Genomic DNA, 57193 nt, shown 5'->3' with positions numbered 1-57193 from the left:
TGATGACTGTCGGCGCGGCAAGGAAGGCCCGCGTGGGCGCGACTTCAACATGCGCTGGACCGGTTCGCCGGTGGCGGATTTCTATCGCATCCTTTCGCGCGGCGGCATCTATCTCTATCCGGGCGACAAACGCCGTGAGTTCCGCAACGGCCGTCTACGGCTCATCTATGAAGCCAGTCCGCTGGCGTGGGTGGTCGAGCAGGCGGGTGGTGCCGCTTCGACCGGCAAGGAGCGCTTGCTGGAGGTATCGCCGAAATCTCTGCATCAGCGCATTCCCCTGATTGCGGGATCGCGCAAAGAGGTAGAGCATGCGGCACGGTTGCATGACGGTTTGCAGATCCGTGGAGAGCGCTCGCCATTGTTCAGTCGCAGGGGGCTTCTGCGGTTTTAACAAGTTAATCAATAAATATAAGGCAGTGTTGCCACCGCTATGTCAGCCAAGCATCCCATAATCTCGGTCACAGGCTCGTCGGGCGCAGGCACAACTTCTGTCCGCCAGACGTTCGAAAACATTTTTCGCCGGGAACACATCAGCGCCGCCTTCATCGAAGGCGATGCGTTCCATCGCTATGGCCGTGCGGAGATGGAGCAGAAAAGCGTCGAGGCGAGAGCGCAGGGCAATCTGCATTTCAGCCACTTCGGCGAGGAAGCCAATCTGCTGGCCGAACTGGAAGATGTGTTCCGCAACTACGCTGAGAACGGGCGCGGCCGCACCCGGCATTACATCCACGATGAGCACGATGCGGCGATCCACAACGCGCCCGTTGGAGCTTTCACCGAATGGGTGGATTTTCCGCGCGGCACTGATCTGCTGTTTTATGAAGGGCTGCACGGTGCCGCAGTGACGCCCAACGTCAATATCGCGCAGCATGCGGATTTGAAGATCGGCGTTGTGCCGGTCATCAATCTGGAGTGGATACAGAAGCTCATTCGCGACAAATCCATTCGCGGGCATTCTCACGAAGAGTCGGTCGAGGCGATCCTGACGCGCATTCCCGACTATGTGAATTATATCTGCCCGCAGTTCTCCGATACCGACATCAACTTCCAGCGCGTGCCGACGGTCGATACATCAAACCCGTTTGTCGCCCGCTGGATTCCCACGGCCGATGAATCGATGGTGGTGATCCGCTTCCGCGATCCGCGCGGTATCGATTTTCAATATCTGCTGTCGATGATCCCAGGCAGTTTCATGTCGCGCGCCAACTCCATCGTCATTCCCGGCGCGAAACTGGATCTCGGCATGCAGCTCATTCTGACGCCGCATATCCTTAAGCTGGTGGAACGGCGGCGCCGGGCCTCCTAGTGAGAGGCGCCCGGTGGGGGCTCTGGGGGTGCGGATTGGGGCGATCCGTCGCTAACGGTTTTTCCGCGCAGCGGGCCTTGGTGGCGAGACGAAGCCGTTCGACGCCGCTAAAAGGTGCGCAGCAGGATTTTGCTTATCGCTTCTGAAGGAATGCGCACATGGCCCGTTCGGTGACGATTGCTCCGTCTATCCTCTCGGCCGATTTCAGCCGCCTCAAGGAAGAGGTTGAAACCGTCGAGGCGGCCGGTGCGGACTGGATTCACCTTGATGTGATGGATGGCCATTTCGTGCCCAACATCACGTTTGGGCCGCCCGTCATCAAGGCATTGCGCCCGCATTCGCAGAAGGTGTTCGACGTCCACCTGATGATTGCGCCCGCTGATCCATATCTGGCGGCATTCGCCGATGCTGGCGCGGACATCATCACCGTTCACGCTGAAGCAGGGCCGCATCTCGACCGCTCGCTGCAGACCATCCGCGCGCTGGGCAAAAAGGCGGGCGTGTCGCTCAATCCGGCGACGCCGGAGGATGTCATTTCCTACGTGCTGGACCGTCTCGATCTCGTTCTGCTGATGACGGTGAACCCAGGCTTCGGCGGCCAGAGCTTCATTCCGGCGGTGGTCGAGAAGATCCGTCGCGTGAAGGCAATGATTGGCGATCGCCCGATCGACATCGAGATCGACGGCGGCGTGACGCCTGAAACCGCAGGTCTGGTTACGGCGGCGGGCGCCAATGTGCTGGTGGCCGGCTCAGCGGTGTTCAAGGGCGGCACGCGTGAATCCTACGCCGCTAACATCGATGCCATTCGTGCTGCGGGCGATGCCGCCATCAAGTGATGCGCGCCATTGAGCGTTGCGGATTTTTTACGGCGGGAGATGCAGGATCGACGTCCCGCCGCGCTCGCTGCGCGGCTCAAATCTTCCAGCCTGAGTGGATGGCAGCAACGCCACCGGTCAGATTGCGATAGCTGACGCGCGCAAAACCCGCATCGCGGATCATGCCGGCGAAGCGTTCCTGATTGGGGAACTTGCGGATGCTCTCCACCAGATAGCGATAGGAATCTCCGTCGCCCGCAACCGCCTGCCCCAGACGCGGAATGACCTCAAACGAATGGAAGTCATAGAGGCGATCGAGGATCGGCGTCTGCACCTCTGAAAATTCGAGACACAGAAAGCGTCCGCCGAACTTGAGCACGCGATAAGCTTCGGCCAGTGCATTGTCGATGTGCGTGACGTTGCGGATGCCGAACGCGATCGTGTAGGCGTCGAACGCGCCGCTTTCGAACGGCAGCACCTCAGCGTTGCCTTCCACCAGCTCGATGCGGTTCTGCATGCCCGCTTCGGTGACGCGCCGTTGGCCGACAGCCAGCATCTCCGGGCTGATGTCGCACAGCACCGCGGTGGCGTTAGGGCCGCCTTTGGCTGCGTAGCGCAGGCTGATGTCGCCCGTGCCGCCAGCTACATCCAGCAGCCGGAATGGCGTTGCGCCGCGCGGCGGGTTCAGCTCATTGATGAAGTGGCTTTTCCAGAGCCGGTGCAGCCCGCCCGACATCAGGTCGTTCATCACGTCATAGCGATCCGCCACGGCGGCAAATACGCCGTTGACGAGACCCTGACGCTGCTCTGCCTCAACGTCGCGGAAGCCAAAGGTGGTGGATGTGTCGTTCGGAGATGCGTTGCTCATGGCGGCACCATAGCTAAGCCCGCGAGGCCGCGCTATGCTCCGTGCTGCCTCAGCCTCAAACCAGCCCTAACAAGTCGCTTATCCATGCCGGAATTGCCCGAAGTCGAAACCGTACGCCGTGGTCTGGTGCCTGCGATGGTGGGGCACGCCATCAAGCATGTGGAGCAGCGGCGGCCGGACCTGCGCTTTCCGTTGCCGGAGAACTTCGCCGGGCGGCTGGAAGGGCGGACCATCGAAAGCCTGGAGCGGCGCGGCAAGTATCTGCTGGCGCACCTTTCCGATGGCGCGCTGCTGCTGATGCATCTCGGCATGACCGGCAGCTTCCTCATCAGCCAAAGTGAGAAGGCGCGCGGCAAGAAAATCAGCCGCAGCGGCAAGCTGGTGGTGCCCACCAGCCGGGGGACGCACGACCACGTCGTGTTCCATATGAGCGATGGGGCGACCGTCACCTACAACGATCCACGGCGCTTCGGCTTTATGCTTCTGGTTGAGCCGGAGGAGCGCGACACCCATCCGATGTTGCGTCAACTCGGCATCGAACCGCTGGGCGAGGAACTGACCGCGGCGCATCTTGCCGCCAAGGCGCATGGCAAGCGCACCGACCTGAAGGCGTTTTTGCTCGATCAGCGCATCATCGCCGGGCTCGGCAATATCTATGTGTGCGAGGCGCTGTATCGCGCGCATCTGTTGCCAACGCGTGGCGCCGCTTCAATTGCGACGGCGACGGGTAAGCCAACCGCTAAGGCCGAGGCGCTGGTTACGGCGATCCGCGATGTGCTGAATGATGCCATTGGCGCGGGCGGATCGTCACTGCGCGATTACCGCCATACCGATGGCAAGCTGGGCTACTTCCAGCACCGGTTTGCCGTCTACAATCGGGCTGGCAAAAAATGTCCGCGCGAGGGTTGCGGCGGAACGATTGAGCGTCTGGTGCAGAGCGGTCGTTCGACGTTCTACTGCCCGCGTTGCCAGCGCTGATTGATTGCGGCGCGTTACGCTGCCGCTTGCCGGAGCAGGCGTCGATACGTCAGCCAGGAAAACAGCGATAGCAGCGCAATCGTGATGCCGCCGGCCAGAAATACATGATTGGCGGCCCAGTCGTCTTTGATGGTGTCGAGCGCACCGGTGCCGACGAGATATGCCAGCCCCGCGATCGCGGCGATTCCTTGCATCAGCGTCATGCCGGCAAGAGTTTGCAGGGCAGGTAGTGTCGGTTGTTTGTCATCGCGGCCCAGCAGAACATGCGCGCATCCGTATGCGATCACCGCCAGCAGCGCCATCGCTGCACCATACTGCCACCAGTGGCGCCAGTTGAGATCCGACAACCCGTAGATGCTGAACATCGCCGCCGCGCCCCAGCTGTAAGCTGTGATGGCGAGTAGCGAGTTGTTCCAGCCCCAGGTGCGTCCGGCGGAGGAGAGCGTTGCGCCGTTCCATAACGGCAGGTTGACGCGCAGCGCCGACATCAGCACCTGCGCCGAGAACAGTGCGACAGCGAGCCCCATCACAACGGATGAGTGCCGATTGGCCGCCGACACGCAGATGAGGATGCTGACGACGAAGGCAAGTAGCACGGCGGGCAACAGAAGCCGCTGGCGTGGTCCGGTGGGCATCTGTTGCTTCCGTTTTTGCGTCTGTGGTTGGAGCGGTGATGGTCAGCGAATGATGACGTGACGCGTCAGGCGCGGCGCGCCTGCGGTCCCCACAGCGCATAGCCGCTCAGTACGGCGAGGGCCGCAGCGCCAAAAAAGAAGACGGCGTTGGCGGCCCAGTCCGGCTCGCTCGGATCGCGCGGCATCTTGTTGTCGATATACATCCCGACCATGGCGATGATCATGCCGGCGAACTGGCCGATGGTGAGGTAGCGGGCGATCTTCAGCATCGGCTCATCGGTGCGGCCTGCCGCAGCATCCTTGCCCATCATGGCTGCAAAGCCGAGGCACAGCGCCGCAACACCAAGGCCAGCCAGCACGTATTGCCACCATTCATGCCAGCTCAGGACGAGCTGATAGGTGAACAGCATGCACAGGCCGGCCCAGGCCCAGACCAGTCCCATCGAGCTGGAGGTGCTGCCGGCCAGAGCGGCCTCGCCCGCGCCCGCGGCCACCAGACGGCGGCGCTGCCAGATGCCCAGAAGCGCGAAAACGAGGCAGGTCAAGGCGGTTACAAGCATATGGGCTTCCTGGCCCTGGAGGGTGCTCCACGTGACGGCGGCGGTGCCTACCAAAAGAGTTAAGATCCAAAGCCAAGCCGACATCGTGCCTCCTGCTGGGTTGTTAAGTATTCAGTAACCGTGGCTAGGAGAGCCTTGGGTTAAGCGTTCTGGCAAGTCCCATAAGATACTTGTCAGTGTGCGAGCGCCGTTGACCCTACACTTTGTCGCGTCTATACGAACGCTCATGATGCCGCTCGTAGCTCCGTGCTCCGGGCGGCCAGCGCGTTTGGGCCGAGCCGCCTTTGGGGGCGAGCGGCCCGGCTAACAACGCCCGCCGTCAGGAGATGGCAGGGTGATCTAGAGGAACGAAGGACTATGGCCAATACGAAGTCGGCACAGAAGGCGGCACGTCAGACGCTCCGCCGCACGGCAGTGAACAAATCCCGCACCTCGCGTGCGCGCACCGCTGTGCGCTCGATGGAAGAAGCTATCGCTTCCGGTAATCAGGCTGACGCCGCTGCCGCACTGCGCAGCACTTCGTCCGTGCTGGCACGCTCTGCTCAGAAGGGCGTTCTGAACAAGAAGACGGCGAGCCGGAAAATCTCTCGTCTCGCTGCCCGCGTGAAGGCAATGGCGAACTAAGAAATCGGCCCCCGAAAGAGGGCCTTTTCATTTCCAGAGCGCGCGATCCGGCGGCATCGGATCGCGCGCTTTAGTTTTTTTGATTGGCCGCATTTTCTTGCGACGGACTTGGTGTCACTGCGTCGCAAAATGCTCCGCGCTACCGGTCGCCAGACTCCCGATATCTGCGCCATGATCCCCCGGCGCGTGTCGACGTTTTAGCGGACTCGTAGAGAGCACCAGCGGAGTGTTCCGATCCGCACCATGCCCAAGGTGTGCGATCATCGTCGGTCTGTGCCGCATCGATCAGCTTGCATCGCGCTAGTCGTCGATCTCCGTACAATCTACTCGCAATGACCGGATCGCGCAGCGCTGCGAGAAGATCCGCGCGTCGGCTGTGGTGCGGTAACTGCGCAACAGCGATTACACGCCATCCACTTCTCACACACGAGTCGCGAACAGCCATAAGTGACGGATTCCACAGCAGTTGATCGTCGCGCACTCATGTGACGCTGCACATCGCGCCTTGAAAAGCGCGTCATCTGCTCAATCTAAAAATGATGTTTCGTGCATGTAGCGGAGGAGAAGTTTTGTCTGCGTCTGGACACGTGTTCGAGTGCTTTGCAAATCAGCAACTTGCTCAAATGACTATCCACAGAAGCTGCAGTAGATGCACAGGATATCCACCGCTTCACACTTCGTTGCACGCTGCTGCAACCGGCCATTTGCGCACCCGATGCGCTTGCTTAACGCACAGTTAAGGGCTACGGTTCTGAAGGTCGACGGGCGGAACTTATCCAGTAGTTCATGAGCCAGTCGCCGCCAGGTTTGTATAGTGCCGCGTCCTGGTTTTACCGAAGCTTAGTAGCGTTGCTTGCGTCGCTTTTCAGACTTTCGTCTGGAAGGTGAGGGAGCCGTTTTCTAGTCACGCTAGTTGTGTGAGCAGACTATACTGGGGGCGCTGTTCAAGCGCGGTCTGTGAGTTGGAGGACGAAAGTGCAGTCGTTCGAAAATGTCCACATTGAGGATGTGCCTGTGGAAGAGGCTTGGGCACGCCTCAGTAAGGACGAGAGCGCAGTACTGATCGACGTGCGGACACGTGCTGAGTGGACGTTCGTGGGCCTGCCCGACCTTTCGGGGATCGGGAAGCGGGTTCTCACGGTTGAATGGCAGACGTATCCCGAAAGCGACGTCAATGCGGGCTTTGCGGAACGTTTGACACAGGCGCTCGATGCGGCGGGCGCCACCAAAGACACAGAGTTGCTCTTCATTTGTCGATCCGGCGCACGCTCTCGCATGGCAGCGGAAGCCATGACGCGTGCCGGCTTTCGACAGTGCAGAAACGTGGCGGACGGCTTTGAGGGGCCTCTCGATGCTGACCGCCATAGAGGGCAAGTAGCCGGCTGGAAGGCTGCCGGTCTTGCTTGGGTGCAAGGTTAGCGCACCCGATACGGAAGACCCAGATTCAGATCCATTGCGCACCCGCGGCGGCGGAGGGCGACGGTAGATCTTTGTCTGGGAGGCTTGAGGCGCAAGTCGACACAGTTCGATTACACAAGTGCGGGGGTTACAACATGCATACGATTCATAAAGCGGATCATTCCGTAACGGGCAGCTATGCGGGCGCTGCTCAGGGCGGAATGGAAGAGCGCTCTGTTGCTGAACCTATTTCAGCCGGTTCTCTTTCGACGACGACAACAACCGCTTTGACCACAACCGGCACCGACGAGCCGCGCGGTCAAAAGGTGCGTGCGATGCTGCGCGCCCGTCTGGGTGACGACATCTTCACCAGCTGGTTCAATGCGCTTGAGTTTGAAAGCTTCGACGGCGGCACGGTGCGTTTCTCGGTGCCGGTGAAGTTCCTGCGGACGTGGATTCAGTCGCACTATTCCGAAGATCTGCTCGACTGCTGTCGCGCTGAGTTCAAGGGTGCGGAAAAGGTTGAGGTGGCGCTGCGTCAGCCGGGCAATCAGGCGGCTGCCCGTGTTGAGGCTGCGCCCGCTCCGAGCGAGCAGGCTGCTGCTCTGCGTAACAATGCACAGCCCGATGCTGCTCAGCGTAACACGACGTTTGTTGCCCCGGCTCCAGCAGGCCGCACCAGTGTAGGTGGCTTTGAAGGCTCGCCACTTGATCCGCGCTATACGTTCGAAAGCTTTGTGGTTGGGCCCTCCAACCGCATGGCCCACGCTGGCGCGACACAGGTAGCCGAAACGGCGCTGGGTGGCGTTCCGGGCTTCAACCCGCTGTATCTCCATTCGGCAGTTGGCCTTGGCAAAACGCATCTTCTCCACGCCATCGCCTGGGAAGTGAAGCGCCGTTCGCCGAATGCACAGGTGCTGTATCTCACGGCCGAGCGTTTCCGTTATCAGTTCGTCGAGGCACTGCGCAGTCAGGATCCGCTCGCGTTCAAAGAGAAGTTCCGCGACATCAACGTGCTGCTGATCGACGATCTCGAGTTCATGCACGGTGAGCGCACCGAGCAGGAGTTCGATCACATCATCAACTCGCTGCTGGATGGCGGCCGTCAGGTCGTTGTTGCGTCGGCACGCGCACCCAACCACGTTGAACGTCTCAACGAGCGTATGCGTTCGCGTCTGCAGCGCGGTCTCGTCACCGAGATTGCAACGCTCGACTATGAGCTGCGTCTCAAGGTGCTTGAGACGCGTCTGGCCGAGAAGCGCGCGCTCGATCCATCGTTCACGCTCGGCCGCGAGATCATCTCGCTGCTGGCAGAGCGCCTGACCGAAAGCGGCCGCGAGCTTGAGGGCGCCATCACACGCCTTTATGCAACGTGGCAGTACATGCGCACGGCGATTACGCCGGACGTTGCCGAGACGGTCATCCGCGATCTGGTGCAGGGCCTTGAGCCGCGTCGTATCAAAATCGAGGACATCCTGCGTATCGTGTCGCGTCACTTCGGCGTGTCGAAGGGCGATCTGCTTTCGCAGCGCCGTCATCGCTCGGTCGTGTGGCCGCGTCAGATCGGTATGTATCTGGCCAAGCAGCTCACGGCCCGGTCGTTGCCGGAAATCGGTCGCCGCTTCGGCAATCGCGACCACACTACGGTTTTGCATGCAATCCGTAAGATTGAAGGCGAGCTTTCAGGCAACCCCCGGCTCAAGGAAGAGCTGGAGGAACTGAAGCGTCTGCTCAGCCATTGATGGCTAAGGCCCGTCCGGAACGGGAGGACCGTGCCCCGAGGGGTGCGGTCAGGCCTAGCGGGGAGGGGCGGCGTCGGTCTGGCGCCGCTCCTTTGTTGCTCAAGGGCCGCAAACGGCCACCTTTCGTTATCGATGCGGCGAGCAGGCACCCCAGCCGGCTCTTGAAAACGACAGCCGCATCGGGGCATGCTGCCCTGGGGCGAATCCTACCGAAGACCGCCAATTTCTGGTCCTGCCAAGCTTCCCCTCGCCAATTGGCCGTCCTGCGACCTCGAACGGGGGGCGACCTCCGCCGAGGGTGTGCGGAACGGGACAGTCGGTTCCATGTGAACCCGCCGAGGATCGATCCATGCGGCTTGTGATTGAACGTGGTGAACTGTTGCGGGCGCTCGGCCATGTAACGAGCGTGGTCGAACGCAGAACCACGATCCCGATCCTTTCCAACGTGCTGCTGGTGGCGCGTGAGGGAACGCTTGAATTCAAGGCCACTGACCTTGAGCGCGAAGTTATCGAGAGCGTCGCTTCCGACGTTCAGCAGCCCGGCGCGGTCACTGTGCCAGCGCACATGCTGCATGACATCGTCCGCAAGCTGCCGGATGGCAGTCAGGTCGACATCCGTCGCGACGCCGAGAAGGAGCGTCTGACGCTCACCGCCGGGCAGGCGCGCTTCGCTCTGCAGACGTTGCCAGCGGAAGACTTCCCGGACATCGGCATCGGTGAGATGGGCCAGGAGTTTGAGCTCGCGGCCCATGATCTGAAGCGCCTGATCGACAAGACGCGCTTTGCGATCTCGACCGAAGAAACCCGCTACTATCTCAACGGCATTTATTTGCACACCGCGCAAAGCGAAGGCGAAACGCGCCTGCGTGCGGTGGCAACCGATGGTCACCGTCTGGCGCAGGTTGAGCTGCCGCTGCCGGGCGGCGCCGAAGGCATGCCGGGCGTCATCATCCCGCGCAAGACCGTGCACGAGCTGAACCGTCTTATCGAAGACAGCGCTGCCGGTGTGAAGGTTGCAGTCAGCCCCGCGAAGGTGCGGTTCGAGATCGGTTCCGTCACGCTCACCTCGAAGCTGATCGACGGCACGTTCCCGGACTATGGCCGCGTCATTCCGCAGGGCAACGACAAGGAAATGACGGTCTCCAACGCCGAGTTCATCTCGGCTGTTGACCGCGTCTCGACCATCGCTTCGGAGCGCGGCAAGGCGGTGAAGCTGAACATCCAGCCCGACAAGCTGGTGCTTTCGGTGAACAATCCGGAAGGCGGCAGCGCCACGGAAGAGATTGGCGTCGAATACGACGCGCAGCCGCTGGAAATCGGCTTCAACGCCAAGTATCTGCTCGATATCGCCAGCCAGCTTGAGGGTGAGCGCGCCTGTTTCAAGCTGGCCGATCCGGGCTCGCCGACGATGGTGAACGACCCGAGCGATGAAGCCGCGCTGTATGTTCTGATGCCGATGCGGGTTTAAATCAGCCGTTTCCTGGCCCGTCATCCGGCCTGCACGCTGGGTAATGGCGCGTGGATTGGACAACGGGTTGAGGCTCAGTAGAGTGCTTCGGGCAAGAAGCGCTGAAAAACGGCCAGAGTCTGTCCGCGATTCAACGAAGTGCTGAAAGGCTCTAGAGTGCGAGTACCCTTCGGCCCGGCCGGACGGGTCCAGAAGCAACCGGCGGCACCCGCGAAGCGAACCTGAATGTCCGCAGAAAAACTTTGGGTCGAGCGGCTCACGCTCTCCAACTCTCGCAATTATGCGCACGCGACGATTGAAGCCGGTCCGGAGCCGCAGGTGCTTATCGGCGCGAACGGTGCTGGCAAGACTAATCTGCTGGAAGCGATTTCGCTGCTGACGCCGGGGCAGGGGATGCGTCGCGTGTCCTATCCTGATCTGGCGCGCGGCAGTGGCGATGGCGGCTGGGCCGTTGCAGCGCATACGCATACGCATGTTGGCGCGGTTGATATCGGCACCGGGTTGCTGGCTGAAAATGCCGGCAGCGAGCGGGCTGGCCGCATCGTCCGCATCAACGGGGAAAGCGCCGGAGCGGGTGCGCTGGCCGATCTCGTCGAGGTGATGTGGGTGACGCCGGCAATGGACGGCCTGTTCACCGGGGCGGGCTCGGAGCGGCGCCGGTTTCTCGATCGGCTGATCCTGTGTTTCGATCCACATTACCGCACGGGCGCCGCGCGGTTTGAGCGGGCGATGCAGCAGCGCAACCGGCTGTTGGCCGACGGCGTGCGCGATCCTTCCCGCTTTGAAGGCCTTGAGCTGCTGATGGCGGAGACGGGCGTTGCGATTGCGGCTGCCCGTGCTGAAGCGGTGACGGGGCTGGCTGCAATTATGGCCGAGCGCGCGGCGCGCGATCCGTCGTCGCCGTTTCCACCTGCTAGCCTCGCTCTGGAGGGCGTGCTGGAGGCGGATCTGGAGCGCATGGCGGCGGTTGAGGTGGAAGATGTTTACATGCAGCGGCTGCGGGCCGGGCGCGAGCGCGACCGGGCGGCCGGGCGGACGCTGGATGGCCCGCACCGCTCCGATCTCATCGTGTCGCATGCGCCGAAAAGCATGCCCGCTCGCCTATGTTCTACGGGTGAGCAGAAGGCCTTGCTGATCGGCCTTGTGCTGGCCCACGCGGAGCTTGTGGCGCGTCGGCGCGATGCGGCGCCCATCCTGTTGCTCGACGAGGTTACAGCCCATCTGGATGCCGATCGGAGGGCCGCATTGTTCGCTGAAATACTGCGTCTTGGCGTTCAGGCATGGATGACCGGCACCGACGAGCAGGCGTTTTCATGGTTGACCGAGAGGGCCCGATTCCGCCGTGTGAGCGATGGCGTTTTGGAGACTTTTGCGCCACGGTATGAGCAAGGTGCCGCATCACCTTCTAACTAGCTGAAATAATACCTATTTTTGTTATGTATAGGGCGCCTGCGAGGGTGCTTTCTGTGGGGCCTTGTGCTATAGATGCATCAAGGCCGAATGACCCCTGGGACAATCCGGATTATGAGCGCTTCGCCCGCGAAAAATACTGCCGCGCCTGATGATTACGGCGCCGATTCCATCAAGATGCTGAAGGGCCTGGATGCCGTTCGCAAGCGTCCGGGTATGTATATCGGCGACACGGACGACGGTTCGGGTCTGCATCACATGATTTACGAGGTCGTCGACAACGCCGTCGACGAGGTTCTGGCAGGGCATGCGACGGCGTGCACAGTGACGCTGAACCCGGATGGCTCAGCGACTGTGCGCGATGACGGCCGCGGTATTCCAACCGGCATCAAGCAGGATGACGACAACGACCCGAAGCGGTCTGCGACCGAAATCGTCTTCACGGAGCTGCATGCTGGCGGCAAGTTCGACCAGAACGCCTACAAGGTTTCGGGCGGTCTGCACGGCGTCGGCGTGTCTGTGGTCAATGCGCTGTCAACTCGGCTTAAGGCGCGCGTCTGGCGTCAGGGCAAGGAGCACCTGATCGAGTTTCGCGATGGTGTGCCCGTCGCGCCGTTGCAGGTGGTGGGCGATGCCGGCGATGAGCGCGGCACGGAAGTCTCGTTCCTCCCGAGCCCGGAAACCTTCACGAAAATCGAATTCGACTTCGGCACACTGGAGCATCGCCTGCGCGAGCTGGCGTTCCTGAACTCCGGCGCCAAGATCGTGCTGACCGATGCACGCCACGCCGACGTGAGGCGCGAGGAAATGCTGTACGAGGGCGGCACAGCCGCGTTCGTGCGCTATCTCGACCGTTCGCGGCAGTCGCTGCTGCAGGAGCCGATCCTTCTCACCGGTGAGAAGGATCGCGTTGTCGTTGAAGCGGCATTGTGGTGGAACGACAGCTACCACGAGAACGTGCTGCTGTTCACAAACAACATCCCGCAGCGCGACGGCGGCACCCATCTGGCCGGTTTCCGCGCGGCGCTTACGCGTGTGATCAACAAGTACGCGGTCGATAGCGGCGTCGCCAAGAAGGAGAAGGTCGATATTTCCGGCGAGGATGCGCGCGAAGGTCTTACGTGCGTGCTGTCCGTGAAGGTGCCTGACCCGAAGTTCTCCAGCCAGACCAAGGACAAGCTGGTTTCCTCGGAAGTGAAGCCGGTTGTCGAAAACATCATCGGCGAGCAGCTCTCGCAGTGGTTTGAAGAGCACCCGAAGGAAGCCAAGGCTATCGTCGGCAAGATCGTCGAAGCGGCGTTGGCCCGCGAGGCTGCGCGGCGTGCACGCGAGTTGACGCGGCGCAAGGGCGCGCTCGACAGTCTGCGGCTGCCGGGCGGCCTGGCCGAATGTCAGGATCGCGATCCCACCAACACCGAAATGTTCATCGTTGAGGGTGACTCGGCAGGTGGCTCAGCAAAGCAGGGACGCAAGCGCGAGTTCCAGGCTGTGCTGCCGATCCGAGGTAAAATTCTCAACGTCGAGCGCGCACGCATCGACAAGATGTTGTCGTCCGAGCAGGTGACGAACATCATCGGTGCGCTTGGCACCGGCATTCGCGACGACTTCAACCTCGCCAAGCTGCGCTATCACAAGATCATCATCATGACGGACGCCGACGTCGACGGTGCGCACATCCGTACGCTGCTGTTGACGTTCTTCTATCGGCAGATGCCGGAACTGGTGGAGAAGGGGCACGTCTACATCGCGCAGCCGCCGCTGTACAAAGTGGCGCGTGGACGCTCGGAAGCATATCTGAAGGATCAGCACGCGCTTGAAGACTATCTGATCGAATCCGGTCTGGAAGATGCGGTGCTTGTGACCGGCAGTGGTGAACGTGCAGGCCGCGACCTGCGCGCCATCGTCGATCAGGCCCGCACCGTTTCGACGCTGATGGAAGGTCTGCATTCGCGCTATTCACGCACGGTTGTTGAGCAGGCAGCGATTGCTGGCGCATTCGATGTTGAGCTGCAGCACTCGGCTGCAAAGGCAACAGAGATCGCCGGCGCAGTTGCAGCCCGTCTCAACGCGATGGCCGACGAAACCGAGCAGGGCTGGGAAGGTCGCTTCGGCAACGATGGCTTCCATTTCAAGCGTGAAGTGCGCGGCGTAACCGAGGCCCATACGCTGGATCTTGCGTTGCTGGGTTCGCTTGACGCTCGTCGCCTGAACGAGCGGCAAGAGCAGCTTGCGGAAGCTTACGCTGTTCCGGCCAAGCTGCGTCGCAAGAGCGAAGCCATTGATGTGTTCGGCCCGCGCTCGCTGCTGGATGCGATTTATGAGGCTGGCCGCAAGGGGCTGTCGCTGCAGCGCTATAAAGGTCTGGGCGAGATGAATCCCGACCAGCTTTGGGAAACGACGCTCAATCCGGATGTACGCACGCTGTTGCAGGTGAAGATCGGCGAAAGCTCCGAGGCTGACGAGATCTTCTCGAAGCTGATGGGCGACGTGGTTGAGCCGCGCCGTGAGTTCATCCAGGACAACGCGCTGAGCGTCACCAACCTCGACGTCTGATATTGCGAGGCTACGTGTCGCCTGCTTCCGTCGTGGCATTCACGGCGGAAGGTAGCGCGGCATTAGCAATTTCGGCTGACTTCAGTTGTGCGCGCCGCACGCTTTACTAGCGTGACGCCATTGCGCTTATCGCACCAATAGCAGCGGGCATTCCAACTGGCGCGTGAGAGGGCGTAAGCTGGCTTCCGGTGCAATCAGTCGGCCGCCGTACTGCGCCAGCGCCAGCCCGGGCTTGTACACCCGCAGCATGTTTAGAAGCGGCGCAGGATCGTCGTTGGCGGCAAGCACGCTTTCAACGCTCACGCGGCTTTCAAACTCTGGATCGCCGCAAAGTATGCGCGCTTCCGCTTCCATCCATCCAAGTTCATCTGCAACGCTGCCGACAACGCAAAGCCGCACCTCATTGTCATTCGTTTCCGAGATGCGAAGTGCGGTTTTTAGCATTGGGCCTAGCCGATAGAACTCTTCGACCACGGCAACCACGGGCCCTTCCGAACGGCGTACCAGCGGTCCGGCAACGATGACGCCGGTGGTGTCGCGCACCTGCTCGAAGAGATTTGCCAGCCGCGTGTTGTCGCCGGCAGTTAATGGCTCGCACACAGCAATGACATTCCAGGGGCCGTTCATCGCGCACGCAAGCGAAAGCGCGCGCAACGGATCATCGCGCATCACGCGCGACTGACACGGCAGACCGGCGGTGCCGGCGGCTTCCGCCACCTGTTGATGCAGTGCTGCCGCGAGTGCACGCATCTTGCGCTCAAGCGTTTCCACCGGCAGCGGTTCCCAATCGCCTCCAGACATGCTGATCGTGCGCGCGAATGGAAATTCCGCGAGGTCGAAAAGCTGCTGATCCTCGACATAGAGGCTTTCAACTTCGGCCTGAAACGTCTTGCCCAGCACCATGGCCGCATCAATGGCGAAGCGGCTGACCGTGGGTGATCCGCCATGCCAAAGCACAACGCGTCCGCTGCGTTCTCCAGCGGCGGCAACATGCGCAATCATGGCATTGCCCGGCGCGTTTCGTGTTCAGTGGCGTCGTCACCGTAGAAGTGCTGCAAAGCGTGCGCCACATCATCCGCTGACACAGTTTTGCGATCTTCGTTGTCTGCCCAATGGTCAGCGGCGCGACACAAATCAACCAGGTCGGAGACCGGCAGCGCAAGCAAACCGGGATCGGCCGCCCGTTGCACCGCCTCGTTTATCAGCATGGCGACAGCTTCGGCGTTGAACGGCCGCAGATCGTGTTTCTCCACGATGTACGCCACGAGGCCCGCAAACTTCGCGATGCTTTCAGTCGACTTTGCAACGGTGGCTGCAAACGGCGCCCGTGATTTGAACGCGCGCATCAGGGCCGGATAGCTGGCCTTCAGCTGTTTTAAAGCGGCATCGCTGGCAATCAGCACCAGCTTCACATTGAGCGGCACAGGTTCCAGCGCCGGGATTTCGTCGCCGACGATGCCGACAGGATCGGTTGGTGGATCGAAGCGGATTTCCGATGTTTCAAGCGCGCGCAGCAACGAGGCCACCGCAGCGCCTGCGCTCAGCAGAGCATCGGCCTCAAGCAAAAGAAAGCCGCCATTGGCTTTATGCAGCGCACCGGGCCGAATACGCACGATGCGCTGCTGGCCATCGCTGTCATGGGCAAGCTCAACGCGTCCAAACAGGTTCGAATAGCTTGGGTTTGTCTCTTCAGCGATCGGGGCGCCACCGTTGCGCAGGGGCGCAGCCATGACATGCACGCCATAACGCGCAAAACGCGGATGTGCCGCTGCCGATTGCACCAGCCGAACGCTTCCATTTTCGCGCTGCGATGTCAGGCCTGCGCTGCCGGCATCACTTGCTTCCGCGTGCGCGACGAACAGACCGGCATTGCTAATCATGTCGCGGCCCGCAGCTTCGAGATAATCCGTAACAGCATCGATCTCGGCGAAGTCGGCGTGCACTTTTTCGAGCGCGGCTTGCACATGTCGTCCGGCGATCTCGGCCGTTAATGCATCGATCTGTGCGCTACGTTCTTCCTCCGCTTCAGGCTGCTCGCCGACGATTTTTGCCAGTTCTGCTTCAACGGTGGCGATCTTGGTCTCGACTTCGCGCTGCATCGCCTCCGGTATGGCGTTGAAGACGTCCGTCTTCACAACCTTGCCTTCGAGGATCGGTGCGACGGCAATGCCTGCTGGCGTGCGCAACAAAGCGATGTTCTGTGCTTCGGCTTCCTGCTGCAGGGCTTGCAGTGCATCCTCGCGGCGGAAGCGGTGCTCTTCCTCGATCATGCGGCGCTTGAGATCATAATCATCGGCGGCAAACGCGGCCGGCAGCGCCTCGGCAAGTTGATCAACCGCCAGCGCCATCTTCTGTGCGAGCAGCTTGGCTGTGCCAGTTGGCAGCTTCAGCGCGCGAAAACCACCTTCGGAATCGAAAGCGTTGACGTAGGCCCAGTCAGCCGGTCGCTCCAGATCGGCGGCCACGCTGCGCAGGATGGTGCGCGTTGCGGTGCGGCGGCCGCTGCCTTCCTCACCGGTGACAAGGATGTGGTAGCCGGAGCCCTTCATGCTGGCGGCGAAGGTCAGCGCTTCAAGCGCTTTTTCCTGCCCGACCGGAGCAGGCGATGGCGTCAGTTCAGCGGTGGTATTGAAGCCCAACTCTGCGGCATCGATTGCCCGGATCGGCATGCTGCTGACCTTGGTGGTCTTTCTGGCCCACAGCTTCGTGCTGGATTTTGTTGCGGCGGCAGATTCAGTTGTGCTTGCGCGATTGGCGGGCGTTGCTGACGAGCTGGAGACTGCCGGCGAATCCGTCACGGCCGATGCCGACGCGTCGCCGCTCTGCGCATCAGCGTCCGTTTCGGTCGCCTGCGCGACAGCCTTGCCCTTGCCTGGCATGAAGCGTTTGAAGAACATGCAGCCGGCGCCCGTCCCTCGATGAGTTGCCGAAATTCGTAGAGCACGACACGCGAAAACAATATCGACGAGGCCGATGGGTGCTGCGCACCCGCCACCGACTCGCGATGTTGGCTTCACCCCCGATGTCATGCCTGATTGCAGCGACGCATGGTGGTCAAATGACGGCAACGGCGGAAAATTCCGGGGAAACCGGCGACAATGTCGCGGCAGAGCATGGCGCGGATGGCCAAAATTGTGATCGCGCGGACACCATGGGCGGCGTAGCGGATACCTCTTTGCATCATGAAGTTGTGCCGCCGGATGCCATAAGCGGTGATGCGGATGTCGTTGCAAACGTTGCCGCCGCCTGTGCTGGCGCCGACGCGTTTTCCCGAGACGCAACTACGCGCGACGTATGCCGCGGCGTTGGCCGGTTGCTGCGTTCGATGTCATTCGCGGTTGTTCGCGAGCTGGTGCTGCCAAATGGAAGGCGCGCGGATGTTGTCGGCCTTTCCCCGTCCGGCGCCATCTGGATCGTCGAAGTGAAATCGTGCGTTGACGATTTTCGCGTCGATCAGAAATGGCCCGAATATATGGAGTTTGCCGACGCGCTGTTCTTCGCGGTGTCGCCGCAATTTCCGCAGGAGTTATTGCCGGTTGAAACCGGGCTCATGCTGGCGGATCGATATGGCGGAGAGATTGTGCGCGAGGCGCCGGAAGAACGCCTCGCTGCTGCCCGCCGCAAGGCAATGACACTGCGCTTTGCGCGCGCAGCAACCTTTAGCCTGCAGATGCTGGCGGACCCGGATATCGAGCGCGCCTAGCATGGCACCGAGAAAACCAGAGCGCGCGTACCATTCGCAAACAGCGATCGCGCTCCAGTCTGTCGAATTACTTCGGAGCGCGCTTGGCGAGGATGCGCTGCAGCGTACGCCGATGCATGTTCAAACGGCGAGCCGTTTCGGACACGTTGCGGTTGCACAGCTCATAAACGCGCTGAATATGCTCCCAACGGACGCGGTCGGCCGACATCGGGTTCTCCGGCGGCGGCGCCTTGTCGTCGGACGGAGCCAGCAGCGCGTCGGTCACATCGTCGGCGTCGGCCGGCTTGGCGAGATAATCGACCGCGCCCAGCTTAACGGCGGTGACGGCGGTTGCGATGTTGCCATAGCCGGTGAGCACGATCGCGCGCGCATCCGGGCGGGCCCGGGCAAGCTCGGCGATGACGTCAAGGCCGTTGCCATCCTCAAGACGCATGTCGACGACCGCGAAGGCCGGCGCACGTTCGCGTATGAGATCGATGCCTTCCGTTATCGAATGGGCACCGCGCACTTCAAAGCCGCGCAGCTCCATCGCACGCACGAGACGCTGCGCAAATGCGCGGTCGTCATCGACAACGATAAGCGAGCGATCTTCGGGCAGTTCGTCCTGTCGGAAGGAGAGATCTTCTGATTCGTCCATTTTTCCTCCGGCCAATCCGGAATCGGATGCAGCGTGTTTCGCCTCCACGAACGCCTCCTACGCATAACTCTAGGCAGATTCGATCGGGCCGCCTTGGCGATTTGGACGGCCCACGGGGAGTGTTACTCCAACTATAGCTTGTAAAGTCGCACCTTGTCGCAGGTCTGTCAGCCGGAAGATAGCTTTTTCGTCAACGCAGCATTATCTGCGACACTTTTTTTCCGGTTTCGGGTGCGCGCATTTCCTATTGGTTGAGGATAAACGAGCGCGGCCAACTCACGGTGACAACCGCGCCGGTCTCACCGCCGGAGCGGTTCGCGAGGCTGACGGTAGCGCCGGAGCGCTCCAGCAGCGTCTTGGCGATGAAGAAGCCCAGACCCAAGCCGGTTGAATCCTCATCCAGTAGCCCATCGGACATTTCCGCAGGCCGTGTCGTCACGTATGGCTCGCCGATGCTGTCCATGATCTCGGCGCGGAAACCCGGCCCGTCATCGGCGATGGTGACAATCAGCCCGGAATTGCTCCATTTGGCCGTGACATCCACCTTGGATTTCGCGAATTCTGTAGCGTTTTCTATGATGTTGCCCAGTCCGTAGATGACGCCGGGGCGGCGCTCAATCTCAGCCAGACGGTGGCTCAGCGGCGTACTTCCATCGGCTGGCCCGGCCTGCAGATTGATGGCGATGGCATCGGAAAAATAGGGCTCGGCCGCTTCCTCCAGCATGACCCGCACACCCACGCGCGCATACATCGGATCTTCTTCGCCGGGGTGACGCGTCAGCTTCTGCAGGATCTCGCGGCAACGCAGAGCCTGCTGCTTCAGAAGAGCGATGTCCTCGATCATCGGATCGTCCGGCTTGAACGAACGCTCCAGCTCCTTTGTCACAAGCACGATGGTGGATAGTGGAGTGCCAAGCTCATGCGCCGCCGCTGCGGCCAGACCATCGAGCGCGTGCAGCTTCTGCTCGCGCGCCAGCACGATGTCTGTCGCGGTGAGTGCCGCTGACATCTGTCGGCCCTCTTTGGTCAGCCGCCACGCATAGAACGCGATGAAGGTGGTTGAAACGCACAGCGCTGCGAATGAACCCAGCTTGTAAATGAGCGGCAGCTCAAGCTCGATGCCCGGATACCAGGGCAGCGGCTCATGCGCGACGACAAGAAACGCCGCCGACAAAAGCGCCATAATGCCAAGCGCGATGGTATTCCGCAGCGGCAAGGTGGCCGCCGAAACGGTAACCGGAGCAACCATCAGCATGGTGAACGGATTGTCCATGCCGCCGGTCAAAAACAGCAACGCGGCAAGCTGCAGGATGTCATACGCGAGCAGCGCGGTTGCGTAGCGAATGCTGAGGCGGTGGCGTGTCGGATACCACACCGCGAGAAACACGTTGAGCCACGCCGAAAGCGCGATAACCGTGAGGCAGGCACCGATCGGAACATAAAAACCCAGCCCAAATGCTACGAACGAAAGCGCGGCGAACTGGCCAAGCACGGCGATCCAGCGCAACCTTATGATGGTTTGCAGGCGCAGACGATTGTTGACCGGGTCCGCGAGAACGCGTTGGTTTTTCCGTTTTTTGGGACGGTCGAGAAGGTTCACGATCACCGGATGGCCTCGTATGCGCGGAACACTGGCTGCGTTCGGGGGCGCTAAGCTAGCATGGATTGGCGCTTTCCCGCGCTGCTGAGGCTGCGGAATGGTCGCCCAGATCCTCCCGATATACCGATGGCCTTAATGGAGCGCCAACTTTTATCAATCGCCGGCCATGCCCGCAGCTTCATCGCCCCGGTTTGGCAGGAGTGGCATCGGGCCCGGGGAGGCCAGCTGCCAACGGTCGCTTCGCGGCACACGTGCGGGCGGACCAGCCTTTTTATGGTCGAGGTGTTGCGTCATCGGGGGCTGCCCGCTACGTGGATATCGGGCACACCGCGCCTCGACGAAGCCGGGCCAGAGCTTGGCCCGTTCGGCTTCTTTGATGGTTCGCGCTGGCAGGCTCACGCCTGGGCGACGTGCGGTGGCTTGATTGTCGATATCACCGCGGATCAGTTTGGCGCTGACGATGTAATCGTCACGCCGCAAGATGACCCCCGCTACAGGGCCGGAACAGGTGATACGGCGTTGCCGCAGTTCGTGGCGGCGCGGCGCATTGCTGTCGATGCTATCTGGCCCCGATGGCTGAGCCATTGCACCAGCAGTCCTGGGCCGAGCGTGTAACGTGACGCGCCGCTCCATTGGCAATACGTTGCGCAGCGTTCGCTTACGGCTTAAGTGCCATGGTGCAGATGGGAGCTCTCGGAATGCGTGCAAAGCTTATCGGCAGTATCGCAGTCGGCCTGTTGTTGGGCGGTCTGGGTGCATTGGCGATCTTCAACAATGCCGGCGACAAGGCAGGCACGACCCAGAGCGGAGCGGCATTGATCGGCGGCCCGTTCCAGCTTTCCGACACAACGGGCAAGGTTGTTACGGACGAAGATTTTCGCGGCCGCTACATGCTGGTGTTCTTTGGCTTCACCAATTGTCCGGATATCTGCCCGGCAGGTTTGCAGCTCATCGGTGCAGCTCTCGATAAGCTTGGCGACAAGGCAGACAAGGTTGTGCCGATTTTCGTGAGCGTCGATCCAGAACGCGATACGCTGCAGAAACTGGCTATTTACGTGAAGAATTTTGATAACCGCGTTGTGGGATTGACCGGCACGCCGGAGCAGATCGACGCCATCGCGAAAGCCTACCGCGTGTTCTTCGAAAAGACTCCGAATGCATCCGCGCCGCACGAATACGGTATTAATCACACGTCGATTATCTATCTCATGGGGCCTGACGGAAAGTACGTCGACCACTTCACGCCGATGACCGGCATTGATGCGATGGTCGAGAAGCTTGACAAGCGGCTCGGATAACGGCCAGCTTCAAGCGTCGTCGAGGCCACACAATCACCACATCATCGGCGCGATCTGGTTTTGCTGCTGGCGGGACACTCAAATTTCGATTAGGTCAGATTCAGTCTGCAGCGAGCTGCTAACATTCGGCGGTTCTCGGCAGGTGTTCCGACCAGCCGTTACGTTGCACTAGGGGGAAGTCGGTGCGGAATTTCGTCAAGGGGGATTCGTTGAATCGTCCGCGCATCGAAGAACTCGATTGCCCGGTTGAAGTCAGGCGACACCCCGGTGCGCGCCGTTTGACCTTGCGTGTCAGTCGCACACGTCGCGCCGTCATCGTGACCATGCCGGTTCAATGCGATCTCGGTGAAGCCGGCACGTTTCTCAATCGCAACATTGAATGGGTGCGCGAGCGTTTAAGCTCTATTCCGCAGCCTGTTCCATTCGCACACGGCGCGCTTGTGCCGTTGCGTGGCGAATATCATTCACTCGTCTTCACAGGTCAGCGCGCAGCGGGCGGTGTCGTTCAGGTTGTGCAAGGCCCGACAATGCCGGAGCTACATGTTGCAGGTCAGGTTGAGCACGCGCCGCGGCGTCTGCGCGACTGGCTCTCCGGCGAAGCGCGTCGCGATCTCGATGAGCGTGTGCAGGTGCATACGCGTTCGCTTGGTCTGGTGGCGAAACGCATTGCCATTCGCGATCAGGCCACGCGCTGGGGATCATGCTCGACAACCGGTGTGCTGTCGTTTTCCTGGCGTCTCATTCTCGCTCCGGCGCGTGTGCTCGACTATGTCGCCGCCCACGAGGTTGCGCATCTGGCTGAGATGAATCACGGGCCGAAGTTCTGGGCGCTGGTTGAGCAGCTCATTCCGGCGATGAAGGAAGACAAGCGTTGGCTGCAGGTCTATGGCCTCGATCTGCATCGCTACGGCACCAGCGAGACCGACTGATCGCAGCGGCGCCGCGCGCCGCTCTCAGGCACACCGCCTTTCACGCATCCCCCTTCAGGTGCAAAGTGCAAAGCACCGCAGCGCATGCTCCGCTTGTCAGCGTGCGCTTAGCGCGCTCCATCACCAATGGAAGCTGTATCCGGCGTCGTGACGCCGTCTGTATCCAGTGCGCGCGCGATAAAATCTTCCGCGATGCGTTCGGATGGATAGTCGTCGCTGTCGGGCAGCGCTGAAGTTTGCGGCAATGCTGACGGCGTTGCCTGCGCCACCGGCTGCTGTGCGAGCGGCACTTGAATAGGAGCTGTCGGCCCCATCATGATGTGGCGCCAGATCTCTGCGGGAAGGCTGCCGCCAACAACGCGATTCATCGTGCTGCCGTCATCGTTGCCGGTCCACACGCCCGCGATGAGGCGATTGCTGTAGCCGATGAACCAGGCGTCACGGAAACCCTGCGACGTGCCCGTCTTGCCCGCCGCCGATCCATTGGGAAGCGTTGCGCGCCGCCCGGTGCCTTCGTTCAATGCCGTCGTCAGCATGTCGTCCATGTAGCGCGTATGTGCAGGCGCGATCACCGGCTGACGCGGCTGCGGCTGGTGCGAGAACAGCACCTTGCCCTTCAGGCTGCTGACGCGGCGGATGACATAAGGTTCGGTGACGTGACCGCCATTTGCAAACGGGTTGTAAGCATTGGTCAACTCAAGCAGCGACACTTCCGATGTGCCGAGAGAGATCGTTGCATCGCGCGCCAGCGGCGAAGAAATGCCAAGCCGCTTCGCCAGTCTTATGACGCGCGCGGGGCCAACCTCTGCGGTCAGCCGCGCGGAAACGGAATTGATCGATTTGGCCAGCGCGGTGCGCAATGGCATCTGGCCAAGGTATTCGCCGTTTTCGTTGCGCGGCGACCAGCTGCCAATCGTGATCGGGATGTCGTTGACGATCGTATCCGGGGTGTAGCCAGCTTCCAGAGCTGCAAGATACACGAACGGCTTGAACGCAGAGCCCGGCTGACGCATCGCGTTCACGGCGCGATTGAACTGCGTGTCGCTGTAGGAACGGCCACCGACAAGAGCGCGTACGGCGCCATCGCGATCAAGCACGACAACGGCGGCTTCGCTGGCCTGCAACTCCTGTCCGCGCACGGCCAGATGCTCTTCGACGACGTTTGAGGCATTGGCCTGCAACACCGGATCAAGCGTGGTTTCAACGACAAGGCCCGATGCTTCCGACGCCAGCCCCATCACGAATGCAGGTGCCAGCCGCTCCATCACATAATCTACGGCGTAGTCAGCGCCCATCGGGGCTGCATGCTGTGAGCGCTTGAATGCTTCGGCAACCTCTTCAAGCGCCTGCCGCTCCTGCTCCTCGGTGATGAAGCCAACTTCCTCCATCTGCGACAGTACCAGCCGCGCGCGGGCGCGCGCGATGCCGGGATTGGACAGCGGTGAATATCGCGACGGAGCTTTTAGCAGTCCGGCCAGCATCGCTGATTCAGCGAGCGTCAGATCGCGTGCGGATTTTCGGAAATAACGGCGAGCGGCAGCATCGACGCCATAGGCACCCGCGCCGAGGTAAACCCGGTTGAGGTAGAGCTCCATGATGTCTTGCTTCGACAGCCGGGATTCCAGCCAGAGCGCCAGCGTGAACTCTTCAAGCTTGCGGGAGAACGTACGATCGTGGCTGAGGTAAAGGTTCTTTGCCAACTGCTGGGTAAGCGTTGAGCCGCCCTGCACCGTGCGCCCCTTGCGCAGATTGATGACAACGGCGCGCGCCATGCCAATGGGGTCAACGCCGTGATGATCGTAAAAGCGCTGATCTTCGGTCGCGACCACCGCATCACTGACGTAGCGCGGAAGCAGATCCAGCGGAACGTAGTCATCGCCACCGCCGCGCTCACTGATGACTGTGCCATCGGCAGCCAGCACGCGCACGTAGGGTGTGTTCTTCTTGGGGCGCAGCGTCAGCGGATCGGGATAGATGACCGAATAGTAGATCATCAAGCCAGCGATGGAGGCGATTGCGAAAGCCAGACCATAGAGCGGCGCAACCAGCAGCACGCGCTTCATCGAGGAGCGCTTTGCTTTCGGTTTAGCCGATGACGAAAAAAGGCCCATTGTCAGGCCCTAGCCCCCGTTAACAAAATTTTGCTGAATGATGCAGATGCCGCGCATCTCCGGCCAACCTACTCCGATCACAACTAAGGTGCAGTAAACCTTGCCGTCGCACGGTCAAATAGACCTTGTTTCGATGCGATCGCACCGATTGCCTGCATAAGATGGGCGAAGATTCTACCGGCAACACGTCGCTGAACCGGCCCAACGGCTTGCTTGTCTGGACGGCCGGGGAATCAGTTGGGCCGCTTTCTGCCCGGCGCAAAGGTTTGCATGCGGCTGCTGCATCGGGTGCGCGCGCCAGCAATTTCCTGCGTAAAAATGCAAACGAATGAAAGCGTTGCCGCCAGTGGTGGCTCGCAAAGTCAGAATTTCTGCGCAGCAACGTTGGACCTCCACAAGGGACGGCGCGACCGCATCACGCCTAGACTAGCAGGCCCTGCGCCACGTTGAAACACATGCTTCCGATTACGCGGGTTTCCCCACATGAGGCCTGCTTTGATTTCTCTGCGGGCCTCAGGGGCTGTTGGCTGCGGTTATGTCAGGGCTGACAATAACAGTTAGGCCCGGACGCTTATGATTTTGGGATCGGGGGTGCCCACGGCTTTCGCGTCCTTGTCAGGATAGTCGGAGTGGAACAACACCCAGCGGATCGTTTCCAGCCGCGCGCGACGCTGATCGTTGGCGCGCACGATAATCCATGGCGCCACTTCGCTGCTGGTGCGCGCAAAGATTTCATTCTGAGCGCGGGTGTAATCGTCCCACTTGTCGATGGCGGCCAGATCGACGTCGGTGATCTTCCAGCGCTTGAAAGGATTGTGGCGGCGCTCATGGAAGCGCACCAGCTGCATCTCGCGCCCGATGATCAGGTAAAACTTGAAGAACGCGAAGCCGTCGCGCACGATCAGCGCCTCAAAGTCCGGCACGTCGCGCAGAAACTTTTCGGTCTGCTCCGGCGTGCAGAAGTTCATCACCCTTTCCACACCGGCGCGATTGTACCAGGAGCGGTCGAACAGAACCATGTCGCCCGCCGTCGGAAAATGCCGGACATAGCGCTGGAAGTACCATTGTCCGCGCTCTTCCTCGTTCGGCTTCGACAATGCGACGGAGCGAGCATGGCGAGAATTCAGCCGCTCCATGAAGCGGCGGATGCAACTTCCCTTGCCGGAAGCATCGCGGCCCTCAAACAGCGCAATGAACCGCTGCCCCTGCTGCTGGATGTGAGACTGCAGTTTCAGCAGCTCAAGCTGCAGCTCGGTCAGTTCGTCGCCGTAAGGCTTCTTCTTCAGTTCGCTGTCGTAGGGAAAGCCGCCCGATGTCAGGGCGTGATCGGCGATCGCGGGCGGTAACACCGGATTGTTGATATCGAAGCTGCGGGCCAATTCAGCGTCGGCGCCGGAAGGCTGGCTATTTGCTTCGTCCGAACCTTTGTTCTTGCCCTTGTTGCCGGTCTTAGCCATGGCGCCCTCCGTTTCAAATCCCTGTTGGCCGCCATGGTAAGCGATTTTGCACGAAGCGGCGCCTGTCATGATCAAGAGGTGTTATGATGCTATCGATAGCGTTTTGTTGGCATCAACAAACACCTCTGGACTGAAGATAAAAGCGATGTCGATAGGATCAGCCTTCACAAGCATTCGGTGGTCAGAGCGCCGCGTCGAGGCGGAAGCGTGGCTGCGAGAAAGATGGGCGACGGCGAAGCTTCGGCTTGCGCATCGCACGATGCCGGTCGCCGCCGCGGCTATCATCTTCATAATGTTGATGCTGACCGGATCGCTCAGCGGGCTGGCCGCGATTGGAGGGCTCTCCGGAATGTTGCTGGCGGCTGCCTTTTGGCCGCTGGACTGGACCGGCGGGGATGTTCCCGGAGTTGAAGTTCCTGCGGTCGCAGGTCGCCGCATTGGTGATGGTCAGCGTTCGGGCTGGCGTGCCGTAGTCGACGCAATTCCCACAGCGGCGCTCGCCCTCGACGCTAACGGCGATCTGCTGCATCACAACCGGCTTGCAGCGGAGATGTTTCCTAAAATTCGCGATGGCGCTCCGATGAGCAAGATATCGCGCAGTCCCGATCTGCTGGCCGCAATCGATCGGCTTCTTGCTGGCACTGAGGAACGCATCGATGTGGAGCTGGTCGACAGGGTGCCGGTTGAACGGCGCCTCGAAGCCACGGTTTCACGGCTTGCGCCGATAGATCGGGCTTCGCCGCCGCACGTGCTGGTTACATTCCACGACATGACGGAAGAAGACCGGCTCGGCCAGATGCGTTCGGATTTCATTGCCAACGCAAGTCACGAGCTGCGTACGCCGCTGGCGTCTTTGCGCGGCTTTGTGGAAACGTTGCAGGGTCCGGCTCGCGACGACGCAAATGCACGTGAGCGGTTTTTGAAGCTTATGGCCGATCAGGCCGAGCGCATGACGCGGTTGATCGATGATCTGCTTTCGCTGAGCCGCGTTGAGATGCGCGCGCATCTGCCGCCGCGTGGCATCGCGGAATTGAATGAAACCGCCTCATATGTCTGTCAGTCGCTCGAGCCGATTGCCGAGGCGCAGCGGGCGAAGGTTGTGCTGGTAAGCGATGTCGAAACCGCGCGCGTCCGCGGCGACCGCGAAGAGATCGTGCAGGTGCTGCAGAACCTCATCCAGAACGCAATCAAGTATGGCCGCTCTGGAGGCACGATCGAGGTGCGGATCGGACGGACAGCACCACCGGACTCGGCCGGTGCTCGCGTTTGGGTCAGCGTTACTGATGAAGGGCATGGCATTGCGGCCGAGCATCTGCCGCGCCTGACCGAACGGTTCTATCGGGTCAGCGCCATCTCCAGCCGGGAAAAGGGCGGCACGGGGCTGGGGCTTGCCATCGTCAAGCACATCCTCAATCGCCACCGGGCGGAGCTGCGTATCAGTTCCAAGATCGGCGTCGGGTCGACCTTCACCGCCAGCTTCGAGGAGCTGGGCGCAGCCGGCTAGAGCCTTTCCGCGTTTCGTTGAATCGGGGAACGGCTCTAGGTGGGTGTTGTCGTGCTTCTTGTCGGAGCTCTGGGAGAGGCGCGGTGCCTCTCCTGGTTCCTGCAGATGCTCGCTCGAGCGGGCGTTTCCTGTCCCATCTCGAACTGCGCAGGCTGCGGTCGGTCACTGGATGATGGCCCATGCAACTTTGTGGCGTCCCGGGAGCGCCAGCGGGGCAAAATCCGGGCTAACGACGGTCCCTTGCGCCTGCGACACATCCATAAAATTCATGTGAATCAATTTGTTGGTCTGTCATGAAAGTATTGTTGCGCTGGTTTACATAACCCTCACGGCGCAAGGCGTCGGACGGGGGACAGGTTCAAATATGTATGGGATTTATGGGCCCCGTTATCACCTCCAAGACCAGGAGATCAGTGTGAGCAATAAGATTCTCGCGAGCACGGCCGCCGTGGCCGTCCTTGGCTCGTTGGCGTTCGCAGCCCCGGCCGTCGCGCGCGACCAGATCCAGATTGCCGGTTCCTCTACGGTTCTGCCTTACGCCAACATTGTTGCCGAGCAGTTCGGCAAGACGTTCAACAATTTCAAGACGCCGATCGTTGAGTCGGGTGGCTCCTCGGCCGGTCTGAAGCAGTTCTGCCAGGGTCTTGGCGAAGGCACGATCGACATCGCCAACGCCTCGCGCAAGATCAAGGAAGGCGAGATCGCCGAGTGCGCCAAGAACGGCGTGAAGGAAATCGTCGAAGTTCAGTTCGGCTATGACGGCATCGTGTTCGCCGTTGACTCCAAGTCGGACGATTGGGCTATCGAGCCGAAGGACATCTACCTGGCTCTCGCCGCTGAAGTGCCGAAGGATGGCGCTCTCGTCGCCAACCCCTACAAGACCTGGAAGGAAGTAAACGACAAGCTTCCGGACTGGCCGATCGCCGCTTACATCCCTGGCGAGAAGCACGGCACGCGCGAAGTGTTCGAAGAGAAGGTAATGCACGGCGGCTGCAAGGCTGTTGGCGCTGACAAGCTTTTCGCTGCCAAGGCTGAAGGCGACGACGCTGCCAAGAAGAAGGCTGGCGACAAGGCTTGCGTGCAGGTTCGTAAGGACGGCGCTGCTGTCGACATCGACGGCGACTACACCGAGACGCTGGCTCGCATCACCTCCAACCCCAAGGGCGTTGGCGTGTTCGGTCTGTCGTTCTTCGAGAACAACACCGACAAGCTGAAGGTTGCCACGATCAGCGGCATTGCTCCGTCGGTCGAGACGATCTCTTCGGGTGAATATCCGGTTTCCCGTCCGCTTCAGTTCTACGTGAAGAAGGCGCACATCGGTGTTATCCCGGGCCTCAAGGAATTCGTCGAATTCTTCGCTTCTGACCGCATGATCGGTGCCGACGGCCCGCTGGCCGAGTATGGCCTCGTTCCTTCGCCGGATGCCGAGCGCACGAAGCTACAGGAAGACGTCAAGGCCGCCAAGTCAATGTAATTTGACGGCTGACTAAGTGCATCGCGAGGCGGTTCAGTCATTCAATCATGGCTGGACCGCCAAGCGGCGACCCGAATGCGTTCGGCATCGGGCCGTTTGCCTGAGGAGCGGCGTCTTCGCGACGCGCGCTGCAAACGAGGACCGCGAAGTTGTCGACGTCCGTCTTACTCTTAGGATTACTTGTTGCGGCGCTTTTAGCGTTTGGCCTCGGCCTTTCGCGCGCCAATGCCCTTGCAAAGAAGGGCGATGCTCATCTCCATTCCCGCGCCGGTTATTATGGAACCTATCTGGCGCTGTGGACCTTGCTGCCTGCTTTGATCGTTCTTGGCATCTGGTCGGCCGCTGAAGCGCCGATCATCCGTGGCGTCGTTTCCGCCGGCTTGCCTGAGAATGTCAAAGCTCTGACGCCAGCGGAACAGTCGCTGATCGTCGGCCGCATCAATTCCGTTGCGCGTGGTCTGCCCAGGCTGACGCCGGAGGAATTCGAGACCGTCCGCAAGGTGCGGTACGGCTTCACGACTCCAGCTGAAGCTCAGCGGGTGCTGCAGGAGCGCGGCACTGTGCTTGGCTCCGCGCCTGAGCCCTATGTCATCGCGGCAGCGTATGATCAGGTCGAGCTGCAGCAACGCAGCCGTACGATGCTGACTGCGCTGATTGCAGCGCTTGCCCTTGGCGGGTTTGCCTACGCCAACTGGCGCATGAGCCCGACGCTGAGAGCCCGCAACACGGTCGAAGCGATTGTCCTCACCGGGCTGTTTCTTGCCTCCACCGTCGCTATTCTCACCACGGTCGGCATCGTCTTCTCGATGCTGTTCGAAGCCATCCACTTCTTCCAGTCGGTCTCGCCGCTCAGCTTCTTCTTCGGCACCACCTGGGATCCGCGCTTCTCGGCCGCTGGTGGTGGAAGCAATACCTCGGGTCAGTTCGGCCTTATCCCGCTGCTGTGGGGCACGCTCTATATCTCGATCGTCGCGCTGCTGGTTGCAGTTCCGGTCGGGTTGTTCAGCGCCATCTACATGTCGGAATATGCCAGCCGCAGCATTCGCACCGTTGCCAAGCCGCTGCTGGAAATTCTGGCGGGTATCCCCACCATCGTCTACGGCCTGTTTGCGCTCATCACCTTCGGTCCGTTCCTGCGCGATATGGGTGCCCACATCGGGTTCGAGATTTCGGCAACGAGCGTGCTCACCGCCGGTCTCATCATGGGCGTGATGCTGATCCCGTTCGTTTCGTCACTCTCCGATGACATCATCAACGCGGTGCCGCAGTCGCTGCGCGAAGGCTCATACGGGCTCGGCGCAACGCAGTCGGAAACCATCCGCCGTGTTGTGTTGCCGGCTGCCTTGCCGGGCATTGTCGGCGCAATCCTGCTGGCGGCGTCCCGTGCCATCGGCGAAACGATGATCGTGGTGATGGCAGCCGGTATCGCCGCCAATCTCACGCTCAATCCCTTCGAGCCGGTCACCACGATCACAGTCAAGATCGTCAGCCAGCTCACGGGCGACCTTGAGTTCAACTCGCCGCAGACGCTCGTCGCATTCGCACTGGGCCTGACCCTGTTCGTCTTCACGCTGTGTCTCAACATCTACGCGCTCTACATCGTGCGCAAATACCGGGAGCAATACGAATAATGGCTGTCGATACCATTCCCGGCTCGCTTCCCGGCCCGGCATCGGGCAATGCGCGAGACAAGACGAACGCTGCGATCCAGAAGTCGATCCGTGGCCGTTACGCCGCCGAACGCCGCTTCAAGATGTACGGTGTCGCTGCGATCCTGTTCGGTCTGGCCTTCCTGGCCGTGCTGTTCTGGAGCATCATTTCAACCGGCTACACGTCGTTCGTGCAGTCATCATTCAAGCTGGATGTCTTCCTTGATCGTTCGGTGATCGATCCGAGCGGCCAGAAAGACCCCAACGCGTTGCGCTCAGCCGACTATACGCTGCTGGCGCGCAAGGCCCTTGCCACGGCGCTCGGTGCAGACACCGCCAACCGCCGCGATATGCGTGAGGTGGGTCAGCTTCTGTCGCGCGATGTCGACGTCGAGATCCGCAATGAAGTGCTCGCCAACCCGTCTTCAATCGGGAAGACCATTCCGGTCTGGGTGCTTGCAAGTGGCCGCGTGGACAACCTGCTCAAGGGGCAGCTTGACCGCGATCTTCCGGCTGCCGTGCGTAAGGTCTCCGATCAGCAGCTTGCATGGATCGATAAGGCAGAAGCCGCAGGCGTGCTGCAGAAGCGCTTCAACACCGGGCTTTTCACCAACGGCGCTTCCAGTAATCCGGAAACGGCTGGCATCGGTGTGGCGCTTGTCGGTTCGCTGTTCATGATGATGACGGTGCTGCTGCTGGCGGTTCCGCTGGGTGTTGCCGCTGCTGTCTACCTCGAAGAGTTCGCGCCCAAGAACTTCTGGACCGATCTCATCGAGGTGAACATCAACAACCTCGCTGCGGTGCCTTCCATCGTGTTCGGTCTGTTGGGTCTTGCGATCTTCATCAACTTTGCCGGTCTACCGCGCTCCGCTTCGATTGTCGGCGGCCTGGTGCTGACGTTGATGACGCTGCCCACGATCATCATTGCAACGCGCGCTGCCATCGGTGCCGTGCCGCCGTCGATCCGCGAAGCTGCGCTCGGCGTCGGTGCTTCCAAGATGCAGGCCATCTCGCATCACGTCGTGCCACTGGCGATGCCGGGCATTCTCACCGGCACCATCATCGGTCTGGCAAAGGCGCTGGGTGAAACCGCTCCGCTGCTGATGATCGGCATGGTCGCGTTCGTGGTCGAGTATCCGACTTCGCCGATGTCGCCTTCAACGGCTCTGCCTGTGCAGATCTACATGTGGGCAACCTCAGCGGAGCGCGGCTTCGTCGAGCGTACGGCGGGTGCAACCCTGATCCTGCTGGCGTTGCTGATCTGTATGAATCTTTTCGCCGTCATTCTGCGTCGCAAGTACGAACGGCGCTGGTAAAACAAAGTTCTTTAGGAGCTTAAGATGCTCAAGATGCCTAACCTCGAAATCCACCAGCCCGACGCAGTCAAGCACGACACGAAAGTGTCTGCGCAGGACGTAAACGTCTACTACGGCGAGAAGCACGCCCTGCAGAATGTGTCGGTGAACATCCCCGATCGCTCGGTGATGGCGTTCATCGGCCCGTCTGGCTGCGGTAAGTCAACGTTCCTGCGCTGTATCAACCGCATGAACGACACGATCCCGATCGCCAAGGTCACCGGCAAGATCATCATCGACAATCAGGACATCTACGATCCCAGTCTTGATGTCGTTCAGCTTCGTGCACGCGTCGGCATGGTGTTCCAGAAGCCGAACCCGTTCCCGAAGTCGATCTATGAAAACGTGGCCTATGGACCGCGCATTCACGGTCTCAGCCATTCGAAGGCGGATCTCGACGAGATCGTAAACGCCAGCCTGGAAAAGGCCGGCCTCTGGAAAGAAGTGAAGGATCGCCTCAACGATCCGGGTACTGGCCTTTCCGGTGGTCAGCAGCAGCGGCTTTGCATTGCGCGTGCTATCGCAGTCAATCCGGAAGTGATCCTGATGGACGAGCCGTGCTCGGCGCTGGATCCGATTGCGACCGCGAAGATTGAAGAGCTGATCGACGAACTGCGCCAGAACTACTGCATCATCATCGTTACGCACTCGATGCAGCAGGCGGCGCGCGTTTCTCAGCGTACGGCGTTCTTCCATCTCGGCACGCTTGTGGAGGAAGGTAACACCACCGATATCTTCACAAACCCGAAAGATCAGCGCACGCAGGACTACATTACCGGACGCTTCGGCTAATGTTGCGCCATCTCAATCCATTCGGTCGCTCTGCGACCTCCGCAACGGCACAGCCGAAAACTGCGGCAGGAGGGCTTTTAATGAACGAGCATATCGTAAAGTCGTATGAGGAAGAGCTGGCGCTGCTCGATAAGAAGATCGCCCAGATGGGCGGCCTTGCCGAACAGCTTCTGGGCCAGTCGCTGGTCGCTCTGGAACGACGCGACCCCAAGCTCGCCGAAGAAGTCGTTGTTTCGGACAAGGCGATCGACAACCTTGAGCGCGAGATCGAAGAGCAGGTCATCTCCATGATCGCGCGCCGTCAGCCGATGGCTAACGATCTGCGTCACATCATGGGCGCGTTGCGTATCACCACCGATCTTGAGCGCATTGGCGACCTGGCCAAAAACATCGCCAAGCGCGCGCTTGCGATCGCCGATGAATCCCATCCCAAGCCGCTGATGTCCGGCATCCGCCATATGGTGGAGCTGGCACTGCATCAGCTGAAGGAAGTGCTGGACGCGTATGCCGAGCGCGACGCCGACAAGGCACTTGCTGTCTGGCGCCACGATGCGGAAATCGATGCGATGTACAATTCGCTGTTCCGCGAACTGCTGACCTACATGATGGAAGATCCGCGCAATATCGGCATTTCCACGCACCTGCTGTTCGGTGCCAAGAACATCGAGCGCGTGGGTGACCACACGACCAACATCGCCGAGACGGTGCACTTCCTGGTGCGCGGTTTCAACATTGCCGACGATCGGCCGAAGGACGATCAGACGAGTTCGACACTGATCTCGTAATGATCGGGAGGTAGGACCATAGGTATGTCCGCTAAGGTTCTCATCGTTGAGGATGAAGCTCCGCTTGCCGAGATGCTGCGTTACAATCTCGAAGCGGAAGGGTTTCGCGTGGCCCATGCGGAAACGGGCGAAGAGGCACTCATCCTCCTTGAGGAAGAGTGCCCCGACCTCGTGCTACTGGACTGGATGCTGCCGGGCGTTTCGGGCATCGAGCTATGTCGCCGTCTGCGCGCCAAGTCGGATTCCCGCAACGTCTCCATCCTAATGCTCACCGCGCGTGGCGAGGAAAATGACCGCATTCGTGGTCTTTCCACCGGCGCTGACGACTATGTCGTCAAGCCGTTCTCGCTGCCGGAGCTGATGGCGCGGGTGAAGGCAATCCTGCGGCGCTCTTCACCCGGGCGCGTGGCTGAGGTTCTGAAGATCGGCGACATTGAGCTGGATCGGGCGGCCCATCGCGTAATGCGTGGGTTGCGCCAGGTTCGTCTCGGGCCGACGGAATTTCGTCTTCTTGAATTCCTGATGGAAAGCCCGGGCCGTGTGCTGTCGCGTGGCCAGCTTCTTGACGGCGTATGGGGACGCGACGCTTTCGTTGACGAGCGCACAGTGGATGTGCACATAGGTCGTCTGCGCAAGGCATTGATACGCGGCAATGAACGCGATCCGATCCGCACAGTCCGCTCGGCGGGCTATGTGTTCGGTGAAGCGTAGCGCGCCGCGCACCTTCCAACGCGCCATCCAGAATTCGCGTGTCGTCCGCGCCTGTTTGCGTGGTCGATGCCGTCCGGTCTGTTGGGCAGCTCCGGCTGTTCTGCAGCGGCCTCCGTGATCCCTGATCACCGCGGCCGTGCACTTTCCTAGACTGTAATTCCCTACGAAAACTTCGCCGCGGTGCCGGAAGCGCCGCGGCTCTTTTGTTTTTTGGGCCAACCGGCACAGCGCATTGCGGATGCAAGCAACCGGAGAAACGCGGCAAAAAAATAGCGCCGGGCGGCGGACCCGGCGCTACCGTATGTGTGGCACGACGTGCGGGTGCGTGCTTACACAGTTTCCTTGCGGGTCAGGTTTTCGATAGCTCCACCGACCATCGGCTCGACAACCTCACGCTCGCGGCGGCGGGTCTGCGGCGGCTGGAAGGCGCGGCGGGCGTGGAATTCGCAGTAGGGCAGGCCGGGAACCTTGTTCTTGCCGCAGAAGTGGAATTCTGCGGACTGCGGGTCACCGATCGGCCAGCGGCAGGAGCATTCAGTCAATGTCTGAATGGTCTTCCGTTCCGCCTTGGGGATGATCATCTCTTCGGCTGGCGGCGAATAGACTTCCTGCTCGACCTGATAGAGGCCTGCAGCGCCGGATTGCCAGTGGTAGCAGGCGTAAAGCGCTGCTTGTTGTTGGCGATGCGCTTGTTATTGGCAGCCAGCCGCGGACGCGGGCGATGGCTCTTCATGCGCGAGGTGGTTGCACGGCCGGAAAGACCAAGCCGATGAACCTTGCCGATCACGGCATTACGGGTGACGCTGCCAAGCCGGCCGGCGATCTGGCTTGCACTCAAGCCCTCGCCCCACAGCTTCTTCAACAGGTCCACACGCTCATCCGTCCAAGCCATAAAAATTCGCCCCTGAGCACCAGGGGCGCGCGCTAGCCTAGGCGCACACCGATTGACATTCTCGGGACAGGCACAGGACGCAGCGCGGAGCGTACGAGTACGCTACGACGCACGCGGCAAGCCGATGCCGGACCCGGTTTACGGGGACGCTTTACTGGGTGACGCTGAACTGAAAGACGCTTGACACGGCGCGTACATTAGACACACGGAGCAACTGCTCCGCCCATACGCAACCGGATACTGGCAAGCAAGCGAGATCCGCAAAACAAGCGCGAAATCTCGTGCTGTCATGGGCTGGAGACTACAACAGCCAGAATTGGGCCTACAAGATCGGACGACGTGGGATTCGGGGCATCCAGATGCGCCGGTGGCATATTCGCAACAGGCAACGGTCCTCCCCGTTGCGGATTTGCCGATGGAATCAGGCTCTGCCCGCCCGCATGGGCGTGTGGATCGTTTTCCATCCCCAGGTGTCTGGCTTTATGCCCAGCCTAAGTGTCGCCGTGAGCTTTTTTAGGTCTGCGCGGTGCTGGCCGGACCTCTCTTGCTGCAGGCTTCCCATCGGTTGCGAAAATGGTGCCGCCGGGCGCCCATTCCGTTGACAGATCAGCAGCTCACGCGTATCAACTGCGCTTCCAAGGCCGCCGCGGAAGGTGGCCTTTTTTGATTTTCAGCGCTGTTTCGCTGCGCAGGGTGGCTGGCCAATGTCCTCATCCTTGGCGACCTCGGCTTCATCAACCAAGGCCGCTGCTACAACGGGCCCCTCCACGGCCGTGATGGGCACCTACGCGCGCCAGAACCTGGTTTTTGAGCGCGGCGAGGGCGTGTGGCTGATCACCGCTGAAGGTGAGCGCTACCTTGATCTGGCTTCCGGCGTCGCAGTCAATGCTCTCGGGCATGCTCATCCGCGTCTGGTCGCGGCCCTGAATGAGCAGGCTGCCAAGCTGTGGCACACCTCTAACCTCTATCGTGTAGCGGGGCAGGAGCGGCTGGCCGAACGGCTGGTGGCCGAGACCTTCGCCGATAAGGTGTTTTTCTGTAATTCCGGCGCCGAAGCATGCGAGGCCGCGATCAAGGCCGCGCGCCGCTATCATTTCGCGGGCGGTGAGCCCGAGCGCTGGCGCATCATCACCTTCAGCGGCGCCTTCCATGGCCGCACGCTGGCAACGATCGCGGCCGGCGGCAATCCGCGTTATCTGGAAGGTTTCGGTGCGCCGGTTGCCGGGTTCGATCAGGTTCCGTTTGGCGATCTCGCTACGACGGAAAAGGCGATCAGCCCCGAAACCGCAGCCATCATGGTCGAGCCGGTGCAGGGCGAAGGCGGCGTCAATGTTGCCAGCGCCGAGTTCATGCAGGGCTTGCGGGCACTGTGCGATGCCAACGGACTGCTGCTCATTCTCGATGAGGTACAATCGGGCATCGGCCGCTCGGGACAGCTTTTCTCCCATGAGCTTGCCGGGATCACGCCGGACCTGATGGCTATCGCCAAGGGTATCGGTGGCGGCTTCCCGCTCGGCGCGTTGCTCGCAACGGAGAGTGCCGCTCGGGGCTTCGTGCCCGGCACGCACGGTTCTACGTTCGGCGGCAACCCGCTTGCCACGGCGGTTGGCTTTGAGGTGCTCAATGCGGTGCTGGAGGATGGGTTCTTGGAATTCGTCCGCCGCAAGTCGCTGCACCTCAAGCAGTCGCTTGCTGCCATCAGCGACAGCCACTCCGATATCGTTCAGGAAGTGCGCGGTCAGGGGCTTCTCGTCGGCCTGAAGCTCAATGTGCCGCCCGCAGATCTGGTCGCTGCCGCGCGTGAGGAGCATCTGCTGCTCGTCGCTGCCAGCGATAACGTGGTCCGACTTTTGCCGCCACTCAACATCACCGATGAGGAGATCGCCGAGGCGATGCAGCGCCTTGCGCGCGCGCTCGACCGCGTGGCGGCAGCCAGAACTTGAAGAAACCCCGATCCAAACCAGCCGGCCGGAGCGCCATGGCCTCAAAATCCAAAAGCACCCCGCAGACGAGACACTTCCTCGATCTCGACGTCCTCGATGCGCCTACTTCGCGTCGCATCATCGACATGGCGCACGCGATGAAGAAAGCGGGCAAGCGAACGCCGGCGAAATACCGCCCGGCCGGGATTGAGGAATCGACGCTGGCGATGATCTTCGAGAAGCCCTCGACGCGTACGCGGGTTTCGTTCGACGTTGCCATGCGCCAGCTCGGCGGCCAGACGCTGTCGCTCAACAACACCGATCTGCAGTTGGGGCGCGGTGAATCCATCAAGGATACCGCCCGTGTGCTGTCGCGTTATGTCGACGCCATCATGATCCGCGCCAATGCCCACGAGACGCTCCTCAGTCTTGCCGAGTTCGGCAGCGTGCCGGTCATCAACGGTCTCACCGACCGCAGCCATCCCTGTCAGGTGATGGCCGACATCCTCACCTACGAGGAGCACAAGGGGCCGATCAAGGGCAGCGTTGTGGCCTGGGTTGGCGACGGCAACAATGTTGCGGTGTCCTGGATGCACGCCGCTGTGCGCTTCGGTTTTGAGCTGCGCATTGCGTGCCCGGACAAGCTGCGGCCCGAGCAGTCGATCGTTGACTGGGTCGCGCGCGAGAAGGGCGCCGTCAGCTACGGCAGCGATGCGGAAGTTGCGGTGAAGGGCGCCGATTGCGTCGTCACCGACACTTGGGTTTCCATGGGGCAGACCGATGCAGCGCGGCGCAAGCGTATGCTGAAGCCCTATCGCGTCGATGCACGCCTGATGGCGAAGGCCGACAAGAACGCTATCTTCATGCACTGTCTGCCAGCCTATCTCGGCGATGAAGTTACCGAGGAAGTGCTCGAAGGCCCGCAGTCGGTTGTGTTCGATGAGGCCGAGAACCGCCTGCATGCGCAGAAGGCCATCCTCGCCTGGTGTCTGGGGGCCTGAGATATGGCGGACGACGTTGCGACGGCAGAACTGGCGGTGACAATTCCCGCCGATGACATCGTGCTGCCCTTCCGCACGGTGCGCTCTGGCGTGGTTGGCCGTCTTGTCCGTCTCGGTCCGGCGATTGACGCGGTCCTGGCTCCGCATGACATGCCCGATCCAATATCGCAGGCGCTGGGCGAAGCGGTGGCGTTGACCGCCATGCTGGGCTCTGCGCTCAAGATCGACGGCCGCCTGACACTGCAGACCAAAAGCGATGGCCTGCTCGATTTTCTTGTCGTCAGCTTTGAAGTGCCAGGCCGGGTCCGCGCCTACGCCCGTTATGACAAGGCGCGCGTAGGTAACGGGCAGGGCCTTGTCGCCAGCGAGCTGCTGGGCAGCGGTCATCTGGCCATCACCATCGATCCCGGCGAGGATATGGAGCGCTATCAGGGCATCGTTGAGCTGACCGGCGAAGGCATCGCCGACGCTGCTCTCACCTACTTCAGCCAGTCGGAGCAGATCCCCACGTTCCTGCGTCTGGCCGTGGCCCGACACTATACAGCCGGCGAGAACGGACAGCCGGGTCGCTGGCAGTGGCGCGCGGGCGGTCTGATGATCCAGAACCTTGCTCGGGAAGGCGGTACGGACGACGACGCGGCTGTCGCTGACGACAACGAAGGCATTTTCTTTGATGATGCCGAGTACGACGGCGAGGACATCGAAAACGACGACTGGGAGCGCACCCGTATTCTCGCCGCTACGGTTGAGGATCACGAGTTGCTCGATCCAACCCTGCCGCCCGACCGGCTGCTGTATCGGTTGTTCCACGAGGAAGGCGTCCGCGTATTCCCTGCCGCCGAGATTGAGGCACACTGCCGTTGCTCGAGGGAGGGCGTTGCAGCATTCCTCACCAGCTTTGGCGCGAGCGAGCTGGCAGATATGCGCGAGCCGGATGGCTCAATCGGCGTGACGTGCGAGTTCTGCACCACAACCTACCGCTTCGCACCGGACGAGTTCGCTTGAGCGAACTGCATTTCGCTGCGCTGATGTGGCGCAAAACCCAATAATTTCAGTTTGGAAGAAGAACAGCTCTAGCTGGTTGCCACCGCAAGTGGTGAGCGATGCGGCAAGTGCTGCTTCGTGACAGTGCAAATTGCCGGATTGTCTGTCTGCTCTGCTAATTCTGCATGACTGTCATAACCTCGGCTCGGTTGCCCATCGATCCGATTTCGCAGATGCACATCAGTCTCCATCCCTTTGAGAGCTGTGTGCATGGGCAAGCCCGAATTCATCGGAAAAAAATCGAAAGCGGCAGGCGGCTGGGGAGCGCTGAAAAGCTGCGGCAAGAAATTGCTCGCCAGCGGTGCGCCGCTTTCCGGCGCAGCGGCGATGCTGAAGGCCAACCAGCCGGACGGTTTCGATTGCCCCGGCTGCGCATGGGGCGATCCAGCCCACGGTTCCTCGTTCGAATTCTGCGAGAACGGCGTCAAGGCCGTCGCCTGGGAGGCGACGGACAAGCGCGTCGGGCCGAAGTTCTTCGCCAAGCACACGGTTTCGGAGCTGCGCTCATGGACCGACTACGAGCTTGAGAAGCAGGGCCGTCTTACGCATCCGATGCGCTATGACGCCGACACCGACCGCTATGTGGAAGTGTCGTGGGACGATGCATTCGCCGATATCGGCCGCATCCTCAACAGCCTCGACAGCCCGGACCGCGCCGAGTTCTACACCTCTGGCCGCGCCTCCAACGAAGCCGCCTATATCTATCAGCTGTTCGTGCGGCTTTACGGCACCAACAACTTCCCCGACTGCTCGAACATGCGCCACGAGGCCAGCGGCGTTGCGCTTGAGCAGGCCATCGGCATCGGCAAGGGCACGGTCACGCTCGAAGACTTCGAGAAGGCCGACGCGATCTTCGTGATCGGGCAGAACCCCGGCACCAACCATCCGCGCATGTTGGGCGACCTGCGCCGCGCCGCCATGCGCGGTGCGCGCGTTGCCGTGTTCAATCCCGTGCGTGAAAAGGGCTTGAGCGCTTCGCCGATCCGCAGGACAAGCTGGAGATGCTGACCGGCGGTTCAACCGCCATCGCCAGCGAATACTTCCAGGTGCGTCTGGGCGGCGATATGGCTGCCATCCGTGGCATGGCCAAGGCCGTGTTTGCGGCCGACGATGCAGCGCTTGCTGCCGGTCACCCGTCTGTGCTCGACCACGGCTTCCTGCGTCAGCATACGGCGGGCTTCGAAGCATATCGCGCCGCGGTTGAAGCGACGAGCTGGGATCACATCGAGCATCAGTCGGGCCTTGAGCGCGCGCAGCTTGAGCATCTGGCGCAGATCTACATCGAGTCCGAGCGCACCATCTGCACTTGGGCCATGGGCCTGACGCAGCATCGCCATTCCGTGGCAACGCTGCGCGAAGTTTCGAACTTCATGTTCCTGCGCGGCAACGTCGGCCGTCCGGGTGCTGGCCTGTGCCCCGTGCGCGGTCATTCGAATGTGCAGGGCGATCGCACTGTCGGCATCAACGAAAAGCCGCCGGTTGCGTTCCTCAATGCGCTTGAAGCCGAACTTGGCGTGCCGATGCCGCGCCACAACGGCCATAACGTTCTGGCCGCCATCGGCGCCATGCTGGATGGCACGGCGCAGGCCTTCATCGGCCTTGGTGGCAACTTCGCCCGCGCGACGCCGGATAGCAGCCTGATCGCCAAGGCGATGCGCCAGCAGAAGCTCACCGTCAACATCGCAACCAAGCTCAACCATTCGCACCTATTGCCGGGTGAGGTCAGCTACGTGCTGCCGTGTCTCGGCCGCACCGAAATTGACCGCAACGTGCGTGGCATTGCCCAGATCGTGACCGTCGAAGATTCCATGTGCATGGTGCACGGCTCCGGCGGCATCAACAAACCGGCCTCGAAGGAACTACGCTCCGAAGTTGGCATTATCGCCGGCATTGCGGCCGCGACGGTCGGGTCGGAAGTGGTCGAGTGGGCCAAGCTGGCGCAGGATCACAACCTCATTCGTGATCTCATCGCGCGCACCATTCCCGGGTTCCATAACTACAACGAGCGCGTGCGCCGTCCGCGCGGTTTCCGCCTTTATAACGCCGTGGATCATCGCGTCTGGAACACGCACACGCAGCGGGCGACGTTCTCCGATTGCGCGCTGCCGGAAGCAACTGAGCATCAGCAGGCGTTGAGCGAAGACGGCCTGTTCGTGCTGCAGACGTTCCGCTCGCACGACCAGTACAACACAACCGTCTATGGTCTCGATGACCGTTATCGCGGCATCTACGGCGAGCGCCGCGTTGTGTTCGTCAATCCGAAGGATCTGGCCGAGATCGGTGTCGAGGCGGGTGACCGCGTCGATATCGTCGGCCGCCACCGTGACGGCGTTTCGCGCATCGCAGAGGATTTCCGCGTCGTGCCTTACGATCTGCCGCGCGGTTCGGTGGCGGGCTATTACCCCGAGCTGAACGTGGTGGTGCCGTTCTCGGCGGCGGGCGATCAGAGCGATACGCCGCTGTCGAAGTCGGTGCTGGTTTCGTTCAAGCCCGTTGAACGACAGCTCAACGCCGCATGAGCATGACAGATACCAGCGGCGTTGCTGGCAACAGCAACGCCTCGGATGCAGCTGCCGGCGAGGAAGACATCTCCGAAGAGCGCTTCCTCGCACTGGTCGACGAACTGCGCGCTGCAACGCCATCGCTGACGCCGATCGGTGGCGGGGTGCTTGTCGCGCTTCGTCTGGGCATCAGCGACGACACGCGCACGTTTTCGCGGTTGCTGGGTATCGAGCATGCGCTGGTGCTGCGCGAGGTGACGGAGCTGGCGGAAACAGGCTTGCTGCGCATCGTCGATCGTAAGCAGCGCTCGCAGAAAGTTTCGTTCGCGCTGACGGATATCTCGACCGCGCTACTGGCGCGCACGTCGCTACAGCATGAACGCTGATCGCTTCGGACTCTAGGCGGACGTGCCCGACCGCACCAAGCGCAGAGGCGGAAGCTGGCGTAGTTCCCGACCTGCGTTGGGATGACGGTGTGCGGAGGCAAACGTTTCACCCAAAACGTGCCCGGCTGCCCGCAATCCGTCTTGCCGGCGAAGGCCGGCATCCACGCAAATTACATGAGCAGCCGCGGTTGCAAGCAAGTTTGCGGTTGTAGGGTGCTCAGTCTCTTTAAGTTGCTAGAGCGGCTTGTGCGTCAGCGCACCGCTGAGCCGTGCTCGGCCCATTCGCCCAGCCGGGTGAGGAACGCGCTGCACTTCTCAAGCTGCTCGATTGCGATCCATTCGTCGGCGGTATGCGCCTGCGCGATGTCGCCCGGCCCCACCACAACCGATGGTGAACCGCCGGTCTGGAACAGGCCCGCTTCCGTTGCGTACGAAACCGCGTGCGTCTCGTTCTGCTCCGCCAGACGCAGTGCCAGCGCCACCGCCTCAGAATGTTCACCCGCTGCGAACGGCGGCACCTGATTGGCAATGGCAATGTCGATCGCCGCCTCCGGTGCCACGCGCTTCATGTCCGGCAGGCAAACATCGGCTGCAAAGGCACGGATGCGCCGGTCGATGGCCGGAATGTCGACCCCCGGCAGCGCGCGGATGTCGAAGTCCATCGTGCATTGCACCGGCACAATGTTCGTCGCCGTACCGCCCGTGATTTTCGTCACCTGCATCGTCGCGTAGGGCGGATCGAACCGCGCGTCCTGCGGCGCTTCCTTCAGCTCCGCTTCGATGCGCGCAATCTCGCCCAGTAGTTTGCCCGCCACGGTGATGGTGTTAACGCCCAGCGGCGCCATGCTCGAATGCGCGGCGCGGCCCTTGATGGTCACGTGCCAGCGCACCGGGCCCTTGTGGCAATCGACAACCGTCATCAACGTCGGCTCGCCGACGAAAACCATGCGCGGCATCGTCAGCCGTTTGCCGAACTCGGCAATCATCGGCCGCACGCCGAGGCAGCCGATCTCCTCGTCATAGGAAAACGCGAGATGGATTGGCACCTGCAGCTTGCGGTTCACATAGTCGGGCACGGCGGCCAGCATGCAGGCAAGAAAGCCCTTCATGTCGGTTGTGCCGCGGCCATAAAGTTTGCCGTCCCGCTCAGTCAGCATGAATGGGTCCGACGTCCACTGCTGCCCGACCACCGGCACAACGTCGGTATGCCCGGACAGCGCAACGCCCGCGACATTCTCCGGCCCGATGGTGGCGTACAGGCTGACTTTGCTGCCGTCCGCGTTGGGCACAAGCTGGCTGACGACGCCGTGCTGCAGAAGGTAGTCCTCTACAAACCGGATCAGCGCCACGTTGGATTTATGGCTCGTGGTGTCGAAGCTGACGAGGCGGTCCAGAAGCTCGATCACCGAATACTCCGGACCCTTCATGTTCTGCTCGCTCGCTAGAGTGCTTCCGGAAAAGTGGGAACCGGTTTTCCGAGAGAAGCACGGGGGAGAACCAGTGCTTCCGGAAAAGTGGGAACCGGTTTTCCGATAAGAAGCACGACAAAACAAACATCTAGAGCCATTTTGCGATTCAACGAAACGCTGAACGGCTCTAGTTCACGCTGCGGGGGGCGAACGGACAGTCGAGCGAGAACGCCGGAATTGCAACGTCGAACAACTCGCCCTTCGTGTCCGTCATCTGGTAGCTGCCCACCATGATGCCTGACGGCGTGCGCAAAGGACAGCCTGACGTGTAGGTGTAGGTTGTTCCCGGCTCGATCATTGGCGTCTCGCCGACAACGCCGGGGCCGCGCACTTCTTCCGTCATGCCGACGCCGTCGGTAATCTGCCACATGCGCGAGCGGAGCTGCACCGTCTCGTCGCCTTCGTTGGCGATGTCGATGGTGTAGGCCCAGAAGAACTCGCTGTCCTCAGGCTGCGACTGGTCCTCAAGATATTGAGGGGTGACGCGGATGCGGATGCCGCGGGTCACGGCTTCGTACATGGCGGCAATTGCTCCTGATAATTCAGCCTTGAAATGAGGCGCAGGCCGTATGGCGTGTTGCGGCGCTGGTCTTATGCAGCTTTGCGCGCGGCGGCAAGCCCGGCATCCAGATCGGCGGCAAGATCCTCGAATGCTTCAAGGCCGATCGAAAGCCGCATCAGGCCATCGCCGATGCCAAGCTCCGCCCGTGCCTCCGGTCCGATGCGGAAGTGCGTTGTGGTGGCCGGATGGGTGATCAGCGATTTGGCATCGCCGAGATTGTTGGAAATCTTGATCAGGCCGAGCGCGTTCTGCAGCGCGAACGCAGCCGCCTTGCCGCCTTCCACTTCGAACGCGATCATCTGGCCGCCGCCGCTCATCTGGCGCTTGGCGATTTCCGCCTGCGGATGGTCGTCACGGCCGCAATACAGCACGCTCTTCACGCCCGGCTGCTTGGCCAGGTGATCGGCGATGCGTCCAGCGGTTTGCACCTGTGCGTTGACGCGAAGCGGCATCGTTTCCATGCCCTTCAGCATCACCCAGGCATTGAACGGACTCATCGTCGGGCCGGTCTGGCGCAGATATTCCTGCAGGCCGCCAGCCATGTAGTCGGAGCTGCACAGCACCGCGCCGCCAAGGCAGCGCCCCTGACCGTCGATGTGCTTCGTTGCCGAATAGACAACGACGTCGGCGCCAAGTGCCATCGGCCGCTGCAGCATCGGTGTCGCGAATACGTTGTCGACCACAACAATCGCACCGATGCTGTGTGCGATCTCGGAAACGGCGGCGATGTCCACCAGTTCCAGCGCCGGGTTCGACGGCGTCTCGAAGAAGAACAGCTTCGTGTTCGGCTGGATGGCCTTTTTCCAGGCGTTCAGATCGCGGCCATCTACCAGTGTGCAACCGATGCCGTAGCGCGGCGCCAGCGTATCGACGATGTAGCGGCAGGCGCCGAACAGCGCGCGCGCTGAAACGATGTGATCGCCAGCCTTGAGACACGACAGCACGGCGGCATTCACCGCGGCCATACCGCTGGCGGTGGCGCGAGCTTCCTCGGCGCCTTCCAGCAGCCGGATGCGCTCCTCGAACATGGCGACGGTCGGATTGCCGAAACGGCTGTACTGGAAGCCCGGATCTTCGTTCTTGAAGCGCGCTTCAGCCTGCTCGGCGTTGTCGTAGACGAAGCCCTGCGTCAGGAACATCGCCTCGGAGGTCTCACCGAATTCGGAGCGCAGCGTGCCGCCGTGCACCAGCCGAGTCTGCGGCGCCCAGTTGGCCGGGTCTGCTGTCGGTTTCTTCTCGCTCGCCATGCGCATATCCTCCAGGGCTGCCCAGCCCGGCATGAAAAAACCCGGCCAGCTCAAAGCGCTGCTCGCAAAAGACGGCCGCGCTCAATGCTCCGGGAGAATGCGCACGGCCCTTTTAGCGAGTTGTTTTACGTGGCTGCAAGCCGGCCGGCCAAATGACCACGAATTTCGTGGCAGGCACTTAGCGCCCGCGTGAGCTTGGCGTCAAGGCCCGCTTGCTTTAGAGACAGGCCATGTATCAGGTGTGGGGGCTTGAGAGAAATGGCGGGGGCCGAAAACGTGTCGGGCAACGGAGCAGGCGGCGCTGCGGCGCGGGATGGCATTCTGCCGTCCCAGGCCATACGCGCGCTGATCGAATCCGGCGCGGTTAAGCTGGCTGAACCGCAGCTCGACAATCAGCTGCAGCCGGCCAGCCTCGACCTGCGGCTGGGCGATGTCGCCTATCGCGTGCGCGCCAGCTTCCTGCCCGGCGCCAGCGAGAAGGTGCAAACCAAGCTCGACGACCTGCATCTCCACACCATCAATCTTGCGCAGGGCGCCGTGCTGGAAACCGGCTGCGTCTACGTGGTGCCGCTGCTGGAAAGCCTGGCGTTGCCCGCAGAGCTGTGCGCCGCCACCAACCCTAAAAGCTCGACCGGCCGCCTCGACGTTTTCACCCGCGTGATCGCCGATGGTGTCTCCGCGTTCGACCAGATCCCGGCCGGATACACCGGCCCGCTTTACGCCGAAATCTGTCCGCAGACGTTTCCGATCGTGGTGCGCAAAGGCTCGCGCCTGTCGCAGATCCGCTTCCGTGCCGGTGGCGCCGATGCAAAACCGGTGCAGGACATCGCGCTCTCCGTCGATCTTACCGGCGATGCCAACGGTCTCATCGGCTATCGCGCCAAGCGCCACACCGGCCTTGTCGATGTCGATGCGGTTGGCGCCCGCGCCATGCTCGACTACTGGGAGCCGATCCATGTGCGCGAGAGCAAGCGGCTGATCCTCGATCCCGATCAGTTCTATATTCTCGCCTCCAAGGAAGCCGTACACGTGCCGCCGGATCAGGCTGCTGAAATGGTGCCGTTCAATCCGCTGGTGGGCGAATTCCGCGTGCACTATGCGGGCTTTTTCGACCCCGGCTTCGGCCATGCGGAAGCGGGTGGCGCGGGATCGCGCGCGGTGCTCGAAGTGCGCTCGCACAAGGTGCCGTTCATTCTGGAGCATGGGCAGACCATCGGCCGCCTGATCTACGAACAGCTCACCGAAACGCCCGAACGGCTCTACGGCAGCGACCTCGCCTCGCATTATCAGGCGCAGGGCCTGAAGCTGTCGAAGCACTTCCGCTAAACCCGCACCAGCGGTGCGCATTTTAATTTGCGCTGGCGACTGCGCTCCGCGCAGCCGGCCGCCAGCGCGAAAGGACCATCACCGGCGGCCGGCTCCCCAGAGGGGATTCGCCGGTGAAAAAAGAAAACTCGTCCCATCATCCGTTCGTTAAACGCCGTCAGTTATGCTGATGCGATGGAACTCCTGGCGGGTATCGATCCGTGGCTGGCGTTGGGTGTCGTGGTCGCGACTGCGGCGACCGACGCCGTCTATGTTATGTTCACGTCATCGGTCATCGCGCGCAAACGGGTGGCCGCCGCCAACTGGAGCGCGCTCTGGTACACACTCTCCTCGTTCGCCGTCATCAGCTACACCAACAACTGGGTCTATGTGGTCTTCGCCGCTGTCGGGTCGTGGATCGGCGCCTATGTCACCATGACGTTCCTGCACGGCGGCACCGGCAAGCCGCCCGCGCCCATCACGCCCGAAGCAACCGACTAACCGCTCCCGTGCAGGCCCGGCCTGCCGTGCGTTGCCTTAGACCGCGTGCCCGTGTTCACAATCCGGTCAGTGCTCCAGCGCGGTAAGGTTCTGTTAGGCCTTTTTGGCGTTCATCCGGTCGCAGGCTTGCGGCGCGGAGCAGGTTCTTTGGGGCAATCCTGCACCTTCCCGCCGCCGCATTTGTACGCGTATTGTTGTCGCCTTCTGGAGACTCCATGCGCCGTTTTCCGCAAATTCATGCGTCCGGTTCTCCTGCTCGCGCTTGTCGCGGCGGCGCAGGCCGCGCTCGTGTTGGGGCAGAGCCATGCCCTTGTTCACGCGCAGCAGCACGCCGCCGGGCACATCCATCATTCGGCGGCGGAACATGCTAGCGGGCATCGTAAGCCGCAGGCGTTGGCGTGCCGCGCCATCGTGCAGCACAAGAGCTGTAACGACGTTCCGGCGCGTGACGAGCAGCATGACTGTTCGCTGTGCTGGACCACGGCCACCGCCAGTGGCGGCATGGTCCCCGCACTCAGCGTGTTGCAACCGCGTGCCGATCGCGTTGTCATAGCCGCCGCGCCGCTTTCCACGCCGCTTGCCGTCATCCACAATACGGCTGATTTCGATGCGCGCGGACCGCCGTCGGCATAGCTCCGTTGCTCCGCATGCGCGCAACAGTCGTTGCATGCCGCTGCTATCATTCCCTGCAACCCGAATTCCGCCCATGTCGCTGGCTGAAGCCGCGCGGGCCTAAGTGAGGAAAACAACATGCGCACGTCTCTTCGTTCCTCGATTGCGATCATTGCTGTGGCAGCGTTCCGCGGTAACCGTGCTACTGCCCACGATCACGACAAGGATCACAAGCACGACGGCCACGACCACAGCAGCCACGAACACCGCGAACTCGGAGCGCACGTGCACGGCCGCGGCACGTTCAACATCGCCATCGAGGGCAGTCGCGTGGCACTGGAGCTGAAAGCGCCGGGCATGGATATCGTCGGCTTCGAAAGCGCACCGACCAGCGATGCGCAGAAGGCTGCAGTGGAGAAGGCCAAGGCTACGCTCGCGAAGCCGCTGGAGCTGTTCCGCTCTGCCCGCCGCTGCCGGTTGTTCGGTCGCTGAAACCGACGTGCACCTGCATGGTGCAAGGGACGATGATCACGCTGGCGCTGATCACAAGCACGACGACGGTCACGATCACGGCAAACACGATCACGCCGATCATAAGCACGATGACCACGACCATGCAGACCACAAGCATGACCACGCGCACGACAGCGGCCACACCGAATTTCACGCCAAGTACACGCTTGAATGCACCACGCCTGCCGCGCTGACGTCGCTCGCGTTCGATTACTTCAAACAGCTTTGCCGGCGCGCAATCGCTCGGCGTCAACGCCATCAGCGAAAAAAGTCAAAGCACGTTCGAGGCTACGCGCGACAAGCCGAGCATCGATCCTGGGCGGGCTGATGTAATGTCGGCCGCTACGATTGCCAGTCCGGAAGGACAGGCGGGCCGCCGATAGCCAGCGCTGTGGTTCGCATGCGGGACGTGAAGTTCCGTTGGCCCGGTGCGCGCGGCTTCGGTCTGCATTGATTGACAGCTTCGCACCTGCCGGCACGCTGCTGCAAAGCGTCGGTCGGGCTTCGTCCGGCGCCGGCAAATCCACATTTCCTCAGTCTGCTGTGCGGCATCGTCGGTGCGCCGTCATCGGGCCACGCTAGAAGTGATGGGCACCGACCTCGCAAAGCTGTCGCACAGCGCGCGCGACCGCTTCCGCGTCGAGCATTTCGGCATCACTCGCCGGATGATGTTCAACCTGCTGCCCTATGGCTCGTGGCGTGCTCGACAGCACGTGATGCTGCCGCTCAGCTTCTACATCCGTGCGGACGCGGCGTGCATCGCAGGGCGGCACGGTGGAAGCTGAAGCGCGTCGCCTGCTGGATGTAGTCCTCGGCCTCGATGCACATCGAGTTCCGCCAATCACTCCACCGCGCGCGCTCAGCGTCGGTCAGCAGCAGCGTGCTGCTGCGGCGGCTCGAGGCGTTGATCGGCGCACCGGAGATCATCGTCGCCGACGAGCCGACCTCCGCGCTTGATCGCAATCGCCAGCTTGCATTTCCTCGATCTGCTCTTTGCCCGAAGCGGATAAGGCCGGCTCTGCTGTCATCATGGTGAGCCACGAGGAAGAGCTTTTTCGGCACGCGCTTCACCGAAGCCGGTTGTGCGTCCTCGACGAAATTTGTCGTGCGCCAGCGGGGAGTGCAGCTGAGCGCGAGCGACTCCCCGTCTGATCGTTCCCGCGCCTTGCGATGCAGTCGCTCAGCAATCGCGCGCTCACCGCGTTTCTTACCGTGCTTGCCATCGCGTTCTCGGTGATGTTGCTGCTCGGCGTCGAAAAGGTGCGCAGCAGTGCACGCCAAAAGCTTCGCCAACACCATATCCGGTACCGATCTCATCGTCGGCGCGCGTAGCGGCAATACGCCGCTTGCTGCTGATTCGCATTTTCCGCATCGGCAACGCCACCAACAATGTCACCTGGAAAGCTATCAGCGGATATCACCAAACGGCCGGAGGTTGCGTGGTCGGTGCCGCTGTCGTCTGGGTGACAGCCTATCACGGTTTCCGCGTGTCGGCACCACGCCCTGAATATTTCGAGCGCTACAAGTACCGTCGTGGTCGGGCCGGACGTTCGCCGAAGGCAAGCCGTTCGCTGATCTGTTCGATGCTGTTATCGGCGCGGATGTTGCAGGAGACGCCTGGGCTACCAAGGTCGGTGATCCGATCGTTGTCGCGCACGGGCTCGGCTCGGTGTCATTCATTGAGCACGAAGACAAGCCGTTCCGCGTCGTCGGCATTCTCGAAAAAACCGGAACGCCGGTTGATCGCACGGTGCACGTCGGCCTCGAAGGCATTGAGGCGATCCACGTCGATTGGCAAAGCGGCATGCCGATGCCGGGCGAAAACATCACCGCCGATGAAGTGCGGCAGATGGATCTGACGCCGAAGTCGATCACTGCAGCGCTTGTCGGCCTCAAGTCGAAGCTGGCAACCTTCCAGCTTCAGCGCGCCATCAACGAGTATCGGCAGGAGCCACTATCGGCCATCATGCCCGGAGCGGCGCTGCAGGAATTGTGGAGCCTCGTCGGCACAGCTGAAACTGCGCTCGCGGTCGTATCGATGATGGTGGTTGCCACCGCGTTGCTCGGCATGGTGACGATGATCCTGACGACGCTCAACGAACGGCGACGCGAAATGGCGATTCTGCGTTCGGTCGGTGCCCGGCCGACAACCGTGCTCGGCCTGCCGGCAACGGAAGCTGGCTTGCTGACGCTGGCGGGAGTCGCGCTCGGCGTCGCGATGCTCTATGGCGTGCTGTTGGTGCTGCGGCCATGGGTGGATGCAACATATGGCATCACGCTGGCCATTGATCCCCCCACTGCACGCGAGTGGCTGATGCTTGGCGGCATTGTCGTTGCGGGCTTTCTCGCCGGACTGTTGCCGGCGTTGCGCGCCTATCGCATGTCACTTGCCGATGGCATGACGGTGCGCACGTGATGGAGTGTGAGAGATGAAGCATCATTTAGCTGCAGCTGTGCTGGCATTCCTGGCACTGCCGGTTGTTTTTGCGCCGGGTGTGCGTGCGGATGCGCCGGTTGATCTTAAATGGTCGCAGTTGATGCCGCCGATCGACCCTGCGCAGCGCAAGCCCAAGACGTTCTTTTCCGGCGCTACGCCGCAGGCCGAGATGAACGCGCAGGGCGCCAATCAACCGCCAATGCCTGATCAGCCCGCAGGCGGTGAACATGAAGGTCCGCTGCCGCCGTCGAGCTATCAGGAGGGCGCCTTCATGTCGATGAAGCGCCGTCAGCCCGGCGCCAATCTGCCGCCGCGCGTCGTGAAGGAGCTGGATGGTAAGCGCGTGCGCATCGGCGGCTATGTCGTGCCGCTGGATTTTGAAGCGACGACCATCAAGGAGTTTCTGCTGGTGCCGTTCGTCGGCGCCTGCATCCACGTACCGCCGCCGCCCGCCAACCAGATCATCTATGTGAAGGCTGAGGAAGGGTTCGAAATCGCCGGTCAGTTTGATCCGGTATGGGTAACGGGCACGATAACGACCGAGCCCGCGATCACAGGACTTGCTGACACCGGTTACACCATCGCGGCCGAAGAGGTGGACCGGCGCAAGGAATAGCGCGGCAGCAAGTTCGTGCGATGCCGCAACGCGCCGGTGCCGCAGCCAGTATGCTTTCGGTGCCCGCAACTCAGTCGCGATGTGAAGCGGGCGCTCTGCTAATTACGCAGAGCCGTCGCGTACTCGCTCCGCGATGGCCTGCATGATCTGCAACGCTAGCTCCGGCTCGGTTGCTATCAGCTTCAGGAACATAGCCCTGTCGACAACAGCGACCTCAGTCGCCGTGCACGCCGTGGCGCTTTCCTGGCGGTGACTCTCTTCCATGAGGGCCAACTCGCCGAAAATTTCGCCCGGACCAATTTGAAACTGCCGAGTAGCACCGTCAGTTATTTCAACGGTTCCACTGCACACGATATACATTGCCGCGCTCGCGTCGTTTCTACAGAACACAGGCGAGTTGGCAGCAAACTGGCGCAACGGCATTTCACACCGTGTCAGCACGGATATATCAAAAATTATTCTGGACACGGATCTAATGTCCTGAAAAACGCAAGATAAAGAAATCAGCTTAAGCGAAATTCATGCCGCTGAGTAGGGGGATCTTGCCTCGTAAAGGGCTCGATCAGGAGCGCGAAAAATAAAGGGTGATGAAGCGCTCATAAATTCGGGTCAGTGTTTCCAGCTCGGCAACCGGTACGCGCTCGTCCACCTGATGGATGGTGGCGTTCGTCAGCCCCAGTTCGATGACCGGACAATGATCCTTGATGAAGCGCGCGTCCGATGTGCCGCCACCGGTCGACAGTCGCGGGGCAGCGCCGGTTATTTCACGCACTGCAAGTTGGGCCGTTTCCATCAGCGGTCCGGTCTGGGTCAGGAACACATCGCCGGTACCGGAAAATTTGATAGTATAGCGCGCGTCTACCTCCAGCGCCGCCGCGTCGCAGACATCGCGCAGTCGTGCCTCAAGGTCAGGGCGCGTGTGCGCATCGTTGTAGCGCACGTTAAAGCGCGCGCGCGCGAGTCCGGGGATCACGTTGGTTGCGGTGTTCGGAACCGAGATCACGGTGACGTTCAAGCGTGATGGTTCAAAGTGCGTCGTGCCTTCGTCCAGCACCAGCGCGGAAAGCCGGTCGATCATGCGCGCAATCTTCGGCACCGGATTGTCGGCCAGATGCGGATAGGCGGCGTGTCCCTGCTTGCCTTCTACGATCAGTTCGCAATTCAGCGAGCCGCGACGGCCGATCTTGATCTCGTCGCCCACCACATCCTTGCTGGAGGGTTCGCCGACGATGCAGTCGTGCAATATTTCGCCGCGCTCCTTCAACCAGCCAAGCAGCTTGGCGGTGCCGTTGATGCTGTCGCCTTCCTCATCGCCGGTTATCAGCAGCGATATCGAGCCCGGTATCTTGTCGCCGCGCGCCAGTATGCGATGCACCGCCGCGATGAAGCACGCGATCTCGCCCTTCATGTCGACAGCGCCGCGCCCGTAAAGAATGCCGTCGCGGATTTCGGCTGCGAACGGTGGCGAAGTCCACGCGTCCACATCGCCCGCTGGCACCACATCCGTATGGCCGGCGAAGCACAGGTTGGGACCGGACGTTCCGAACCGCGCATAGAGGTTCTCGACATCGGCAAAGCCCGGTTCCGAAAACGTCATGCGATGGCACTCAAAGCCCGCAGCGGAAAGGATGCCCTCCAGCAGTGTCAGCGCGCCGCCCTCAGCCGGGGTTACGCTTTCGCAGCGGATGAGTGCCTGCGCCAATGCTACCGGGTTAGCGGGGGTCGTCATGTGTCGGTCATTCCTTGCATGTGGCGGCTGGCGGATCGTTGCCAGAGCAATCACCATCACTAAAGCGTTTCGCTATTATTGCGGTTCCTGACATCCCGGCCGCAAGCCCGCATGGATACACCGGATCGGCTTGGCTGTGGGCATCCACCATGCCCGGAAGCATTTGGCGTCTGCTTCAGGCGTTTTCAAATGCGTTGGTCGGCGCGGCGGCAGCCGGCTCTCCGGTTGAAGTTCCGGCATGGGGTTGGGCAAGGCCCTCGATAATCGTAATCTTCTGCCAGATCTTGTTGGAAAGGTCGGATGTCAGCCGCTCTACATCGCCAACCGTATCGACGACCACCGGATCGCTCAGCTTCTCAGCATAAAGCGCTGCGCATTTCGCGGTCAGCGACAGCATCTCCGAACAATAGTCGAGATAGCGCATCAGCATGAATGGCGTCAGCGGGCGATCGGGCGACGACCGCGTGCTGATATGGCCCAGCATGCTTGGATCCTTGGTAAGCTGATGCATATCGATGACGTGGATGATCGAGCGCAGCTCATGCAGTGCCTTCAGCGCGCGATCCCGCTTCCAGCGCGTCTCCAACGAGGCCAGAAAATAAGCCGCGCCGCCCAGCACGATGACGAGGTTCACGCCCGCGTCCACGCCCTGCATCATCTCCGACAGTTCATCGGATGTTTTCAGCGACGATGCCTCGATCGCCAGCATGACTGCCGTCAGCACAACGGCAATCAGCAGGCCAAGCAGCGTCAGTCGCAGGCCCCAGATCGGCCGCGAAACAGCGATGATCCGCTTGGAGGTCTGGCGCGCGATCTGCTCCACCTCGGCGCATACGGTGGCCAGCCCTGAGTTGGGGAACCGATCGTCGATACGCGCCTGTAGCGTTTCGATGGTGCCAATGATCTTGTCGCTGGAAAGGCTGCGGTACATAGCCCGCTCCCGGGAATGTGTTTTTTGAAAATATGCCGCCAGCGCCTGTCCGCGCTGGGTGGCCGAATTTTAGAAGCCGGACATCGTCGCCTGCAAGGCATCAGCAGGGTTTGATTGTGACAGGCTGGCGCGATGGTTTACGGCGGGCCTGAGGTGTCGTCCCTGCCTCAGTTAAGGCTCAATCGGTCGGGCACTTCAAGATCGGCCGCGATCGGCGTTATTGTGGTCCTCCGTTTCATTGCTCAGGTTTTTTTCTTCGGCTTTTTTTGATGAGGTTTCTCGATGCGCGTGGCGACCCTGCCCTATGGCCGCTTGCTTGCGTTTTTGCCCCTGGCCGTGCTTTCGGTGCCCGCCGATGCGCAAACCCGCAACTTCCTGCAGCGCCCAACGACCATAACGGTGCAGTATGTCCTGCGCCTGCCGCTCAAAAGCGATGGCCTCGCGGAACAGCAGACGGCCATGGAGGAGGGGCGCAAGGCGCTCTACGCCATGAGCGCGCGCGAGTGCACGGCTTTGATGGCGACGCTGGCTTCGAGTTGCCGGCTTGCAAGCCTCAACATTCAGACCAACGTGGGGCGCCCACGTCCCGACGACCACACAATCACACTGAGCGCCAACGCGCAGTATCAGATCGAGCTGAAGGCACAGGACGGCGAACGCTCAAAGGATGAGCTGTAGTCGAAAGATCCGCTCCGCCAGCCGTTCAATCAGCTTCCAAAACAACAAACGCCGCAGCAACGGATGCCGCGGCGTTTGAGTTTGATTAGTGCAGCAGGCTTGCGGCTGCGGATCAGTCGCGCAGCAGTTCGTTGATCGAGGTCTTGGAACGCGTCTTGGCGTCCACCTTCTTCACGATCACGGCGCAATAGAGGTTCGGCCCCGGCGTGCCATCCGGCAGCGGCTTGCCCGCCATCGATCCCGATACCACCACCGAGTACGGCGGCACCTTGCCGAAGAACTTCTCACCGGTCGCGCGGTCGATGATGGTGGTCGAAGCACCGAGATAAACGCCCATCGACAGCACCGAGCCTTCGCCGACGATCACGCCCTCGGCCACCTCGGCGCGCGCGCCGATGAAGCAGTTGTCTTCGATGATGACCGGACCGGCCTGCAGCGGCTCAAGCACGCCGCCAATGCCAGCGCCGCCGGAGATGTGGCAGTTCTTGCCGATCTGAGCGCACGAGCCCACCGTCGCCCAGGTGTCGACCATCGTGCCTGCGTCAACATAGGCGCCGAGGTTCACGAACGACGGCATCAGCACAACCGTCGGCGCGATATAGGCCGAACGGCGCACAATGCTGCCGGGCACGGCCCGGAAGCCTGCACGGCGGAAATCGTCATCGGTCATGCCAGCAAACTTCGAGGGCACCTTGTCCCACCAGTTCGCGCCGCCCGGTGCGCCGGAGATTGCAGCCATGTCGTTGAGGCGGAACGACAGCAGCACGGCTTTCTTCAGCCACTGGTTGACCGTCCAGCCGTCGGCGCCCTTCTCGGCCACCCGCACTTCGCCCTTGTCCAGCAGGTTGAGGGCTGTCTCGACCGTGTCGCGGATCACGCCCGTGGTGCCGGCGCTGATCCCATCGCGCTCTTCCCACATGGCGTCGATGGCGGTGGCAAGTTCGGCGGTGTTTACATTGGCTGACATCGGGGGCCCTCGGTTCAGATTTCGTTAGCGGTCCGCGTTGTCGCCCGAGGGGGAAATACTGTCAATGCGAACGAATAGTTTCGTTTTTTGCATCAATTGGATACGCCCCATTAAATCTCACGCCGGATAATACCCCAATCGGTGCCGGGAAAAGAGACGTACCAAGGGGTTGGGTCGTGTTGCAGAGCGAGCGGATTGTATCGGTCACTGCTGCCCATACGGGTGGCAAGGCCAGTGGAAAGTGGATTGCGCACGAGGGCTTCGTCGCCGAAGCGGCCGTGCAGTTCGACCGGATCAATGGCACCGTTGCCCGGCTGGAGCGTGAGCTGGAGAAGGCGCGCGCGACCATTGCCGAGATGACCGAAGAGGTAAACCGCAGCCGCCGGTTCGCCGCCTTCGACCAGAGCCTTGAAAATTCGCGCAATTACAAGATTTCTGAGCTGCAGCGCTCTGGCCGCGACCTGAAAACGCGCATCGAGCGCATGGAAGGCGACCGCAAGGCCTATTCGAACGTCACCTACAAGTCGTTCGTCGACATGGACCGCAAGCTGGCGGAGCTGGGCGGCCTGAAGCTGCACATCGACCGCGTCGAGCACGCCGCCCGCCGCAACGAAGCGCTGTTCCTTGGCGCCCTCGCGCTCGCCGCGCTCGCGCTTTCATCGCGATTCTTTTTCTAAGGCGCTGGCACTTTAGCTTAGGCGCTGGCGACTCCGCTGCGCGGAGCCGGCCGCGGTGCTTGATTCCAGTGAAGTTGGTGCGAAGAACATAAAAGGCGGGCCACTCTCTTGGAGCAGCACCGCCCGTTTCTTTTATCGCCCCCGAGCATCAGGTCACTGCAATGGTGCTGCCGTCATGCTCGCGGTAATCACGCGCTCTTGCGATACTTGATCGACTCGTCAACGCCCTTCGTCGCATCGCCACCGCTGTAGGAATGCGCGCCCGTTCCAGCCAGTTTGCCCTTGTCGACGATCAGATACTCGGTCCGGATCGGTTTGCCAGCGAAGTAGTTCTCCAGGATTTCGCGTGTGCCGGCGGCATAACGTGCCTGTGCCGAAAGCGACGTGCCGGAGATGTGGGGCGTCATGCCGTGATGCGGCATCTTCCGCCACGGATGATCCTTCGGTGCCGGCTGCGGGAACCAGACATCGCCTGCGTATCCAGCGAGCTGTCCGCTTTCCAGCGCCTTCACCACCGCGTCACGGTCAACGATTTTCGCCCGTGCCGTGTTGATGAGGTATGCGCCATGCTTCATCTTCCCGATCATCTTGGCGTCGAACAGATGCTCGGTTTCCGAATGCAGCGGTGCGTTGATCGTCACCACATCGCAAACCTTCACCAGCGACTCGACGTCCTTGTGATAGATCAGGCCAAGTTCTTTCTCGACCTCCTTGGGCAGCCGATGTCGATCGGTATAGTGCAGCTTCACGTCAAACGGTTTCAGGCGGCGCAGCACCGCCAGCCCGATGCGTCCGGCACCAACCGTGCCGACGTTCATGCCTTCCAGATCGTATGAGCGTT

At 61.4% G+C, this 57193-nt stretch carries 54 protein-coding genes, 2 pseudogenes and 1 riboswitch (2 of these 57 running past the window's edge); of the genes and pseudogenes, 36 read left to right on the top strand and 20 right to left on the bottom strand.

Translation table 11 applies throughout. The features are described 5' to 3' along the window. From QEZ49_RS13275 to rpe, 3 genes are all read left to right on the top strand, one after another. Positions 1–391: the 3' end of a class 1 fructose-bisphosphatase gene (locus QEZ49_RS13275; RefSeq protein ID WP_280387589.1), read on the top strand. 650 nt of this gene lie to the left of the window's left edge; 391 of the gene's 1041 nt are visible here — the last part of the coding sequence; its start codon lies off the left edge, out of view; it ends in the stop codon at positions 389–391. Between the two features lie 39 nt (positions 392–430). Then, positions 431–1306 (top strand): phosphoribulokinase, encoded by an 876-nt coding sequence (locus tag QEZ49_RS13270; protein ID WP_280387587.1) that lies wholly within the window; start codon positions 431–433, stop codon positions 1304–1306. Positions 1307–1464: 158 nt separating this feature from the next. After that, a complete protein-coding gene (gene rpe / locus QEZ49_RS13265; RefSeq protein WP_280387585.1) occupies positions 1465–2142 on the top strand; it encodes a ribulose-phosphate 3-epimerase in 678 nt (225 codons plus the stop codon). A gap of 76 nt (positions 2143–2218) precedes the next feature. Here rpe and ubiE read toward each other — a convergent pair whose 3' ends face one another. Next, the gene (gene ubiE, locus QEZ49_RS13260) at positions 2219–2989 is read right to left on the bottom strand and encodes a bifunctional demethylmenaquinone methyltransferase/2-methoxy-6-polyprenyl-1,4-benzoquinol methylase UbiE (protein ID WP_280387584.1); all 771 of its coding nucleotides are present in this window, start codon (positions 2987–2989) and stop codon (positions 2219–2221) included. An 84-nt stretch (positions 2990–3073) separates the two neighbouring features. On the opposite strand from ubiE, the gene mutM reads away from it, so the two are divergent. Then, a complete protein-coding gene (mutM, locus tag QEZ49_RS13255; protein ID WP_280387583.1) occupies positions 3074–3967 on the top strand; it encodes a bifunctional DNA-formamidopyrimidine glycosylase/DNA-(apurinic or apyrimidinic site) lyase in 894 nt (297 codons plus the stop codon). Positions 3968–3981: 14 nt separating this feature from the next. Here the strand turns inward: mutM and QEZ49_RS13250 are convergent, their stop codons facing one another. After that, positions 3982–4602: a hypothetical protein gene (locus QEZ49_RS13250; RefSeq protein ID WP_280387582.1), complete on the bottom strand. Its 621-nt coding sequence runs from the start codon at positions 4600–4602 to the stop codon at positions 3982–3984. Positions 4603–4667: 65 nt separating this feature from the next. Next, on the bottom strand, positions 4668–5162 hold the full coding sequence (locus QEZ49_RS13245) for a hypothetical protein (RefSeq protein WP_280387581.1): 495 nt from the start codon (positions 5160–5162) through the stop codon (positions 4668–4670). A 357-nt stretch (positions 5163–5519) separates the two neighbouring features. Between QEZ49_RS13245 and rpsT the strand changes: the two genes are divergently transcribed. The 6 genes from rpsT to gyrB all read left to right on the top strand — a co-directional run bounded on the left by rpsT (position 5520) and on the right by gyrB (position 14357). Continuing rightward, positions 5520–5786, top strand: a complete 267-nt coding sequence (gene rpsT / locus QEZ49_RS13240) for a 30S ribosomal protein S20 (protein WP_068459502.1) — start codon at positions 5520–5522, stop codon at positions 5784–5786. Between the two features lie 975 nt (positions 5787–6761). Then, entirely contained in the window at positions 6762–7205 is a 444-nt protein-coding gene (locus QEZ49_RS13235) for a rhodanese-like domain-containing protein (RefSeq protein WP_280387580.1), read from the top strand. Between the two features lie 134 nt (positions 7206–7339). Further along, positions 7340–8926, top strand: a complete 1587-nt coding sequence (dnaA, locus tag QEZ49_RS13230) for a chromosomal replication initiator protein DnaA (protein WP_280387579.1) — start codon at positions 7340–7342, stop codon at positions 8924–8926. A gap of 349 nt (positions 8927–9275) precedes the next feature. Further along, positions 9276–10394, top strand: a complete 1119-nt coding sequence (gene dnaN, locus QEZ49_RS13225; protein WP_280387578.1) for a DNA polymerase III subunit beta — start codon at positions 9276–9278, stop codon at positions 10392–10394. Positions 10395–10619: 225 nt separating this feature from the next. Then, the gene (gene recF, locus QEZ49_RS13220) at positions 10620–11807 is read left to right on the top strand and encodes a DNA replication/repair protein RecF (protein WP_280387577.1); all 1188 of its coding nucleotides are present in this window, start codon (positions 10620–10622) and stop codon (positions 11805–11807) included. Positions 11808–11918: 111 nt separating this feature from the next. Beyond that, positions 11919–14357 (top strand): DNA topoisomerase (ATP-hydrolyzing) subunit B, encoded by a 2439-nt coding sequence (gene gyrB, locus QEZ49_RS13215; protein WP_280387576.1) that lies wholly within the window; start codon positions 11919–11921, stop codon positions 14355–14357. A gap of 126 nt (positions 14358–14483) precedes the next feature. Here the strand turns inward: gyrB and QEZ49_RS13210 are convergent, their stop codons facing one another. Both QEZ49_RS13210 and QEZ49_RS13205 read right to left on the bottom strand, forming a co-directional pair. Further along, the gene (locus QEZ49_RS13210; RefSeq protein WP_280387575.1) at positions 14484–15359 is read right to left on the bottom strand and encodes a hypothetical protein; all 876 of its coding nucleotides are present in this window, start codon (positions 15357–15359) and stop codon (positions 14484–14486) included. After that, positions 15356–17026 carry an ATP-binding protein gene (locus QEZ49_RS13205; RefSeq protein ID WP_280387574.1) on the bottom strand — a complete coding sequence of 557 codons (1671 nt, stop codon included), beginning with the start codon at positions 17024–17026 and terminating at the stop codon, positions 15356–15358. Before QEZ49_RS13205 ends, QEZ49_RS13210 begins: the two co-directional genes overlap by 4 nt. Here QEZ49_RS13205 and QEZ49_RS13200 point away from each other — a divergent pair. Next, on the top strand, positions 17025–17279 hold the full coding sequence (locus QEZ49_RS13200) for a hypothetical protein (protein WP_280387573.1): 255 nt from the start codon (positions 17025–17027) through the stop codon (positions 17277–17279). The two genes, QEZ49_RS13205 and QEZ49_RS13200, sit on opposite strands and share 2 nt — an antisense overlap. Before the next feature lie 136 nt (positions 17280–17415). Next, positions 17416–18060 carry an MmcB family DNA repair protein gene (locus QEZ49_RS13195; protein ID WP_280387572.1) on the top strand — a complete coding sequence of 215 codons (645 nt, stop codon included), beginning with the start codon at positions 17416–17418 and terminating at the stop codon, positions 18058–18060. A 67-nt stretch (positions 18061–18127) separates the two neighbouring features. Here QEZ49_RS13195 and QEZ49_RS13190 read toward each other — a convergent pair whose 3' ends face one another. Continuing rightward, positions 18128–18697, bottom strand: a complete 570-nt coding sequence (locus QEZ49_RS13190) for an ActR/PrrA/RegA family redox response regulator transcription factor (RefSeq protein ID WP_280387571.1) — start codon at positions 18695–18697, stop codon at positions 18128–18130. A gap of 244 nt (positions 18698–18941) precedes the next feature. Continuing rightward, a complete protein-coding gene (locus QEZ49_RS13185) occupies positions 18942–20303 on the bottom strand; it encodes an ActS/PrrB/RegB family redox-sensitive histidine kinase (RefSeq protein WP_348534816.1) in 1362 nt (453 codons plus the stop codon). Positions 20304–20570: 267 nt separating this feature from the next. On the opposite strand from QEZ49_RS13185, the gene QEZ49_RS13180 reads away from it, so the two are divergent. From QEZ49_RS13180 to QEZ49_RS13170, 3 genes are all read left to right on the top strand, one after another. Beyond that, positions 20571–20912: a hypothetical protein gene (locus tag QEZ49_RS13180; RefSeq protein WP_348534815.1), complete on the top strand. Its 342-nt coding sequence runs from the start codon at positions 20571–20573 to the stop codon at positions 20910–20912. Between the two features lie 83 nt (positions 20913–20995). After that, a complete protein-coding gene (locus QEZ49_RS13175) occupies positions 20996–21595 on the top strand; it encodes an SCO family protein (RefSeq protein ID WP_280387569.1) in 600 nt (199 codons plus the stop codon). Positions 21596–21804: 209 nt separating this feature from the next. Next, complete coding sequence (locus QEZ49_RS13170) at positions 21805–22524, top strand: SprT family zinc-dependent metalloprotease (protein ID WP_280387567.1); 720 nt, start codon at positions 21805–21807, stop codon at positions 22522–22524. Between the two features lie 107 nt (positions 22525–22631). On the opposite strand, the gene QEZ49_RS13165 is transcribed toward QEZ49_RS13170, so the two are convergent. Together QEZ49_RS13165 and ppk2 are read right to left on the bottom strand one after the other, a co-directional pair. After that, complete coding sequence (locus QEZ49_RS13165) at positions 22632–24635, bottom strand: penicillin-binding protein 1A (RefSeq protein ID WP_280387565.1); 2004 nt, start codon at positions 24633–24635, stop codon at positions 22632–22634. Positions 24636–25192: 557 nt separating this feature from the next. Next, positions 25193–26092, bottom strand: a complete 900-nt coding sequence (gene ppk2, locus QEZ49_RS13160; RefSeq protein WP_280387563.1) for a polyphosphate kinase 2 — start codon at positions 26090–26092, stop codon at positions 25193–25195. Positions 26093–26351: 259 nt separating this feature from the next. Between ppk2 and QEZ49_RS13155 the strand changes: the two genes are divergently transcribed. From QEZ49_RS13155 to phoB, 7 genes are all read left to right on the top strand, one after another. Further along, the gene (locus QEZ49_RS13155) at positions 26352–27596 is read left to right on the top strand and encodes an ATP-binding protein (protein WP_280387562.1); all 1245 of its coding nucleotides are present in this window, start codon (positions 26352–26354) and stop codon (positions 27594–27596) included. A gap of 364 nt (positions 27597–27960) precedes the next feature. Then, positions 27961–29070, top strand: coding sequence for a substrate-binding domain-containing protein (locus tag QEZ49_RS13150; protein WP_280387560.1), 1110 nt, complete (start codon positions 27961–27963; stop codon positions 29068–29070). Positions 29071–29219: 149 nt separating this feature from the next. Further along, positions 29220–30701, top strand: a complete 1482-nt coding sequence (gene pstC, locus QEZ49_RS13145) for a phosphate ABC transporter permease subunit PstC (protein ID WP_280387559.1) — start codon at positions 29220–29222, stop codon at positions 30699–30701. Continuing rightward, positions 30701–32035: a phosphate ABC transporter permease PstA gene (gene pstA / locus QEZ49_RS13140; RefSeq protein ID WP_280387557.1), complete on the top strand. Its 1335-nt coding sequence runs from the start codon at positions 30701–30703 to the stop codon at positions 32033–32035. The genes pstC and pstA overlap by 1 nt, the downstream gene beginning before the upstream one ends. 24 nt (positions 32036–32059) lie before the next feature. Continuing rightward, entirely contained in the window at positions 32060–32866 is an 807-nt protein-coding gene (gene pstB, locus QEZ49_RS13135) for a phosphate ABC transporter ATP-binding protein PstB (RefSeq protein ID WP_280387555.1), read from the top strand. Positions 32867–32946: 80 nt separating this feature from the next. Beyond that, positions 32947–33651, top strand: coding sequence for a phosphate signaling complex protein PhoU (phoU, locus tag QEZ49_RS13130; protein ID WP_280387553.1), 705 nt, complete (start codon positions 32947–32949; stop codon positions 33649–33651). A gap of 24 nt (positions 33652–33675) precedes the next feature. After that, positions 33676–34362: a phosphate regulon transcriptional regulator PhoB gene (phoB, locus tag QEZ49_RS13125; protein ID WP_068459472.1), complete on the top strand. Its 687-nt coding sequence runs from the start codon at positions 33676–33678 to the stop codon at positions 34360–34362. A gap of 329 nt (positions 34363–34691) precedes the next feature. Here the strand turns inward: phoB and QEZ49_RS13120 are convergent. After that, positions 34692–35254 (bottom strand): annotated as a pseudogene (locus QEZ49_RS13120) (GcrA family cell cycle regulator). A 776-nt stretch (positions 35255–36030) separates the two neighbouring features. Here QEZ49_RS13120 and QEZ49_RS13115 point away from each other — a divergent pair. The 5 genes and pseudogenes from QEZ49_RS13115 (at position 36031) to QEZ49_RS13095 (ending at position 42108) form a co-directional block, all read left to right on the top strand. Beyond that, positions 36031–37197 carry an aspartate aminotransferase family protein gene (locus tag QEZ49_RS13115; RefSeq protein WP_348534828.1) on the top strand — a complete coding sequence of 389 codons (1167 nt, stop codon included), beginning with the start codon at positions 36031–36033 and terminating at the stop codon, positions 37195–37197. Between the two features lie 35 nt (positions 37198–37232). Continuing rightward, positions 37233–38177 carry an ornithine carbamoyltransferase gene (gene argF / locus QEZ49_RS13110; protein WP_280387547.1) on the top strand — a complete coding sequence of 315 codons (945 nt, stop codon included), beginning with the start codon at positions 37233–37235 and terminating at the stop codon, positions 38175–38177. Between the two features lie 3 nt (positions 38178–38180). Further along, the gene (locus tag QEZ49_RS13105; protein WP_280387545.1) at positions 38181–39182 is read left to right on the top strand and encodes an Hsp33 family molecular chaperone; all 1002 of its coding nucleotides are present in this window, start codon (positions 38181–38183) and stop codon (positions 39180–39182) included. Positions 39183–39431: 249 nt separating this feature from the next. After that, positions 39432–41740: pseudogene (locus QEZ49_RS13100) on the top strand (FdhF/YdeP family oxidoreductase). Next, complete coding sequence (locus QEZ49_RS13095) at positions 41737–42108, top strand: hypothetical protein (protein ID WP_280387543.1); 372 nt, start codon at positions 41737–41739, stop codon at positions 42106–42108. The pseudogene QEZ49_RS13100 and the gene QEZ49_RS13095 overlap by 4 nt, the downstream one beginning before the upstream one ends. Positions 42109–42359: 251 nt before the next feature. Here the strand turns inward: QEZ49_RS13095 and argE are convergent, their stop codons facing one another. From argE to metZ, 3 genes are all read right to left on the bottom strand, one after another. After that, on the bottom strand, positions 42360–43535 hold the full coding sequence (gene argE, locus QEZ49_RS13090) for an acetylornithine deacetylase (protein ID WP_280387541.1): 1176 nt from the start codon (positions 43533–43535) through the stop codon (positions 42360–42362). A 169-nt stretch (positions 43536–43704) separates the two neighbouring features. Beyond that, the gene (gene apaG, locus QEZ49_RS13085; protein WP_280387539.1) at positions 43705–44097 is read right to left on the bottom strand and encodes a Co2+/Mg2+ efflux protein ApaG; all 393 of its coding nucleotides are present in this window, start codon (positions 44095–44097) and stop codon (positions 43705–43707) included. 71 nt (positions 44098–44168) lie between these two features. Next, positions 44169–45386: an O-succinylhomoserine sulfhydrylase gene (gene metZ / locus QEZ49_RS13080; protein ID WP_280387537.1), complete on the bottom strand. Its 1218-nt coding sequence runs from the start codon at positions 45384–45386 to the stop codon at positions 44169–44171. A gap of 91 nt (positions 45387–45477) precedes the next feature. Then, positions 45478–45556: riboswitch (SAM riboswitch) on the bottom strand. Between the two features lie 88 nt (positions 45557–45644). Between metZ and QEZ49_RS13075 the strand changes: the two genes are divergently transcribed. Further along, entirely contained in the window at positions 45645–46712 is a 1068-nt protein-coding gene (locus tag QEZ49_RS13075) for a 2'-deoxycytidine 5'-triphosphate deaminase (protein ID WP_280387535.1), read from the top strand. Between the two features lie 183 nt (positions 46713–46895). Then, positions 46896–47192 (top strand): hypothetical protein, encoded by a 297-nt coding sequence (locus QEZ49_RS13070; RefSeq protein WP_173953067.1) that lies wholly within the window; start codon positions 46896–46898, stop codon positions 47190–47192. A gap of 93 nt (positions 47193–47285) precedes the next feature. Here QEZ49_RS13070 and QEZ49_RS13065 read toward each other — a convergent pair whose 3' ends face one another. Further along, complete coding sequence (locus QEZ49_RS13065; protein WP_280387534.1) at positions 47286–47558, bottom strand: hypothetical protein; 273 nt, start codon at positions 47556–47558, stop codon at positions 47286–47288. Positions 47559–47603: 45 nt separating this feature from the next. Here QEZ49_RS13065 and QEZ49_RS13060 point away from each other — a divergent pair, with 45 nt between their 5' ends. From QEZ49_RS13060 to QEZ49_RS13050, 3 genes are all read left to right on the top strand, one after another. After that, complete coding sequence (locus QEZ49_RS13060; RefSeq protein WP_280387533.1) at positions 47604–47825, top strand: hypothetical protein; 222 nt, start codon at positions 47604–47606, stop codon at positions 47823–47825. 117 nt (positions 47826–47942) lie between these two features. Continuing rightward, the gene (locus tag QEZ49_RS13055; protein WP_280387531.1) at positions 47943–48296 is read left to right on the top strand and encodes a DUF2796 domain-containing protein; all 354 of its coding nucleotides are present in this window, start codon (positions 47943–47945) and stop codon (positions 48294–48296) included. 32 nt (positions 48297–48328) lie between these two features. After that, positions 48329–48511 (top strand): hypothetical protein, encoded by a 183-nt coding sequence (locus QEZ49_RS13050; protein ID WP_280387529.1) that lies wholly within the window; start codon positions 48329–48331, stop codon positions 48509–48511. A gap of 532 nt (positions 48512–49043) precedes the next feature. On the opposite strand, the gene QEZ49_RS13045 is transcribed toward QEZ49_RS13050, so the two are convergent. Next, positions 49044–49610 (bottom strand): hypothetical protein, encoded by a 567-nt coding sequence (locus QEZ49_RS13045; RefSeq protein WP_280387527.1) that lies wholly within the window; start codon positions 49608–49610, stop codon positions 49044–49046. A 376-nt stretch (positions 49611–49986) separates the two neighbouring features. Here QEZ49_RS13045 and QEZ49_RS13040 point away from each other — a divergent pair, with 376 nt between their 5' ends. Then, on the top strand, positions 49987–50733 hold the full coding sequence (locus QEZ49_RS13040; protein ID WP_280387525.1) for an ABC transporter permease: 747 nt from the start codon (positions 49987–49989) through the stop codon (positions 50731–50733). Between the two features lie 13 nt (positions 50734–50746). Then, positions 50747–51370 (top strand): DUF3299 domain-containing protein, encoded by a 624-nt coding sequence (locus QEZ49_RS13035; RefSeq protein WP_280387523.1) that lies wholly within the window; start codon positions 50747–50749, stop codon positions 51368–51370. A 102-nt stretch (positions 51371–51472) separates the two neighbouring features. On the opposite strand, the gene QEZ49_RS13030 is transcribed toward QEZ49_RS13035, so the two are convergent. The 3 genes from QEZ49_RS13030 to QEZ49_RS13020 form a co-directional block, all read right to left on the bottom strand. Further along, positions 51473–51793 (bottom strand): cyclic nucleotide-binding domain-containing protein, encoded by a 321-nt coding sequence (locus tag QEZ49_RS13030; protein WP_280388561.1) that lies wholly within the window; start codon positions 51791–51793, stop codon positions 51473–51475. 139 nt (positions 51794–51932) lie between these two features. Continuing rightward, positions 51933–53099: a succinyl-diaminopimelate desuccinylase gene (gene dapE / locus QEZ49_RS13025; RefSeq protein WP_280387521.1), complete on the bottom strand. Its 1167-nt coding sequence runs from the start codon at positions 53097–53099 to the stop codon at positions 51933–51935. Between the two features lie 175 nt (positions 53100–53274). Then, positions 53275–54030, bottom strand: a complete 756-nt coding sequence (locus QEZ49_RS13020) for a hypothetical protein (protein ID WP_280387519.1) — start codon at positions 54028–54030, stop codon at positions 53275–53277. Positions 54031–54312: 282 nt separating this feature from the next. On the opposite strand from QEZ49_RS13020, the gene QEZ49_RS13015 reads away from it, so the two are divergent. Further along, the gene (locus tag QEZ49_RS13015) at positions 54313–54708 is read left to right on the top strand and encodes a hypothetical protein (protein ID WP_280387517.1); all 396 of its coding nucleotides are present in this window, start codon (positions 54313–54315) and stop codon (positions 54706–54708) included. A gap of 112 nt (positions 54709–54820) precedes the next feature. On the opposite strand, the gene dapD is transcribed toward QEZ49_RS13015, so the two are convergent. Next, positions 54821–55675 (bottom strand): 2,3,4,5-tetrahydropyridine-2,6-dicarboxylate N-succinyltransferase, encoded by an 855-nt coding sequence (dapD, locus tag QEZ49_RS13010; protein WP_068461962.1) that lies wholly within the window; start codon positions 55673–55675, stop codon positions 54821–54823. Positions 55676–55851: 176 nt separating this feature from the next. Between dapD and QEZ49_RS13005 the strand changes: the two genes are divergently transcribed. Further along, a complete protein-coding gene (locus tag QEZ49_RS13005; protein WP_280387513.1) occupies positions 55852–56352 on the top strand; it encodes a hypothetical protein in 501 nt (166 codons plus the stop codon). 188 nt (positions 56353–56540) lie between these two features. Here QEZ49_RS13005 and QEZ49_RS13000 read toward each other — a convergent pair whose 3' ends face one another. Next, a protein-coding gene (locus tag QEZ49_RS13000) for an NAD-dependent formate dehydrogenase (RefSeq protein WP_280387511.1) crosses the window boundary here: on the bottom strand, positions 56541–57193 show its 3' portion. Its footprint extends 553 nt past the window's final position; only the last 653 of its 1206 coding nucleotides appear in the window; its start codon lies beyond the right edge, outside the window; the stop codon is at positions 56541–56543.

Origin of the sequence: Hyphomicrobium sp. D-2, assembly GCF_029872155.1 — a bacterium.
Taxonomy (GTDB): domain Bacteria; phylum Pseudomonadota; class Alphaproteobacteria; order Rhizobiales; family Hyphomicrobiaceae; genus Hyphomicrobium_A.
Note: the sequence above shows the minus strand (reverse complement) of the source record. Positions and strands in the feature narration are given on the sequence as shown.

Coding starts and splice junctions, on each gene's coding strand:
- QEZ49_RS13055 (WP_280387531.1), top strand. CDS start 47,943: ATGCGCACGTCTCTTCGTTCCTCGATTGCGATCATTGCTGTGGCAGCG.
- QEZ49_RS13050 (WP_280387529.1), top strand. CDS start 48,329: ATGATCACGCTGGCGCTGATCACAAGCACGACGACGGTCACGATCACG.
- QEZ49_RS13065 (WP_280387534.1), bottom strand. CDS start 47,558: ATGTTCCGCCGCCGAATGATGGATGTGCCCGGCGGCGTGCTGCTGCGC.
- QEZ49_RS13200 (WP_280387573.1), top strand. CDS start 17,025: ATGCTGCTGACCTTGGTGGTCTTTCTGGCCCACAGCTTCGTGCTGGAT.
- QEZ49_RS13095 (WP_280387543.1), top strand. CDS start 41,737: ATGAGCATGACAGATACCAGCGGCGTTGCTGGCAACAGCAACGCCTCG.
- QEZ49_RS13030 (WP_280388561.1), bottom strand. CDS start 51,793: ATGCCGTTGCGCCAGTTTGCTGCCAACTCGCCTGTGTTCTGTAGAAAC.
- gyrB (WP_280387576.1), top strand. CDS start 11,919: ATGAGCGCTTCGCCCGCGAAAAATACTGCCGCGCCTGATGATTACGGC.
- pstA (WP_280387557.1), top strand. CDS start 30,701: ATGGCTGTCGATACCATTCCCGGCTCGCTTCCCGGCCCGGCATCGGGC.
- argE (WP_280387541.1), bottom strand. CDS start 43,535: ATGAAGGGTCCGGAGTATTCGGTGATCGAGCTTCTGGACCGCCTCGTC.
- dapD (WP_068461962.1), bottom strand. CDS start 55,675: ATGTCAGCCAATGTAAACACCGCCGAACTTGCCACCGCCATCGACGCC.
- QEZ49_RS13180 (WP_348534815.1), top strand. CDS start 20,571: ATGGTCGAGGTGTTGCGTCATCGGGGGCTGCCCGCTACGTGGATATCG.
- phoU (WP_280387553.1), top strand. CDS start 32,947: ATGAACGAGCATATCGTAAAGTCGTATGAGGAAGAGCTGGCGCTGCTC.
- ubiE (WP_280387584.1), bottom strand. CDS start 2,989: ATGAGCAACGCATCTCCGAACGACACATCCACCACCTTTGGCTTCCGC.
- QEZ49_RS13075 (WP_280387535.1), top strand. CDS start 45,645: ATGGCGGGGGCCGAAAACGTGTCGGGCAACGGAGCAGGCGGCGCTGCG.
- argF (WP_280387547.1), top strand. CDS start 37,233: ATGGCCTCAAAATCCAAAAGCACCCCGCAGACGAGACACTTCCTCGAT.
- metZ (WP_280387537.1), bottom strand. CDS start 45,386: ATGGCGAGCGAGAAGAAACCGACAGCAGACCCGGCCAACTGGGCGCCG.
- QEZ49_RS13155 (WP_280387562.1), top strand. CDS start 26,352: ATGCCGGTCGCCGCCGCGGCTATCATCTTCATAATGTTGATGCTGACC.
- QEZ49_RS13175 (WP_280387569.1), top strand. CDS start 20,996: ATGCGTGCAAAGCTTATCGGCAGTATCGCAGTCGGCCTGTTGTTGGGC.
- QEZ49_RS13035 (WP_280387523.1), top strand. CDS start 50,747: ATGAAGCATCATTTAGCTGCAGCTGTGCTGGCATTCCTGGCACTGCCG.
- phoB (WP_068459472.1), top strand. CDS start 33,676: ATGTCCGCTAAGGTTCTCATCGTTGAGGATGAAGCTCCGCTTGCCGAG.
- QEZ49_RS13245 (WP_280387581.1), bottom strand. CDS start 5,162: ATGCTTGTAACCGCCTTGACCTGCCTCGTTTTCGCGCTTCTGGGCATC.
- rpe (WP_280387585.1), top strand. CDS start 1,465: ATGGCCCGTTCGGTGACGATTGCTCCGTCTATCCTCTCGGCCGATTTC.
- QEZ49_RS13190 (WP_280387571.1), bottom strand. CDS start 18,697: ATGGACGAATCAGAAGATCTCTCCTTCCGACAGGACGAACTGCCCGAA.
- dapE (WP_280387521.1), bottom strand. CDS start 53,099: ATGACGACCCCCGCTAACCCGGTAGCATTGGCGCAGGCACTCATCCGC.
- mutM (WP_280387583.1), top strand. CDS start 3,074: ATGCCGGAATTGCCCGAAGTCGAAACCGTACGCCGTGGTCTGGTGCCT.
- QEZ49_RS13165 (WP_280387565.1), bottom strand. CDS start 24,635: ATGGGCCTTTTTTCGTCATCGGCTAAACCGAAAGCAAAGCGCTCCTCG.
- QEZ49_RS13020 (WP_280387519.1), bottom strand. CDS start 54,030: ATGTACCGCAGCCTTTCCAGCGACAAGATCATTGGCACCATCGAAACG.
- recF (WP_280387577.1), top strand. CDS start 10,620: ATGTCCGCAGAAAAACTTTGGGTCGAGCGGCTCACGCTCTCCAACTCT.
- pstB (WP_280387555.1), top strand. CDS start 32,060: ATGCTCAAGATGCCTAACCTCGAAATCCACCAGCCCGACGCAGTCAAG.
- QEZ49_RS13205 (WP_280387574.1), bottom strand. CDS start 17,026: ATGCCGATCCGGGCAATCGATGCCGCAGAGTTGGGCTTCAATACCACC.
- QEZ49_RS13250 (WP_280387582.1), bottom strand. CDS start 4,602: ATGCCCACCGGACCACGCCAGCGGCTTCTGTTGCCCGCCGTGCTACTT.
- QEZ49_RS13015 (WP_280387517.1), top strand. CDS start 54,313: ATGCGCGTGGCGACCCTGCCCTATGGCCGCTTGCTTGCGTTTTTGCCC.
- QEZ49_RS13195 (WP_280387572.1), top strand. CDS start 17,416: ATGACGGCAACGGCGGAAAATTCCGGGGAAACCGGCGACAATGTCGCG.
- QEZ49_RS13115 (WP_348534828.1), top strand. CDS start 36,031: ATGGGCACCTACGCGCGCCAGAACCTGGTTTTTGAGCGCGGCGAGGGC.
- rpsT (WP_068459502.1), top strand. CDS start 5,520: ATGGCCAATACGAAGTCGGCACAGAAGGCGGCACGTCAGACGCTCCGC.
- apaG (WP_280387539.1), bottom strand. CDS start 44,097: ATGTACGAAGCCGTGACCCGCGGCATCCGCATCCGCGTCACCCCTCAA.
- QEZ49_RS13105 (WP_280387545.1), top strand. CDS start 38,181: ATGGCGGACGACGTTGCGACGGCAGAACTGGCGGTGACAATTCCCGCC.
- ppk2 (WP_280387563.1), bottom strand. CDS start 26,092: ATGGCTAAGACCGGCAACAAGGGCAAGAACAAAGGTTCGGACGAAGCA.
- dnaN (WP_280387578.1), top strand. CDS start 9,276: ATGCGGCTTGTGATTGAACGTGGTGAACTGTTGCGGGCGCTCGGCCAT.
- dnaA (WP_280387579.1), top strand. CDS start 7,340: ATGCATACGATTCATAAAGCGGATCATTCCGTAACGGGCAGCTATGCG.
- QEZ49_RS13150 (WP_280387560.1), top strand. CDS start 27,961: ATGTATGGGATTTATGGGCCCCGTTATCACCTCCAAGACCAGGAGATC.
- QEZ49_RS13270 (WP_280387587.1), top strand. CDS start 431: ATGTCAGCCAAGCATCCCATAATCTCGGTCACAGGCTCGTCGGGCGCA.
- QEZ49_RS13210 (WP_280387575.1), bottom strand. CDS start 15,359: ATGATTGCGCATGTTGCCGCCGCTGGAGAACGCAGCGGACGCGTTGTG.